At 70.0% G+C, this 56,218-nt stretch carries 58 protein-coding genes (2 of these 58 only partly in view); 50 read left to right on the top strand and 8 right to left on the bottom strand.

Features of this window, described 5'->3' with window-relative positions; all coding sequences use genetic code 11:
• The 15 genes from ACIBEC_RS22175 to ACIBEC_RS22105 form a co-directional block, all read left to right on the top strand.
• On the top strand, positions 1 to 454 hold the 3' portion of the coding sequence (locus ACIBEC_RS22175; RefSeq protein WP_396288567.1) for a hypothetical protein. It extends 77 nt beyond the left edge of the window; 454 of the gene's 531 nt are visible here — the last part of the coding sequence; the start codon falls outside the window, past its left edge; its stop codon occupies positions 452 to 454.
• A gap of 522 nt (positions 455 to 976) precedes the next feature.
• Positions 977 to 1,552, top strand: a complete 576-nt coding sequence (locus ACIBEC_RS22170) for a hypothetical protein (RefSeq protein ID WP_396288565.1) — start codon at positions 977 to 979, stop codon at positions 1,550 to 1,552.
• A 14-nt stretch (positions 1,553 to 1,566) separates the two neighbouring features.
• Entirely contained in the window at positions 1,567 to 2,463 is an 897-nt protein-coding gene (locus tag ACIBEC_RS22165) for an ATP/GTP-binding protein (RefSeq protein WP_396288564.1), read from the top strand.
• Positions 2,464 to 2,482: 19 nt separating this feature from the next.
• Complete coding sequence (locus ACIBEC_RS22160; RefSeq protein ID WP_396288563.1) at positions 2,483 to 3,169, top strand: flagella basal body P-ring formation protein FlgA; 687 nt, start codon at positions 2,483 to 2,485, stop codon at positions 3,167 to 3,169.
• On the top strand, positions 3,169 to 3,990 hold the full coding sequence (locus ACIBEC_RS22155; protein ID WP_396288562.1) for a hypothetical protein: 822 nt from the start codon (positions 3,169 to 3,171) through the stop codon (positions 3,988 to 3,990). Before ACIBEC_RS22160 ends, ACIBEC_RS22155 begins: the two co-directional genes overlap by 1 nt.
• A complete protein-coding gene (locus tag ACIBEC_RS22150) occupies positions 3,987 to 5,552 on the top strand; it encodes a CpaF family protein (RefSeq protein WP_396288560.1) in 1,566 nt (521 codons plus the stop codon). The genes ACIBEC_RS22155 and ACIBEC_RS22150 overlap by 4 nt, the downstream gene beginning before the upstream one ends.
• On the top strand, positions 5,552 to 6,478 hold the full coding sequence (locus ACIBEC_RS22145) for a type II secretion system F family protein (RefSeq protein WP_396288558.1): 927 nt from the start codon (positions 5,552 to 5,554) through the stop codon (positions 6,476 to 6,478). The genes ACIBEC_RS22150 and ACIBEC_RS22145 overlap by 1 nt, the downstream gene beginning before the upstream one ends.
• The gene (locus tag ACIBEC_RS22140; protein ID WP_396288557.1) at positions 6,475 to 7,374 is read left to right on the top strand and encodes a type II secretion system F family protein; all 900 of its coding nucleotides are present in this window, start codon (positions 6,475 to 6,477) and stop codon (positions 7,372 to 7,374) included. The genes ACIBEC_RS22145 and ACIBEC_RS22140 overlap by 4 nt, the downstream gene beginning before the upstream one ends.
• A gap of 27 nt (positions 7,375 to 7,401) precedes the next feature.
• Positions 7,402 to 7,599 (top strand): hypothetical protein, encoded by a 198-nt coding sequence (locus ACIBEC_RS22135; protein ID WP_385849268.1) that lies wholly within the window; start codon positions 7,402 to 7,404, stop codon positions 7,597 to 7,599.
• 71 nt (positions 7,600 to 7,670) lie between these two features.
• Positions 7,671 to 8,018 (top strand): TadE family protein, encoded by a 348-nt coding sequence (locus ACIBEC_RS22130; protein ID WP_396288555.1) that lies wholly within the window; start codon positions 7,671 to 7,673, stop codon positions 8,016 to 8,018.
• The gene (locus ACIBEC_RS22125; RefSeq protein ID WP_190148972.1) at positions 8,015 to 8,452 is read left to right on the top strand and encodes a TadE/TadG family type IV pilus assembly protein; all 438 of its coding nucleotides are present in this window, start codon (positions 8,015 to 8,017) and stop codon (positions 8,450 to 8,452) included. Before ACIBEC_RS22130 ends, ACIBEC_RS22125 begins: the two co-directional genes overlap by 4 nt.
• 12 nt (positions 8,453 to 8,464) lie before the next feature.
• Positions 8,465 to 8,902, top strand: a complete 438-nt coding sequence (locus ACIBEC_RS22120) for a hypothetical protein (protein WP_396288553.1) — start codon at positions 8,465 to 8,467, stop codon at positions 8,900 to 8,902.
• 5 nt (positions 8,903 to 8,907) lie between these two features.
• Entirely contained in the window at positions 8,908 to 12,777 is a 3,870-nt protein-coding gene (locus tag ACIBEC_RS22115) for a LysM peptidoglycan-binding domain-containing protein (protein ID WP_396288551.1), read from the top strand.
• Between the two features lie 190 nt (positions 12,778 to 12,967).
• Positions 12,968 to 14,623: a DUF2637 domain-containing protein gene (locus ACIBEC_RS22110; RefSeq protein WP_396288549.1), complete on the top strand. Its 1,656-nt coding sequence runs from the start codon at positions 12,968 to 12,970 to the stop codon at positions 14,621 to 14,623.
• 112 nt (positions 14,624 to 14,735) lie between these two features.
• Positions 14,736 to 16,022, top strand: coding sequence for a hypothetical protein (locus ACIBEC_RS22105; RefSeq protein ID WP_396288548.1), 1,287 nt, complete (start codon positions 14,736 to 14,738; stop codon positions 16,020 to 16,022).
• 47 nt (positions 16,023 to 16,069) lie between these two features.
• On the opposite strand, the gene ACIBEC_RS22100 is transcribed toward ACIBEC_RS22105, so the two are convergent.
• On the bottom strand, positions 16,070 to 17,017 hold the full coding sequence (locus ACIBEC_RS22100) for a helix-hairpin-helix domain-containing protein (protein ID WP_396288546.1): 948 nt from the start codon (positions 17,015 to 17,017) through the stop codon (positions 16,070 to 16,072).
• Positions 17,018 to 17,070: 53 nt separating this feature from the next.
• Positions 17,071 to 20,517 (bottom strand): DNA polymerase III subunit alpha, encoded by a 3,447-nt coding sequence (locus tag ACIBEC_RS22095; protein ID WP_396288544.1) that lies wholly within the window; start codon positions 20,515 to 20,517, stop codon positions 17,071 to 17,073.
• A 323-nt stretch (positions 20,518 to 20,840) separates the two neighbouring features.
• Between ACIBEC_RS22095 and ACIBEC_RS22090 the strand changes: the two genes are divergently transcribed.
• Both ACIBEC_RS22090 and ACIBEC_RS22085 read left to right on the top strand, forming a co-directional pair.
• Positions 20,841 to 21,086, top strand: coding sequence for a hypothetical protein (locus ACIBEC_RS22090; protein ID WP_396288542.1), 246 nt, complete (start codon positions 20,841 to 20,843; stop codon positions 21,084 to 21,086).
• Between the two features lie 90 nt (positions 21,087 to 21,176).
• Positions 21,177 to 22,139 carry an ATP-dependent DNA ligase gene (locus ACIBEC_RS22085; protein ID WP_396288540.1) on the top strand — a complete coding sequence of 321 codons (963 nt, stop codon included), beginning with the start codon at positions 21,177 to 21,179 and terminating at the stop codon, positions 22,137 to 22,139.
• 119 nt (positions 22,140 to 22,258) lie between these two features.
• On the opposite strand, the gene ACIBEC_RS22080 is transcribed toward ACIBEC_RS22085, so the two are convergent.
• Positions 22,259 to 23,383 carry a hypothetical protein gene (locus tag ACIBEC_RS22080; protein ID WP_396288538.1) on the bottom strand — a complete coding sequence of 375 codons (1,125 nt, stop codon included), beginning with the start codon at positions 23,381 to 23,383 and terminating at the stop codon, positions 22,259 to 22,261.
• A gap of 213 nt (positions 23,384 to 23,596) precedes the next feature.
• Between ACIBEC_RS22080 and ACIBEC_RS22075 the strand changes: the two genes are divergently transcribed.
• The 4 genes from ACIBEC_RS22075 to ACIBEC_RS22060 all read left to right on the top strand — a co-directional run bounded on the left by ACIBEC_RS22075 (position 23,597) and on the right by ACIBEC_RS22060 (position 27,397).
• Positions 23,597 to 24,082 carry a hypothetical protein gene (locus ACIBEC_RS22075; RefSeq protein WP_396288536.1) on the top strand — a complete coding sequence of 162 codons (486 nt, stop codon included), beginning with the start codon at positions 23,597 to 23,599 and terminating at the stop codon, positions 24,080 to 24,082.
• Between the two features lie 3 nt (positions 24,083 to 24,085).
• Positions 24,086 to 25,894, top strand: coding sequence for a hypothetical protein (locus ACIBEC_RS22070; RefSeq protein ID WP_396288535.1), 1,809 nt, complete (start codon positions 24,086 to 24,088; stop codon positions 25,892 to 25,894).
• A 127-nt stretch (positions 25,895 to 26,021) separates the two neighbouring features.
• Positions 26,022 to 26,504, top strand: a complete 483-nt coding sequence (locus ACIBEC_RS22065) for a hypothetical protein (protein WP_396288533.1) — start codon at positions 26,022 to 26,024, stop codon at positions 26,502 to 26,504.
• A 173-nt stretch (positions 26,505 to 26,677) separates the two neighbouring features.
• Positions 26,678 to 27,397 (top strand): prepilin peptidase, encoded by a 720-nt coding sequence (locus tag ACIBEC_RS22060; protein WP_396288531.1) that lies wholly within the window; start codon positions 26,678 to 26,680, stop codon positions 27,395 to 27,397.
• 105 nt (positions 27,398 to 27,502) lie between these two features.
• Here the strand turns inward: ACIBEC_RS22060 and ACIBEC_RS22055 are convergent, their stop codons facing one another.
• Positions 27,503 to 27,691, bottom strand: coding sequence for a hypothetical protein (locus ACIBEC_RS22055; protein WP_396288530.1), 189 nt, complete (start codon positions 27,689 to 27,691; stop codon positions 27,503 to 27,505).
• Between ACIBEC_RS22055 and ACIBEC_RS22050 the strand changes: the two genes are divergently transcribed.
• Complete coding sequence (locus ACIBEC_RS22050) at positions 27,692 to 28,051, top strand: hypothetical protein (RefSeq protein WP_396288528.1); 360 nt, start codon at positions 27,692 to 27,694, stop codon at positions 28,049 to 28,051.
• A gap of 566 nt (positions 28,052 to 28,617) precedes the next feature.
• Positions 28,618 to 29,283, top strand: coding sequence for a GNAT family N-acetyltransferase (locus ACIBEC_RS22045; RefSeq protein WP_396288526.1), 666 nt, complete (start codon positions 28,618 to 28,620; stop codon positions 29,281 to 29,283).
• A gap of 157 nt (positions 29,284 to 29,440) precedes the next feature.
• Here the strand turns inward: ACIBEC_RS22045 and ACIBEC_RS22040 are convergent, their stop codons facing one another.
• Together ACIBEC_RS22040 and ACIBEC_RS22035 are read right to left on the bottom strand one after the other, a co-directional pair.
• A complete protein-coding gene (locus ACIBEC_RS22040) occupies positions 29,441 to 29,674 on the bottom strand; it encodes a DUF397 domain-containing protein (protein ID WP_060880100.1) in 234 nt (77 codons plus the stop codon).
• A complete protein-coding gene (locus tag ACIBEC_RS22035; RefSeq protein WP_396288524.1) occupies positions 29,671 to 30,576 on the bottom strand; it encodes a DUF5753 domain-containing protein in 906 nt (301 codons plus the stop codon). The genes ACIBEC_RS22040 and ACIBEC_RS22035 overlap by 4 nt, the downstream gene beginning before the upstream one ends.
• 191 nt (positions 30,577 to 30,767) lie before the next feature.
• Between ACIBEC_RS22035 and ACIBEC_RS22030 the strand changes: the two genes are divergently transcribed.
• Genes ACIBEC_RS22030 through ACIBEC_RS22010 form a run of 5 tightly spaced genes read left to right on the top strand, consistent with a single transcriptional unit; the run spans position 30,768 to position 35,598 of the window.
• On the top strand, positions 30,768 to 32,258 hold the full coding sequence (locus ACIBEC_RS22030; protein WP_396288522.1) for a hypothetical protein: 1,491 nt from the start codon (positions 30,768 to 30,770) through the stop codon (positions 32,256 to 32,258).
• 40 nt (positions 32,259 to 32,298) lie between these two features.
• Complete coding sequence (locus ACIBEC_RS22025; protein ID WP_396288520.1) at positions 32,299 to 33,300, top strand: asparaginase; 1,002 nt, start codon at positions 32,299 to 32,301, stop codon at positions 33,298 to 33,300.
• 34 nt (positions 33,301 to 33,334) lie between these two features.
• Positions 33,335 to 33,814 carry a PPC domain-containing DNA-binding protein gene (locus ACIBEC_RS22020; RefSeq protein WP_396288518.1) on the top strand — a complete coding sequence of 160 codons (480 nt, stop codon included), beginning with the start codon at positions 33,335 to 33,337 and terminating at the stop codon, positions 33,812 to 33,814.
• 60 nt (positions 33,815 to 33,874) lie between these two features.
• Positions 33,875 to 35,089, top strand: coding sequence for a hypothetical protein (locus ACIBEC_RS22015; RefSeq protein ID WP_396288517.1), 1,215 nt, complete (start codon positions 33,875 to 33,877; stop codon positions 35,087 to 35,089).
• Complete coding sequence (locus ACIBEC_RS22010) at positions 35,086 to 35,598, top strand: NUDIX domain-containing protein (protein ID WP_396288515.1); 513 nt, start codon at positions 35,086 to 35,088, stop codon at positions 35,596 to 35,598. The genes ACIBEC_RS22015 and ACIBEC_RS22010 overlap by 4 nt, the downstream gene beginning before the upstream one ends.
• 25 nt (positions 35,599 to 35,623) lie before the next feature.
• Here ACIBEC_RS22010 and ACIBEC_RS22005 read toward each other — a convergent pair whose 3' ends face one another.
• On the bottom strand, positions 35,624 to 36,667 hold the full coding sequence (locus tag ACIBEC_RS22005; RefSeq protein ID WP_396288513.1) for an aldo/keto reductase: 1,044 nt from the start codon (positions 36,665 to 36,667) through the stop codon (positions 35,624 to 35,626).
• Positions 36,664 to 37,125, bottom strand: a complete 462-nt coding sequence (locus ACIBEC_RS22000) for an ATP-binding protein (protein WP_396288512.1) — start codon at positions 37,123 to 37,125, stop codon at positions 36,664 to 36,666. The genes ACIBEC_RS22005 and ACIBEC_RS22000 overlap by 4 nt, the downstream gene beginning before the upstream one ends.
• 1,299 nt (positions 37,126 to 38,424) lie before the next feature.
• On the opposite strand from ACIBEC_RS22000, the gene ACIBEC_RS21995 reads away from it, so the two are divergent.
• The 22 genes from ACIBEC_RS21995 to ACIBEC_RS21890 form a co-directional block, all read left to right on the top strand.
• Positions 38,425 to 38,616: a DUF5999 family protein gene (locus ACIBEC_RS21995; RefSeq protein WP_210539560.1), complete on the top strand. Its 192-nt coding sequence runs from the start codon at positions 38,425 to 38,427 to the stop codon at positions 38,614 to 38,616.
• 32 nt (positions 38,617 to 38,648) lie between these two features.
• Positions 38,649 to 39,251, top strand: coding sequence for a hypothetical protein (locus ACIBEC_RS21990; protein WP_396288510.1), 603 nt, complete (start codon positions 38,649 to 38,651; stop codon positions 39,249 to 39,251).
• A gap of 172 nt (positions 39,252 to 39,423) precedes the next feature.
• A complete protein-coding gene (locus tag ACIBEC_RS21985) occupies positions 39,424 to 41,247 on the top strand; it encodes a glycoside hydrolase family 15 protein (protein ID WP_396288508.1) in 1,824 nt (607 codons plus the stop codon).
• A complete protein-coding gene (locus ACIBEC_RS21980; RefSeq protein ID WP_396288507.1) occupies positions 41,244 to 41,738 on the top strand; it encodes a hypothetical protein in 495 nt (164 codons plus the stop codon). Before ACIBEC_RS21985 ends, ACIBEC_RS21980 begins: the two co-directional genes overlap by 4 nt.
• Positions 41,720 to 43,054, top strand: a complete 1,335-nt coding sequence (locus ACIBEC_RS21975) for a histidine kinase (protein WP_396288505.1) — start codon at positions 41,720 to 41,722, stop codon at positions 43,052 to 43,054. The genes ACIBEC_RS21980 and ACIBEC_RS21975 overlap by 19 nt, the downstream gene beginning before the upstream one ends.
• Positions 43,047 to 43,484, top strand: a complete 438-nt coding sequence (locus ACIBEC_RS21970) for a roadblock/LC7 domain-containing protein (RefSeq protein ID WP_024127134.1) — start codon at positions 43,047 to 43,049, stop codon at positions 43,482 to 43,484. Before ACIBEC_RS21975 ends, ACIBEC_RS21970 begins: the two co-directional genes overlap by 8 nt.
• A gap of 26 nt (positions 43,485 to 43,510) precedes the next feature.
• Entirely contained in the window at positions 43,511 to 43,837 is a 327-nt protein-coding gene (locus ACIBEC_RS21965; protein WP_006378932.1) for a DUF742 domain-containing protein, read from the top strand.
• Positions 43,818 to 44,417 (top strand): ATP/GTP-binding protein, encoded by a 600-nt coding sequence (locus tag ACIBEC_RS21960; RefSeq protein WP_366104524.1) that lies wholly within the window; start codon positions 43,818 to 43,820, stop codon positions 44,415 to 44,417. The genes ACIBEC_RS21965 and ACIBEC_RS21960 overlap by 20 nt, the downstream gene beginning before the upstream one ends.
• Positions 44,414 to 45,664: a cytochrome P450 gene (locus tag ACIBEC_RS21955; protein ID WP_396288504.1), complete on the top strand. Its 1,251-nt coding sequence runs from the start codon at positions 44,414 to 44,416 to the stop codon at positions 45,662 to 45,664. Before ACIBEC_RS21960 ends, ACIBEC_RS21955 begins: the two co-directional genes overlap by 4 nt.
• A complete protein-coding gene (locus ACIBEC_RS21950) occupies positions 45,661 to 46,896 on the top strand; it encodes a cytochrome P450 (RefSeq protein ID WP_396288502.1) in 1,236 nt (411 codons plus the stop codon). The genes ACIBEC_RS21955 and ACIBEC_RS21950 overlap by 4 nt, the downstream gene beginning before the upstream one ends.
• Positions 46,897 to 46,999: 103 nt before the next feature.
• Positions 47,000 to 47,491 (top strand): LuxR C-terminal-related transcriptional regulator, encoded by a 492-nt coding sequence (locus ACIBEC_RS21945; protein WP_396288500.1) that lies wholly within the window; start codon positions 47,000 to 47,002, stop codon positions 47,489 to 47,491.
• 68 nt (positions 47,492 to 47,559) lie between these two features.
• Complete coding sequence (locus ACIBEC_RS21940; RefSeq protein ID WP_396288499.1) at positions 47,560 to 48,126, top strand: hypothetical protein; 567 nt, start codon at positions 47,560 to 47,562, stop codon at positions 48,124 to 48,126.
• 60 nt (positions 48,127 to 48,186) lie between these two features.
• A complete protein-coding gene (locus tag ACIBEC_RS21935) occupies positions 48,187 to 48,642 on the top strand; it encodes a hypothetical protein (protein WP_396288498.1) in 456 nt (151 codons plus the stop codon).
• Positions 48,643 to 48,716: 74 nt separating this feature from the next.
• On the top strand, positions 48,717 to 49,319 hold the full coding sequence (locus ACIBEC_RS21930; protein WP_396288496.1) for a hypothetical protein: 603 nt from the start codon (positions 48,717 to 48,719) through the stop codon (positions 49,317 to 49,319).
• A gap of 253 nt (positions 49,320 to 49,572) precedes the next feature.
• Complete coding sequence (locus tag ACIBEC_RS21925; RefSeq protein ID WP_396288495.1) at positions 49,573 to 50,262, top strand: DUF6624 domain-containing protein; 690 nt, start codon at positions 49,573 to 49,575, stop codon at positions 50,260 to 50,262.
• On the top strand, positions 50,259 to 51,188 hold the full coding sequence (locus ACIBEC_RS21920; RefSeq protein ID WP_396288493.1) for an endonuclease/exonuclease/phosphatase family protein: 930 nt from the start codon (positions 50,259 to 50,261) through the stop codon (positions 51,186 to 51,188). Before ACIBEC_RS21925 ends, ACIBEC_RS21920 begins: the two co-directional genes overlap by 4 nt.
• Positions 51,185 to 52,021 (top strand): endonuclease/exonuclease/phosphatase family protein, encoded by an 837-nt coding sequence (locus ACIBEC_RS21915; RefSeq protein ID WP_396288491.1) that lies wholly within the window; start codon positions 51,185 to 51,187, stop codon positions 52,019 to 52,021. Before ACIBEC_RS21920 ends, ACIBEC_RS21915 begins: the two co-directional genes overlap by 4 nt.
• A 54-nt stretch (positions 52,022 to 52,075) precedes the next feature.
• Positions 52,076 to 52,969 (top strand): endonuclease/exonuclease/phosphatase family protein, encoded by an 894-nt coding sequence (locus tag ACIBEC_RS21910; protein WP_396288489.1) that lies wholly within the window; start codon positions 52,076 to 52,078, stop codon positions 52,967 to 52,969.
• A gap of 27 nt (positions 52,970 to 52,996) precedes the next feature.
• Positions 52,997 to 53,893 (top strand): endonuclease/exonuclease/phosphatase family protein, encoded by an 897-nt coding sequence (locus tag ACIBEC_RS21905; protein ID WP_396288487.1) that lies wholly within the window; start codon positions 52,997 to 52,999, stop codon positions 53,891 to 53,893.
• A 32-nt stretch (positions 53,894 to 53,925) separates the two neighbouring features.
• Entirely contained in the window at positions 53,926 to 54,564 is a 639-nt protein-coding gene (locus ACIBEC_RS21900) for a DUF6302 family protein (RefSeq protein WP_396288485.1), read from the top strand.
• Positions 54,561 to 55,172 carry a PH domain-containing protein gene (locus tag ACIBEC_RS21895; protein WP_396288483.1) on the top strand — a complete coding sequence of 204 codons (612 nt, stop codon included), beginning with the start codon at positions 54,561 to 54,563 and terminating at the stop codon, positions 55,170 to 55,172. Before ACIBEC_RS21900 ends, ACIBEC_RS21895 begins: the two co-directional genes overlap by 4 nt.
• Positions 55,169 to 56,218: the 5' portion of a PH domain-containing protein gene (locus ACIBEC_RS21890; protein ID WP_396288481.1), read on the top strand. Its footprint extends 294 nt past the window's final position; the window shows 1,050 of its 1,344 coding nt (coding positions 1-1,050); its start codon is at positions 55,169 to 55,171; its stop codon lies off the right edge, out of view. The genes ACIBEC_RS21895 and ACIBEC_RS21890 overlap by 4 nt, the downstream gene beginning before the upstream one ends.

Raw genomic sequence — 56,218 nt, 5'->3', positions numbered from 1 at the left:
CCACACCCTCCGCGCCGGCCAGCACGAGGAGGCCCTGACGGCCGCTCGGACCATCAGCGAGGAACTCGCCGAGAGCCACGGCCCCCTGCACAACTACACCCTCCACGCCCTCGAACTCGTCGCCTTCTGCGCTCAACTTTCCGGGTATTCCGCCATGGCCACCGAGGTCTCGGTGTACACCGCCGCGGCGTGGCAGCAGGTTCTGCACGCCAACCACCGCCAGATCCGCCAGCAGGCCCGCAACGGCGCCGCCTCCTGGCTCACCGTCACCAACGCGCCCGAGGCCGTCAGGACCGGAACGGTCCTCCTGGCGCTGCTGCAATCCGTCTACGGCAAGGACCACCCCTCCACACCCTTCGTGGAACGTCGACTTAACGCCATCACCGGTACCGACCAGGAGGCCGCCCGGAACGCCCTGCGCGCATCGGGACCGGCCCTGCTGATCAAGCCCTGAAGCCCTGGCCACAGCCTTTTCAAATTGCCCGCGCCAGAGGCATATACCGGAAGTGCGGCTACCGGAAAAAACCGGGCCTGGCTGCTTCTGATCTTTCTGGCCAGAATCAAGCTCGGGCTGATCGCGTTGTGGGAGACGCGGCGTCCGTGACCGCGAGGGGGAAATCGCGTTGCGACATCTACAAACTGGACTCGTGCCCTATGGGTCCGCATCACTGCTACGGCCGGCCGACCACCGGTCGGGAACCGGGTGGATGACCGAGTCGACCATCCAGGCTTCGGTGCGAAGCGGCCCTCTTCACATGCTGGCACCTCGTCACCGGTGGCTCACCGACGGCACGACGCCCCCGCCGCGGCTGGGAGCCAGGCATTGGCCTTGTGCCGTGGCCGTAGGCTCGCCGGGTCCTGGCCTGGCGTGCACCTCCAGAGCCGGCGAAGCGCGGTAGAGGACTCACCTCGCCGCGTTTTGTCCGCCCTGAGCGCGCGCCAGCGCCCGCACCCGACTCCTGAAGGGGATCTGTCGATGGCTTCGACCACCCACCACCGCACCCATGTCCTGCGACTCGCAGGTGCCGTCCTCATGTGCACCGTCGCAGCCGGCGCTCTTGCCGGCTGTGGCTCCGACACACCCAAGAAGACGGCTTCCTCGCCCTCCGCCACCGCCTCCTCGACGCCGTCCAACGATCCGGACCAGGCAGCGAAGGACAAGGTCCTCTCCGCGTACACGAACATGCGCGAGGTCCAGATCAAGATGGCCGCGGACGGAGATCTGCACACCGAGGAACTGGCCAAGTACGCCAGGGGCGATGCCGCCACCGACCTCAAGAAGTCGGTCCTGCGCAACGAGTCGATGGGCATCAAGTTCACCGGCCGTCCTGAGATGAAGCCTCAGGTCACCGCCGTCGACACCAAGGGCAAGACCGCAACGGTCACCGACTGCTTCGACGCGACCAGCTGGAAGCCCGTCTACAAGGACTCCGGCAAGGAGCTCAAGCTCGCGGAGCAGCGTCTGAAGTACCCCGTCACGTCCCAAGCCACGCTGGAGGGCGACACATGGCTCGTCACGAAGATCACAGCCGACCGCACGAAGGGCTGCTGATCCGTTCTGCCCGCGTGCTGAGCCTCGTTGCGGTACTGACCGCTCTGATGCCGGCCGGCCTCGCGTACGCGGAGGGCGCCGGCCACTGCTCCGACGTGGACGTGTGCGTCGACGTCGGAACGCCCGGAAAGCCCGGTGGGGGCGGAGGAGGCGGCACCGGCGGAGGAGGCGGCGGGGGCGAAGGAGGCAGCGGCGGAAACGGCATGTGCAAGCTCACCGACGACACCGAGATCCCCTGCATGCCCGGGTACAACCCGGCCGACCGCTGCTTCTACGAGCTCGCGAATCCCCAGCCGCCGTCCGGCCCGGGTCACACCGACATGAACGGGGCGGACACCTCGGGTCCCGGCGCCTTCTACGTGAGGGACTGCATCGTCAACGACGTCGGCGGCATCGTCTGGCTGACCACGCCGCCCGCCACCGTTCTCCCCGACCCCGAAGTGCTGGCGCGTCAGGCCCGGGACAAGATGACGCTGCTGGGCGCGAACATCGGCAGCTCGCCGGGTCCGGACGCCCCTGGTCTCGTCGGCATGCCCGTCTGGCTGTGGAACAACAAGAGCGACACCACCTGGGGTCCCAACAGCGCGACGGCCGCGGTTCCCGGGTTGTCGGTGACGGCCACAGCCCGCGTCACCAAGATCACCTACTCCATGGGAGACGGCGGCGCGGTCACCTGCACGACCGCAGGCACGAAGTACTCCAAGACCTTCGGGGACAAGACCTCGCCGGACTGCGGCTACCGCTACACCAAGGTCTCCGCCGGCCAGTCGGGCGGGAAGTTCACCATCACCGCGACCAGCTCCTGGGAAGTCACCTGGCAGGCGTCGAACGGTGCAAGCGGGACGCTGCCCGACGAGATCCGTACGTCCAACACCACAGCGCGCGTCGGCGAGCTGCAGGTTGTCAACTAGCGCAAGGAAGACCATCACAATGCCGCGAACCAAGCAGCCGACGGCACCGTCCGAGCCGGGCTCCGCTCCTGTGCTGCTGCCGATTACCAACGACGCCCCGCGCCGTCGACGACGTCCGGTGGTCGTCGGCGCCGGCCTGGCGCTGGCCGCTGTGGGCGCGCTGGTGTCGGTGTGGATGGTCAACGAAGCCGGCGACAAGGTCTCTGTCGTTGCCACCCGGCACCCCATCGCGGCGGGCGAGAACATCAAGGCGTCGGATCTGGTGGCCACCGAGATATCCCACGACACCCAGCTGCGCTCGCTGCCCGCTTCCCGCGCATCCGACATCATCGGCAAGCCGGCCGCAGCCGACCTGCCGAGCGGTGCGCTGGTCACTGAGGACTCCGTGAGCGCCGAATCCAGTGTGACCAAGGGCAAGTCCGTGGTGGGCATCCTTGCCAAGCCCGGCCAGTTGCCCATCCAGACGCTGCACACCGGCGATGCGGTCACCATCGTCCACACCCCTCAGGACGGCAGCGCCTCAGCCTCCTCCACCAAGGCAGGCTCCACCCCGGACAGCCTTCCTGCCGTCGTGTCCCGCGTCGGCGCGCCCGACGCCAACGGCGCCGTGGTCGTCGACGTTGCCGCGGCCGAGGTGAACAGCACGTCGCTTGCTGCCTGGGCTGCCGGCGGAAACGTTGCCATCGTGCTGAAGGCGACAAGCTGATGGCGGTCATCGCACTGGTGTCGGGAAAGTCCAGCGGCGTCACCTGCTCGGCACTCGCGCTCGCCCTCTCCTCACCGAAGCCTTCCTTGCTGGTCGAGGCCGACCCCGCCGGCGGCACGATCCGCGCCGGCTACCTGGGCGGAGAAGGCAACGCAGCCACCGGACTGCACCGGCTGGCGGCCGCAGACCGCCAGGGCACCCTTGCGCGGGAGTTCTCCCAGCACTTCGTCAGCCTGGACCGCGACAACACCGGCCAGCGGATGCTCCTGCCAGGACTGACGGACCCCACGCAGGCGGCATCACTCAGCCGCACCTGGGAACCCATCTCCCGGCTGCTCGGCGTGATGGACCAGACCGGCCACGACGTGATCGTCGACGCGGGCCGCATCCTCACCGAGTCCGAGACCCGGCTTTCCACCACCCGCTACCCAACGCCGCTGCTGCACCGCGCCGACGCCGTCCTCATGGTCGTCCGCACCACCCAGGCCTCGATCGCGGCCGCCGCGCCCGCCGTGCGGGTCCTGAGGGAGGAACTCGCGCACCACGGCACGGGCTCCGACGCACTCGGGCTGCTGCTGATCGAGGAGGGTTCCTTCAACTCAAGCCAGGTACAGCAGCACTTGATGGCACCAGTGGTCGGCATGCTCGCGTGGGACCCCGACAGCGCCGACGTCTTCACGCACGGGGCTTACAAGAAGATGCCGCGCACCCTTCTGCGGTCCGCGCGCACGGCCCACCAAACGATCAATGAGCTGGTGACCAGGCGGCGCGTGCAGCTGCAGCCGGCCGGAATGCAGACGGTCACCGGGAGGGCATCATGACCGACACCAGGCCGGAGACCACGGCCCACGACTACACCGCCCTCTTCGCCCAGGCACTCAAGGAGAGCACCACGCAGGAGGCGCCGGTTCTCCGGCCCGTGCCCGCGCAGGTGTCTCCGGCCGGCCTCCCTCAGGGCCTCGTCCGGGTTCCCGACACCACGGTGCCGGCCGCGCTCCCGGTCGGTCACGAGGTTCTCGCCGAGCTGCGTTCACAGGCCAGCATGAAGATCGGCGAGGCCGCCGGTGCCGACGCGTCCATGACCGAGCAGGACCGCCGGCAGCGCGGACAGTCGATCATCAGGCAGGTCGTCTCGGAATGGGCGACGAAGTACGCGGCCAGCGGATCGGATCTGACGCCCCAGCAGGAGCGTGCAGTACGCGAGGCGGTCTTCGACGAGTTGTTCCGCGCCGGCCGTCTCCAGCCTCTCCTGGACGACCCGCACGTCGAGAACATCATCATCTACGGCGACAAGGTGCGCGTCGACTACGCCGACCGTCCTACACGCACCTGGGACCCGATCGCAAAGACCGACCGCGACCTGATCAACCTCATCAACCACCTGGCCCGCATGCAGGGTCAGGGCGAGCGGGCGCTGACGCCGGCCACGCCGAACCTGAACCTCCGTCTGGCCGACGGATCGCGTCTGGCGGCGTCTGCGTACGTCACGCCGCGGCCGAGCATCGTCATCCGACGCCACCGCACCCGGGGGCAAGGCCTGAACGACATGGTGCGATGGGGCACGATCGACGCCTCGCTCGCGCACTTCCTGACCGCCGCGGTCAAGGGCCGCAAGAACATCATCGTGGTCGGCTCCCAAGGCGTGGGAAAAACGTCCCTGCTGCGCGCCATGGCCCGGGAGATCCCGAGCACCGAGCGCGTGGGCACGCTGGAGTCGGAGTACGAGCTCCATCTCCACGAGGACCCCGAGGGTCCGGAGGTCGTCGCCTACGAAGGGCGGGAGTCCAACGGTGAGCGCGGGGCTGACGGCAAGCTCCAGGGCGAGCTGTCCCTGTCCGACCTCTTCCCGCAGCTCCTGCGTATGTCGCTGCGGCGCGTGATCGTCGGCGAGGTCCGCTCCAAAGAGGTCGTGCCGATGCTGCACGCGATGAACGAGGGCGAGGGCGGGTCGATGGCCACCCTGCACGCCCGCAGCCCCCAGCTGTCGATCGAGCGCCTGGCCACCCTGTGTCTGGAGGCCGGCATCGGGATGACCGAGGCGCTGGCCTACCGGCTCATCGCCCAAGCCGTCGACTTCGTCGTCTACGTACGGCTGGTCGACGAGACCGAGCTCGTCGACCAGCGCGGCAAGCCGGGACGTAAGCACCGCTTCGTCAGCCACGTCATGGAGATCACCGGCATCGGCGAGGGCGGTCGCCCCTCCCACCAGATGGTCTTCGCTCCCCGCGAGCAGGACGGGCGCCGGGAGCCGAGGGCCGTGCCCCACGGGAACATCTCCCAAAGCAACCTGGAAGACCTCGTGCGGGCCGGCCTGGACCGCACCGTCATGCAGCGGCCGTGGGGCAGCTGGGGCGCGCCGCTGGAATCGGTGATGCCGCTGTGATGCTCACCCTCAACTCCCTGCTCGCCGCGCTCGGCGGTCTCGCCGCCGTCGGCGGACTCGCCCTGGCGGTCGCCGGCGGCATCGGCTGGGCACCTTCGACGACGGTGCGCCGCCGCAGCCGGCTTGAGCGCAAGGTCCGGGCCGTTTTCGTCAAGGACGCCCGTACGCCGACCTCCTGGTGGGCCCGGGGCCAGACACGCCTGGCCGGCTCTGCGGTGGCGGGCCTCGGCGTGTGGCTGTTCACCGGCTGGCTGATGGGCGGCCTGGTCACGGTCGCCGTCGTCATCGGCCTGCCCTGGTTGCTGAACACCTCCGGCTCCGGCAAGTCGCAGATCGACAAGCTGGAGGCGATCGAGGAGTGGGTGCGGCGCATGTCGGACATCCACACCGTCGGCGTCAGCCTGGAGGCCACTATCCAGCGCAGCCTGGAGACCGTCCCCGGCGCCATCCGCGAGGAGGTCCGCCTCCTCGTCTCACGCCAGCAGGCCGGATGGGTGCCCCAGGACGCCTACCGGGCCTTCGCCGACGAGCTGAACGACGCGATGGTCGACGAGGTCGCCGCTCTACTGATCCTGCACGTCGAGGACCGGGGCAGCGGGCTGAGCAAGGCTCTGCGTGAACTTGCCGAAGCCCTCCAGCACGAAGTGCTCTCACGGCGTGAGGTCGAGGCCGACCGGCAAAAGCCCCGTACCAACGACCGCTGGGTGACCATTTTCTGCCTGGCGATCTTCGGAGTCACCGCGTTCTCTGGCGCCTATGTCGAGCCCTACGACACCCTTGCCGGGCATCTCGTCCTGGCCTTCGTCGCCGTCGCCTTCGTCCTGGTCAAGATCTGGATGCGACGCATGGCGATCCTCGAACCCGCGCCCCGGTTCCTGTCGCCGGCCGACCGCTCCGGCGGCCAGATCGCCAAGGAGACGCCGTGATCTTCTCCCCCTATGCCATCGTCGGCGGCGCCGTCACCGGCCTCGGCCTGGTCATCGCCGCCCGCGGCATCCTGCCCGGGCGGCCCGACCTCGGCGACGTTCTGGCCCGGATGGATGCCACCCGGCTCGAGAACCTCGACCGTAACCGAGACAGCCAGCCCAACTCCCTCATGGAGAAGGCCGGTGCCTTCCTGCTGCGTACCGTCGGCGAAGGCACGCTGCGCCTGCCCCGCCAGCAGCTGGAGCTCGTCGGCCGGTCCCCCGCCGCGCACCTCGGGCGCAAGATCGGCCTCGCGTTGTACGGACTGTTGCTGCCTGTCCTGGTGGTGGGCCTGGCCAACCTGGCCGGCTACCCCTTCCCCGTGGCGATCCCGGCGATGGCGGGCCTCGGCCTCGCGATCGTCTTCTGGCTCCTGCCGGACCTGCAGCTCAAGCAGCAGGCCGTGGAAGCCAAGGACGACTTCCGGTACGCCGTCAAGGCATACCTGCGGCTCGTCCAGCTCGAACGCGCCGCTGACGCCGCCCCCACCCAGGCCCTGAAACGGGCTGCGGACGTCGGCGAAGGCTGGGTCTTCGCGAAGATCCGGGACACCATCACCCGCGCCGAACTCGAAGGCATCAGCCCGTGGGAGGGCCTCAAGCGGCTCTCACTCGAACTTGACGTCCCCGAACTCGGAGCGCCGGCCGACATCATCGCGATCGCCGGTGAGGAAGGCGCGGCCGTCGGCGACACCCTCGGCGCGCAGGCCAAGTCGCTCTCCGGCGCCCTGGTCACCACCGCGAAGGCCCAGGCCAACATGGCCTCCGAAAAAATGGTGATGCCTGTCGCGATGCTCGTCCTGATCATGACCGTATACATCGGCTATCCCGCGATCGCGCGGATCATGGCCAGCTAACTCCCTACAGAGACAAGGAAATCCACGATGGGCAACGACCCCAACCTCACCTTCCTGAAGACCTTCTTCAGCGCCCGGATCGAGCGGCTGCGCAACGTCCGCGACGACCGAGGCGCGATCTCGATCGAGACGATGATGATCGTCGCGGGCCTCGTCGTCGTCGCCGCGATCGCCGCCGGCGTCATCCTCACCAAGGTCAACGAGAAGGCGAAAGAGATCAAGTGATCCGACCTCGCCGGGCTCTCCGCCGTCGGTCCCGCGCGCTCGCCGAGCGCGACGCGCGGGACCGCGGAGCCGTGTCCCTGGAAATGCTCATCGTCTTCCCAGCCGTGCTGCTGATCATCCTGATGGTCGTGCACGTCGGCCTGTGGTGGCACGCGCGCAACGTGGCGATGTCCGCCGCACAGCTGGGGGTTGAGTCCGCCCGCGTACGAGGAGCGTCTGCAGGGACCGGCACCGCCGAGGCCCGGGAGTTCCTCTCCCGGGCCGGCGGCAGCATCTCCGGCACGTCGGTGAGCGGGAGCAAGGGAGCGACGGTGACCATCCGTGTCACCGGCTACGTCGACACGATGATCCCCGGCCTGAAGCTAAAGATCGACCAGCATGCCGACGCAGCCGCCGAGCGCATCACGGAGGCCCGGTGAGCATCGCCGAAAGACTCCGCGACGACCGCGGCGCCCTGTCGCTGGAAGCGGTCATCCTGTTTCCCGTCCTCATCCTGGTGCTGCTGCTGGTCATCGCGTTCGGCCGGATCGGGTCCGCCGGCAACGCCGTCGACACCGCGGCTCGCAACGCAGCGCGCGCAGCCTCGCTGGAACGCACCGGCGGTGCCGCCAGCTCCGCCGGATCGCAAATGGCACGCAGCGTGCTGGACCAGCAAGGACTGCAGTGCACGTCCACCTCAATATCCGTCTCTACCGGCGGGTTCTCCGCGCAGATCGGTGAGCCCGCCTCGACCACCGCCACGGTGACCTGCGTGGTGCGCCTCTCGGATATCGGATTGCCCGGACTGCCCGGATCCAAGACTCTGACCAGCAGCTTTACCTCGTCAATCGACTCCTACCGCCAGCGCGGCTGACAGGACCACCCCATGCCACCCGCCCGCTTCGCCCTCACCCACCGGATCCGTCGCGCCCTGCGCAATGACCGGGGCGCGATGAGCGTGTTCGCCCTCGTGACCATCGTGGCGCTCTTCGCCGTGGCCGCGCTCGTCTACGACGGCGCCGGCAAACTGCGAGCGCTCACCCACGCCGAGGGCGTTGCACACGAGGCAGCGCGAGCTGGCGGACAGGCCGTCGATGCGAGCAAGGCGATCTCCGGCGACGGCATCACCGTCGACCGCAACGCGGCCGTCGCCGCGGCACGGATCTACCTCAGCCACGCAGGGGTCAGCGGCACGGTGAGCGTGAGCGAGGACGGCGGATCCCTGGAGGTGACCGTGACCGAGTCGTATAGCGCCGTGTTCCTCGCCGGGGCCAGCGGATCGGTCACCGGCCACGGCAGCGCCAACCTCGTCTACAAGGGGTGACGATCATGAGAAACCGCAGTACCGCCTCCTCCCTGGTCCGTGCGCTCGTCGCCTTGGTGGTCCTGGTCGCGCTCCTGGTCGGCGTACCCGCCGTTCTGCTCGGCATCGGAGTCCTGCCCGACCACGTCCCCGGCTTCGGCGAGATCACCGCCGCGCTCACCAGTCCCGACTCCGGCCAGCTGTTCCTGGGCGCCGTCACCCTCATCGGCTGGTACGGCTGGCTCAGTTTCGTGGCTTCGGTCGTCCTGGAGACAGGCGCCGCGCTGCGCCACGTCCGGGCGCCCCGGATCCGCCTGCTGGGCGGATCCCAGCAGCTTGCTGGCGCGCTCGTCGGCGGCATCCTCGTCCTGCTGCCGGCGGGCACCGCGATGGCAACTCCCGCCAGCGCCGCCCCCGCCACCGTGGCCACGGCCAGCGTGGCCTCCGACGCCCACTCCACAACGGCCACCGCAACCAAGGCTGCGTTCTCTTCTTCCGCGGCCTGGGACGGCCCCGTCCACCACGTCCAGGACGGCGACACGCTCTGGGACATCGCGGAGAAGCGCCTGGGTGCCGGAATCGAGTGGCACCGGATCGTCGACGCCAACGAAGGCGTACGCCAGGCAGACGGCTCCCTCGTCACCGCCGACACCACCGTCCTGCAGCCCGGATGGACCCTGCGCCTTCCCGCCGACGCCGCACCCGCCTCCGATCACGGCGGAGTCCGTCCGCAGACCGCCGGTTCCAAGGCCGCGGCCGAAACCCACACCGTCCGCGCGGGCGAAACGCTGACCGGCATCGCCGAGGACGAGCTCGGCGACGCCGACGACTATCCCCGGATCGTCGAAGCGAACAAGGGCGTGAGGCAGGCCGATGGGCGTGCCCTCGGCGACCCCGACGAGATCTACCCCGGCTGGAAACTGCAGATCCCCGCCGCGGCCGGCAGCGACCAAAGCGACTCAAAGCCGCACGAGGCCCAGCCGCCGCGCGAGCAGCCCACCGACCAGGGCAAGGACCAGGGCAAGGCCGAAGACCGCCCCGGCTCCGACCAGACGCAGCCGCCTGCCCAGGACAAGCCGGGCCCCGGCGCCGAGAACGGGGAGAAGGGCGAGACGGCCCAGACCCCCGGCCAGGGCACGGACAAGGACGCCCAGGACGGTCAGCAGCCGACCGCCCGGCCGGAGACCCCCACCCAGCAGCCCTCCGCGCCCGATCGCGAGCAGCACGGCACGCCCACCCAGGCGCCCCAGGACCACGAGACCGCCGAGGCCTCCGACAGCGGTGACCAGAGCGTGCAGACGATCGCCGCGGCGGGAAGCATCCTGGCGGCGGCCGTCCTCGCGGTCGTCGCGACCCGTCGCGCGCGCCAGCAACGCCGCCGGCGCCCCAAGCGGCGCATCCCCATGCCCTCCGGTGCCACCGCGGACTTCGAAAAGCAGCTCCGCGTCGCATCCGACATCACAGGCACCGCGCTCGCCGACCGCGCCCTGCGCACCCTGGCTGCCAACTGCCGCCAGGCCGGCCGGCCCCTGCCGGAAGTCGAGGCGATGCGCATCACCGCACGCGGAGTCGAGCTCCACCTGGCCGCCGCCACCCCGCCGCTGGAACCGTTCTCCGAGCACGAGGACAACCCGACCCTGTGGTCATGCCCCACCCGAGGCGCGAACCTCCTCGACGACGACGAGGCCGCCGACATCACCGCGCCCTACCCGGCCCTGGTGAGCCTCGGCGAGACCGAGGACGGCGACGCGGTCCTGGTCAACCTGGAGAGCATCGGCCTGCTGCGCCTGGCTGGCAGCCCGGCCGACGTCCGCGCGGTCATGCTCGCCCTTGCCGTTGAACTCGCCTCCTCCAAGCTGGCGCCCGACACGCAGATCGTCCTCGCCGGCGCCGGCAGCGACCTCCACCACCTCTACCCCGACCAGATCGAGCACCACGCAGACCTCGCCCCGGCCGCCACCGAACTCCAGGCGCACGACGCCTTCCAGCGCCAGGCGCTCACCGACGGCGGCCACGACCACCTGCGGGCCGCCCGGCTCGGCGAGGACGGCGGCGACACCTGGATCCCCCGCATCCTCATCGCCACCGCACCGCCCACCGGCCCGGCCGTCGCCGACCTTGAGGACCTCCTCGCCTCCCGGCCCCGCACCTCGGTCGCGGTCGTCACCGCCGCGGGCGGCGAACTCGACCTGCCCGGCGCCTGGACGCTGCCCGCCCAGCCCGGCACCACCGTCGAACTGCCCGACCTGGACCTCGCGGTCAAGCTCCAGCACCTGGACGACGACTCCTACGACCGGCTCGTCCAGCTGATCGCCACCTCCAGCCGCACCGACGACGTCCCCCCGCCGGCCTGGACGGGGCACACCGGGTCGGCCGACACCAACGGCCCCCGCCCCACCGTTCCGCTCAGCGAGGACTCCGCGCTCGCCCCGGAGACCGCCGCCGCCCCTGCAGTGACCACCACGGTCGCCGCACAGGGCAGCGGCCTGGCAACCGCTCTGCCGGCCTTCACCGCCTTCTCCCCCGCCCTGATCGACAACGACGCCCAGAGCGGAAACGGCGACAGCTGGGAGGAAGAGGAGGCCGGCAGCGCCCTGTCCCCCGCAGTCGCGGGCTCCCCCGCCCCCGACGACCAGCCCGACGAGCACACCGACAGCAACGCCGCCGGTGAGCCCACCGACTGGGAGGAGGGCGAGCCTGCTGAGGACGGCGACCCCGAGGAAGCGTCCGCACTGGGTGCCGAGGTGTGGGACACCGCCGAGCCGGTGCAGGACTTCGAAAAGGTCCTCGACGAAGTACTCGGCGAGCAGAAGGACGACTCCCCGGCGCCGCCCGACGAGGAGGAAGCCGTCTCCGGACTGTCCTCCGCTGCGCTCGGCGACGGCCCGGACGAGGAGGAGACGCAGGAAGCGGACTCAGCCCTGGCCGACGACGACGAGGACCAGTCCGGCTCAGCCCTGGGCGACGAGGACGAGGACGAGGCCGGCCTGACCGCGGCCGCGCTCGGCGAGGCCACGGCACCCGCGACAGCGACCGAAGCACGGATCATTCCCCGTCCCAGCGCCGCGACCTCCACCGTCCTGGCCGCGCTGGCCACCCCGCCGGCCGAGCCCGCAGGCCCCCAGGTCCAGGTGCTCGGCCCGGTGAAACTGGCCGGCGCGCAGGGCCGGGTGGGCAGCAACCGGCACAACCACCTTCTGGAGATCGCCGCCTGGCTCGTGCTGCACCCGGGCCTGGGCCGCCAGGACCTCGACAACGCGATCTGGCCCGGGCTGCGCAAGACCTCCAGCACCCGCAACACCGCGATCTCGCGGCTGCGTTCCTGGCTCGGACCCAACCCCCACCTGCCCGCCGACGACCCCCGGGGCGCCTACCTTCCCGCGGTCACCGAAGGCGTCTACCGGCTCGGCCCCGCCGTCACCTCGGACTGGGACCGCTTCAAGGAGCTGTACCAGCAGGGCATGCACCACGACGGGCAGGACGCCGACGTCGCCCTCGCCAACGCCCTGGCCCTCGTACGCGGCCGCCCCTTCGCGGATGTCGACCCCTCCAAGTACTGCTGGGCGGAGGCCGACATCCAGGAGATGATCAGCGCGATCGTCGACGTCGCCCACGAACTCGCTGAACGCCGCCGCCAGATCCGCGACTACCGGGCGGCAGCCCAGGCCGTCACCAAAGGCATGCTCGTCGACTCCCAGAGCGAGCTGCTCTACCGGGACCTCTTCACGATCTGCCACGAGATGGGCGACCGTGAGGGCCTGGAGCGCGCCGCCGCCCAGCTGGCCCGGATCAACGCCGAGGAAGGCGTCGACTCCTCGCCCGAGACCGTGGGCCTGCTGCGCACGCTCCTCAAGGGCGAGAGGATCCAGCCCACTTTGGGGTCCGCGGCCTCATGACGCGTCTCAGATTCACCGACCTTCGGTGTCACACCGCACCGCTCGATCACACCTGTAGAGAGCGAGGGGCCCTTTCGGCCGTCCGTCCGACGAAGGAGACCGCGCACATGAGCCGCCGCCGGCAGCACGCCGCCGTCCCGCCCGCCGGGCCCACCACCGCGGCGGGCCACACCAGGGAAGGAGGCCACCGATGAGCATCGTTCAGTGGGCGCTGCCCGCCGGCCTCGCCGTGGCCGGAATCGGCGCCGCGGCCACCGTCGCCATGGTGCTCGGCAACCGACGCAGAGCCGCCGAGCAGCACGTCACCGCCGAGGAGCGCGCCCAGCTCGCCCTCCAGCGCCGCAACGCCTGGCAGCGCCGCCTCGCCGTGATCGCGCTTGGCGTCGGCTGCCTGATGATGTTCGTCCTCGCCGGCATCGCCGCCTGGCTGAGCTTCGGGGCGCAGCGCGAGTACGCCCACGCCCACAACGGCGGCGACTGGGACGCCGCGACAGGGTTCGCGCTGCTCCTGGACGCCAGCGCCCTCAGCCTCAGCCTGATCCGCTTCTTCGAGGCCCTGACCCTGCGCTCCAGCGCGATCACGCGGATCCTGCTGCTCGGGTTCGTCTCCGCGTCGGCGGCGATGAACCTGCTCCACGCCCCCGAGGCGGGCGCCGGCTCCGCCTTCCTCGCGATGGTCCCCCCGCTGGTGTACGCGGTACTGCTCGAGATGCTGCTCTTCAAGATCGAGCAGGTGATCATGGGCCGGCAGAAGCGCCGCAAGGCCGACCATGACCGCAACTACAGCCTGCTGCTGTGGCTGCCCTGGCCGATCGGCGCGCCGGTGAAGATGTGGAAGGCGTGGCGGGCCGAGCTCTTGGCGACCGTCGACAACGTCCGCGTGATCGGCTCCCAGCGCCCCCGCCCCTCTGCGGCTGCGCCCGCCACGGCCGAGGTGACCGTGGAGCGGGCCGAGACCGCCGCGCCCCCGGCCGTCACCACGGCGCCCATGAACGCCCTGACCGCCGGTCCCGCGCAGCCGGCCGCCCAGAAGGCCGAGCAGCCTGCGCCCACAGCGGTGGCCACGACGGCAGCGCCGGCGGCCGCGGCCACCGAACCCGGCGCCGTACCGCAGGAACCCGCACCGGCACAGGCGACCGCGGCCCCGGCGTCCGCCGCAGTGCCTGAGCCGCGCCCGGCCCCCGAACCGGCGGCGGCTCCTACCGCAGCGGCGGCACCCGAACCGGAGCCGGAGCCGGAGCCGGTGGCGGAGCCTGCGGCTGCGGCCGTGCCCGAACCGGAGCCGGAGCCGGAGCCGGAGCCCGAGGTCACAGGTTCTGCGCCGGAATCCGGCGATCTCTCCGCGAAGCGTGCGCCCGAAGGCCAGCCGGGCGAGGCTGAGCCGGTGTCGCGGGAGGGTGCGGCAGACCCTGTCGAGGCTTCCAAGGTGGGCGAGCCCGCGAAGCAGGCTGATGAGGACGAGCTGCTGCCTGGTGAGGAGACGGCCGACCTGGACCAGGACGAGCCGGACCCGGAGCACGACACCCTGCCGGACGAGGACGCAGAGGAGGATGCACGAGAGCGGGTGAGTATCGAGATCGACCTGTCGGTGCTGCCGCCGAACCTGTCCCAGCGGCAGCGGGCCGAGCGCATCTATGTCGCCCACCAGGCCGCGGGGGTGGCTTTGACACAAGCCGACTTGGGCAAGTGGGCCGGCTACAAGAACCCGAACTCGGGCGGCAACGAGTACCGCCGGCTGGAGAGGACGCACGGACCCATCCTGGTCCGCGAGGGTGCCACCCACGTCGACCTGAACTGGTCCAGCCACCAGCAGCAGGCTGACTCCCGTCACGCAGTGGCGGCCTGAGCCCTGCGGGTGCGAGCTCCCCGGCCGGTGGTCCTGGCCGGGGAGATTGCTGTGTCGGACCGTGCGGGTAACCTCAGGGCGACACCAGACCGGGGACAGAGGGGGGCGGCCGGTGAGCAGCCACTGGCATCGGGCCATCGCCGAGTTGAGCGCCCAGGGTGACGCCGCCCGAGCAGCCGCCCAGCGCGTGGACGACGCTCCGAGCACAGAGCGGACGACCGCCGTCGCGATCTCCTATGCGGCCGAGACCGACTATCTCCGCAGCGCGGGCATGCTGCTGCGTGCCCACCTGAGCGACCGGCGTCCGCCCCGGCGGCTGCCGGTCGCCCGCATCTGGCCGTACTTCCGCGATGCGTGGAAGGCCCGGACGGTGGACGGGCTCGGCGGAGTGTGGCGGGCCATTCCCCGGGACGCCGCGCTGGAGAAGATGCGCAGCGCCCCGACCGACCCTCTCCTCACCGCGGTTCTCGAGCAGGCCGAGGCCCTGCAGGCCAGCCTCCATGGCGAGCGGCAGGTGGACCGGCTGTACGAGTCGTTCATCCCCGAGCGGACGGGCCATGCAGTAGCCGATCTGGTCGGCGGTGGGGGCCGGTCGGCGCCCACGCTTCCCGGTTTCCCCGACCCGGGTCACCCGATCAACCGTGCCTTCCCCCAGGGCAGCGGAATGCGCATCCAGCCCGGTCGTGAGGCTGAGTTCACCCGGTTGTCGAGCGACCGGTTCGCGGTGCATACCCGAGCCGTTGCCTTCGGGGACACAGTCCTTGCTCTCCTCGTCGAGCACCGGGCCGCAGGCGTCGCACCGCAGCCGGGGCGGCTGCGCGGCGCCGGGCGTTGGGTGGGACGCGAGCGGCAACTGGTGCCAGACCGGGCGAAGTGGCCAGCGAAGCTGAACGTCTACCAGGGCGTGACCCTGGCCGGACTGGGCTGGCTGGTGCTCGCATGCACGGGGTTGCCGCTGACCTTCGGGAAGGAGGCCGACCTGCTGTCCCACGCCCTGTTGCTGTTCATGGCGGCTGGCCTCATCGCCTGCACGGGTATCGGGCTCGTCATCCGGTACGGACCGAAACTGATCAAGGGGCCCGGCTTGGGCGCAGCGGTGCCCGGCATCGCAGCTGGCCTGATCGCCCTCGTGGTGTGGCAGGGGCAGGGGCCCGTCGCGAGCTACTACTTCGCCGGCCCGTACGAACGCTACGAGCGGGAGTACGCGAACGGCTGCCTCGCGGCCTCCCCCTACCGGCACGATGCGGTCCAGGCCACGGCGGACGGCGGCGTGCTCGTCGTCACCCCCATCAGCGGAGAGACGACGCTGCGCCTGGGGCCGGCCGAGGACGGCGGCACCCACCCGCTTGGGCCGCTGGACCAGGCGACCCGTGAGGTCCTCGACCGGTACGGGTGCTGAGACCGGACCTTGTCTGCGGCCCCGGCCCGGGAACTCGGAGCCGGGGCTCACCCGAAGGTCGATGCGGCCCCTGCGATGCCGGGACCGTAGCGACGGCGCGCCCTGTCGAGGGCAGCCTCAAGGCGGAGACGTTTCTCGTCGCGATCGTCGAGCGTGAGCTGGTGGACGGCGTACTCGGCGGGTCGAAGGCGTTCCGCTCGTAGGGCGAGTGCGCGGACCCGGGCGCGTTGGAGACCGAGGCCGGCGAGGAGGTCGCGGGCGGCGGCCGCCAGGGCGTGGGTGTGGGCGGTCGGTTCGGGGAGGCTGCGGGTGCGGGTGGTCTGGGTGCGGTCGGCGTAGGTGACGGTGAGCGTGAGGGCCTGGGTGATCTCGTCGGCCGTGCGCAGCCGGGCGCCGAGCTCCTGGACCAGGCCGAGGACTGTGCGGTGGTGCCGGTCAGGGTCGAGCTCGTCGCCGTCGAACCGGTGTCCGGCGCTCATGGTCTTGGGGGTGGCGCCCGGGACAACGGGGCGCTCGTCGCGGCCGTGGGCGAAGTCGTGGGCTTGCCGGGCCGGTCCGGTGCCGAGGATTCGCGCGAGCGTGGGGAGCCGGGTGTCGGCGATGTCGGCGACGGTGGTGATGCCGTAGCGGGCCAGGGTGCGGGCCGTCTTTGGGCCGATGCCGGGTAGGGCGGCGGCCGGCTTCGGGCGCAGGAACGCAGCGATCTCATACGGGTCGTCGACGACCACCGTGGCGGCGCCGGGCGGGGTGGCGTCCGCGGCCATCGCCGCGATGCCGCGCGTGGGACCGGCGCCGGCCGAGCTTTGGACGCCATGGAGCGCGAGCAGGCGCAAGCGGAGCACGGCGATGAGGCCTTCGACATCGCGGTCCCAGAAGGTGAGGGCGCCGGTGAGGTCGACGTAAGCGGACCAGTCGGCGGGCAGCGGCTCGATGCGGGGGCTGATGCCCTCCAGCACGGTGAGCAGGTGTCCGTACAGCTCTTCGTTTCGCTCCACGGGATGGAAGTGGATCCGCAGAATCGCGCGCGGCCGCGGGTTCCTGGCAGGGGTCATCCGGCGCTCCCTTGGCTCTTGTGCCCGAAGCGGGTGAGGTCGGCTGATCGGCTTCCGGCGGGCTGAAGATCGCTCCAGGGGTGCATGGCAGCGCCCGCAGTACCGACGGGGATCGTCCGCGACGGGCCGGCCTGGGCGGGGGTGGGCGCGGGGGCCTGGCCCAGGAGGTCAAGGACGGCTTGCGGCCCGTGGGTGGCGCGGGCAGCGGCGAGCTCGTCGAGGTCCCAGACCATCTCGCCGACCACCGTGCGCCTCGGTCCGCGGGCTTCGACCTTGCCCCTGACCAGGAGCAGGCCGTGGTGGAAGACCGTGTGCGCGCACCGTTCGTGGGAGTCCTCGAAGAAGGCGAGGTCGACGAGGCCGGAGCCGTCTTCGAGGGTGACGAAGATGATGCGCTTCCCGGACGCGATCGGCGGAGTCTGGGTGGACGCTCGGACACCGGCGACCAGGACGCGCTGACCGGGATGCATCACACGCAGGTGCTTGGCGTCGGTGGCGCCGATCTCGCGCAGCAGCCGGTGGTGGTCCTCCATCAGGTGCCGCGAAACGTCGATCTTCAGGACGCCGAGTTCCGCCTCCAGGCGCTCGCGGGCGGTCATCTCCCGCAGCCCGGACGGGCCGGCGGCGTCGAGCGGGGTGTCCAGCTGCAGCTGGCCGACGCCCGGCCGGCTGCGGGTCTGGCGGTGGAGCTCCGTCGCCTGCAGCAGCAGGTCCCGCCGCGACGACTCTCCCTTGAGCGGGTCGAGGGCGCCGATGCGGATGAGCCGCTCGAAGGTCGGGAGCTTGGGGTGAGCACGGGCGTAGAGATCCTGCAGGGAGGTGAAGGGCTGGCCCTCGGCGATTCTCGCGACCTCGTCGTCCGAGATGCCGTGCACCGACGCGAGGGAGATCCGCACCCCCCAGCCGGATGCGGTCCGCTCGACCGTGTACTGCGGCTTCGAGAGGTTGACGTCGACGGGCAGGACGGGGACGTCATGGCGGCGGGCGTCGGCAACGATCACCCGGGCCGGCCACATACCCGGGTCATGCTCCAACAGCCCCGCGTACAGCGCGGCGGGGTGATGGGCCTTGAGCCACGCGGACTGCAGCGCCGGCACGGCGAACGCCACCGCGTGCGCCCGACAAAATCCGTAGGCCCCGAACGACGAGACGATCTCCCAGACGTCGTCCAGCACGGTCGGGCTGTAACCGCGGGCTCCGGCGAGCTGCCGGAACCAGCCCTCGACCTTCACCAGGCGCTGCTCGTCGCTCAGCGCGCGGCGGGCTACTTCGGCCAGCGCGCGGTCGCAGCCGGTCATGACCGCCAGGATGTCGATGATCTGCTCGTGCCAGATCGTCACGCCGTACGTGTCGCGCAGGACCGGTTCCAGGTCGGGGTGCGGGTAGACGGGTGCGGCGCCGTGGCGGGCGGCGATGAAGAGGGCGGGCATGCCGCCCTGTACCGGACCCGGGCGGAACAGGGAGATGTCCGCGATCACGTCCTGCGGGCCGCGGGGCTGGAGCCGGCCGACGAGATCTTGCTGGCCGGGTGACTCGAGCTGGAACATGCCGACCGTGTCCGAGTTCTGGATGAGCGCGAAAGCGAACCGGTCGTCGAGCGGGACGTGGTCGGCGTTGTCGAGATCGATCGCCCGGCCGGTCGTGCGGTGGATCTCTTTCACGGCGTGGGCCATGGCGGACTGCATCCGGACGCCCAGGACGTCGAGTTTGAGCAGGCCCATGTCCTCGACGTCCTCTTTGTCCGCTTGGAGCATCGGGTACTCACCGCCGGGTGTGGGCTGCACCGGCAGCCGGTCCAGGAGGCTCACGTTGGAGAGGATCACCCCGCACGGGTGCATGGCGATGCCGCGCGGCAGGGCGTCCAACCCTTCGGCGAGCTCCCACAGCGGCCCGAACTGCTCGGCCTCAGCGGCGAGTTGCCGCAGCTCGGGGAGTTCGGTGAGGGCCGAGCGGATGTCGCAGGCGCGGATGTGGGGGAAGGATTTCGCGATCCGGTCCACGGTGGCCGGCGCCAGCCCGAGCGCGAGGCCGGCATCCCTGAGGGCGTGGCGGGCGCGGTAGGTCTCGGGCATGCCCGTGACCGCGACCCTCTGGCGCCCGAAGCGGGCGATGATGCGGTCGTAGACCTCCAGGCGGCGGGCGGACTCGACGTCGACGTCGATGTCCGGCAGTGACGTCCGCCGCTCGGACAGGAACCGTTCGAACAGGAGTCCGTGTGTCAGCGGGTTCGCGGTGGCGACGAACAAGCTGTGGTTGACCATGGAGCCGGCTCCGGAGCCGCGGGCTGCGACCCGGATGCCCATGTCCCGGACGTCGGAGACGACTTGGGCCACGGCAAGGAAGTACGGCTCGAAGTGCAGGCGGCCGATGATGCCGAGCTCGTAGTCGAGCTGGTCCATTGCGCGCTGGTCGCGGTCGAGGCCGCGGGCGATCATGCCGCTCTCGCACCGCTGCCGCAGCAGCCGCATGGCTCCGTCCGGCCCCGGATCGGCGCCGACCACGGAGGGTTCGGGGAAGTGCGGCACCCCGAGCCCCAGGTCCCGGGCCGGATCGACGTCGCACGCGTCCGCGACCAGGGAGGTGTCGGCGATCAGCCGCTCGGCGCGGCGCCGGCCCGCTCCGGCGGCGGCTGCCACCCGCTCGGCGATCTCGGTCATCGCGGGCCCGTCCTTGAGCCAGCGTTCACCGCAGTCCAGGCGCCGCCGGTCGATGGGCCGCAGCAGCCGGGCCGCGTCCAGCACGTCCGCGATCCGGTGCTGGGCGGGGTCGGCGTAGCGGACGGCGTTGGTCAGAACGGCCGGGACGGCAAGGCGGTCGGCGAGCGTCAGGGTGTGCGCGGCGAGGCGGACAGAGCCCGGGCCGGTGCCGGACAGGCCCCAGCACACGATCTCCAGCCGCAGTCCGTCGCCGGTGATCTGCCGCCAGGGGGCGAGGAGTCGTTCGGCAACGTCCGGGCGGCCGGCGGCAAGGGCGCGCAGGGGCTCCGACGCGGGACCGAGCAGCACCGTCAGGCCGTCACCGGCGTGCTCGGCGAGCATCTCCCACGACGCTGTCGGTGGCCTGCCCGCGGGGAATGCCTCGGCGTGCGCGCAGGACACCATCCGGCACAGCCGCGCCCACCCGCTCGCATCCCGGGCCAGGAACGTGGCCCGGAAGGCGGCCTCCGCGACATGGGCGCCGCCGCGTACCGGGGTCCGGTGGCGTACCTCGGCCGGTGGGACATAGGCGGCGACGCCGAGATCGACGCCGAACACAGGCTTCACTCCCGCGGCCGCGGCGGCCTTCGCGAAGCGAACCGTGCCGGTGACCATGTCGCGGTCGGTCAACGCCACCGTCCCGATCTCGCATTCGGCGGCTCGGGCGATGATGTCGCGCGGGTGCGAGGCGCCGTAGCGGGCCGAAAACCCACTGCTGACGTGTAGGTGTGGGACGCCTCCTCGCATGACACCCTCCGCCCAGATACCCCCAAACCCGTACCAAATGATCCGGCCACTCTCGACTGTATCGAACATTAATTCGAACATGCGAGTTTCGGACATCACTGTTCGGCCATCCGGCGCCGCGAGGGAGGCGCACGGAGGGGGCCGGGCCACATGTCTGAGTACGTGACGCCCGAGATCTGAGTAGCCGGTCGGCTGTGCGGCGCCGGCCGCCCACATTGGATGGGGGCATGAACGCCTCCGCACCCGCTTCCGCTCGCCCTGTGCAGTCTCCGTCGCCGAGGGAGCGCACACGACGGTGGGCCGCCCTGGCCGCAGTCCTGTTCGTGCCGGCAGCCGTGGTGAGCGGGATCCTGACGCTGGCCTCGGAGCAGGCCTCCCGGTGCGTGACCTACGGCGAGCAGTGCACCCCCGGCCTGCCCAGCTGGGTGTTCGAATGGAGTGCGGGCGTCGGCACGGTGGCGCTGCTTGTCGCGCTGGCCGCGCCGGCCGTACGGATGCGGCAGGCGGCGCTCACCGTCCAGGTGCTCGCCGAGGGCACCGCGCTACTGGTCATCCTCAGCCACGCCTGAGCCAGCAGCAGGCGCATCCGGCCGTATCGGCACCGAGTCCCGGCCGCCGGCCGAAGGGCGGGCGTGGGGCGGATCGCGTAGGAGTGGAGGGTGCACCTCTCGCCGCCCGTCGAGCCCATGCTGGCCCGCTCCGTGACCGCGCTGCCGCGCGCCGGATCAAGGCCGCCGCTGTTCGAACAGAAGGCGGACGGTTACCGCACGCTCGTCTTCGCCCGCCCGACGCCCTACATCCAGTCCCGGCGTGGCGCGAACCTCGGGCCGGCATTCCCGGAGGTCGTCCGGGCCGCGGCCGCCCTGGGTGTCGAGGCAGTCCTGGACGCGGAGCTGGTGGTGTGGAGCGAGCACGGGCTCGACTTCTCCGCCCTTCAGCGGCGAGCCCGCCGCCGGGGAGCCACCGCGGAGCACGCCGCCCGCCAGGAGCCCGCCCACCTGATCGTCTTCGACCTCCTGGAAGTCGACGGGACCGTCCTGCTTAACGAACCCCTTCACCGGCGCAGGGCTGCGCTCGAGGCCCTCTTCACCTCGCGCCGGCTGGCCGCCCCCTGGGCCCTGTGCCCGCAGACCTCCAACCGGGAGACCGCATTGTCCTGGCTGGACCCGGCCTGGGGCACGGCTGGCGTCGAGGGCGTCATGATCAAGGACCCGGGCTCCCGGTACCGGCCCGGGGAGCGCGGGTGGCAAAAGCTGCGGACGCGCACGACGGCGGAGGGGATCATCGGAGCGGTCACCGGAGCCGTTCACGCGCCCAAGAGCCTCCTGCTCGGCCGTCTCGACCCCGCGGGCCGGCTCCAGCTGATCGCCCGCTCCACACCGCTGTCCCGGCCCGCGTCGGCCGAACTCGCCGCCGCACTGCGCCCCGCCGGCCAGGAGCACCCCTGGTACGGCCGCCGCTTCTCCGCCGGGTGGGGCGCCTCCGAGCCGCTCATCTTCCAGCCCGTCGTACCCGACCTCGTCGCCGAGATCGATGTCGATACCGCCGTGGACCTGGGAACGTACCGGCACCCCGTGCGCTTCCTGCGACTTCGCGACGACATGACCTCGGAGGACGTCTAGGTTCCGGCTGCTTCGCATCCTGCCCGGACTGATGGCGCGGGCACGTCACCAGGACATGCCCGCGCACATGCGGTGGCTCAATCCACGAGGCCCCTTTCGGGGCCCTGGCGCGCTGTGGGTCAGAACAGAACGGGCCGGGGCTGGTGGAAGTAGCCCGTCTCCTGGGCTGCGGCGATGGCTGCGGCGGCCGGGCTGTCTGCGCCGGCCGGGATGTGCGGATAGACGCAGTCGACAAGGTCGTAGGACCGCGCGTCGCCGCATCCGGAGCCGACCACCGCGCAGACCGGCGAACTGTCTCCGCCGGCCTCGGTCCACACGCCGGGCCAGTCGGGATGCTGCTCGGTCACATGCGCGGCGCAGTGCCGGCACTGGACCTTCTGTTCCTTGCCGGTCAGCCGTCTGGCGGGCCGCGCCTGGGCCGCGTCGACGACGTGCGGCACCCTCTGCAGCGAGTCCATGCCGGTCAGGAGCGAGCGTTCGCAGGACGGCCCGAACTCGTTCTCCACGCTGACCCACACGTCCGGCCAGTGCGGGTGCCGGTTGGTGACCGGCATTCCGCAGCCGGCGCAGCTGTGCGCGTCCAGACCTTGTGCCTGGAACAGGGCGAAGATCTCTTGCGGCAAAGGGTCGCAGACGCCGCCGGGGCCATCCGCGAGCGGTGGAAGGGCGAAGAGCGGCAGGGCCTTCTCCGCAAGCCGTACGTCCTCCCAGGTCTCCAGCCCGGCCACGGGCACACTCTGTGTCCAGCCGACGCGGGGCACGCTGGTGGTCGACGGCCGCTGTACGACCTCAAGGTCGGGGCGGCGCAGCCCTGCGGGAACGTACTCGGACAAGGCCCGGCGCAGCTGCTCGACGGCCTGGTCCCGGTCCTCGGCGCTCAGCCAGGACGTCTTCACCAGCTCCCGTAGGTAGCCGCGCGGGTACAGCGTCACCTCGTACCGCCAGCCGTCCTCGCCCCGGCGCAGGCCCCGCTCGTACTCACCGGAGTCGTCGAACGCGAAGCACGACAGCAGACCGCCGGCTTCCTCCGCCGCTGCGAGCGCTTCGGCGACCGTCGCGAAGGAGTCGGTGAAGTCACCCCACGGCGTGCTCATCGGCCCGTAGTCGTCCATGGAGGTCAGACGTGGCATCTGCGCCGCCAGCGCGTTGAACACGGCGGTGTTCCGCGAGGCTGCGGCCGTGCGCTGCTTCGCCTGCTTCGCGTGCTTGGCCGCCCGCTTCTGCTGCGCCCTTTTCCCCATCATGCCTGCCTGTGTCGAAGATGTGGATCTCTCCCCGGTTCAACTGCATGGCGGGCTGTTCGTCACGCGACGCGGGAAAAGAGTGCCTGTGTGGCGCTGTTGCCGTCGCGGATCAGTCGTCGGGAAGGACTGCAGCCGGTACAGGTCTCGGCACTCGGGAGGGTGAGCAACCTGAGAAGGCCCCGGCCCGCACAGCGCAGCCCGTACGCTTTCCCCGTGACGACCGCCCCCGCCCCGCATGCTCTCGAAGACCTTCTGCGGCGGGCCCTGCTCGCCTTCGACGCCCGAGCCCTGCACACCGGCGGTGGAGCCGGCGCTCATACCGCTGTGTTCCTCGGCGACCTGGCCGCGGACATCCTGCCGGCCATGGACGCCGCCGAAGACGAAGCGGCTCGCGAGGAGCTCGCCGAGGCGTACCGGTGCCTTTCCCTGGCGGGTGAGAACCCGCTCCGGCAGAGCTGCACGGAACGCGAGTCGATGGTGAACATCGCCGTCCACGCCCTGGCCCGGGCCCTGTTGCGCCGCGACACCGGCAGGACGCCGTCGGAGGAGGGAGTGCACGAACTGCTGAGCAGTCTGTGGACCGCCTCGCTGCTGGCGTGGGCACAGATCTTCCCCGCCCATCTGGACGGCGGGTCACCGCCGTGCGCCTGCGGAGCTTTGGGCACGCGCCCGGTCATGGCCCCGGCGACTGGGGCCTGAGCGGTGCGGCGGGCCTTCCCTGAGATCTCCGGCCGCGGGCTCGCCGCCCTCGGCATCGAGCTGCCAGCCCTGACCGCGATCCGGGTCGCCCTGACCGGCGGCCGCAGCGGGAAGTTCCACGTCCCCCACTCCGACCTGCGCCGCTTCAGTTCCGACGCGTGCCGGTTCGCCAAGCCGGCCGCCGAGGCCTCCACTCATCCGCTCCTCGAGGTCTTCGCGCAGATCTGCAAGAAGTGCGACATCGTCCTGCCGAAGGCGCCCGATGCCCTGTGGCGGGCGGCCGCTTTCGCCGCCCAGCGCCAAGACCAGCTGGACCGCTGCCGCACCGACCGGGAGCCGCAGACCTGGCTCGGGTACGCGCGGCACGCCGCCCGGTGGGCACCGGGTGACAACGAGCAGTTCCGGCGCTGGCTGGACACCGCCCGCACCGACTCCAGCCTGGCCGCCGATGCCGCCGTGCTCGCCGACGCCTGGCAGCAACTGGCAACCCGGTTCCGCGGGTTCCTGGAGCAGTACGCCGCCCAGTGCCCTGAGGTCGAGACGTACAACGGCGCCCGGGACGCGGTGCGACGCTGCGCCGACACCGACCAGCGCCGGGAGCTGGACCAGATCGGCGCGGCGGTCGGCAACCTCTCGCGCCGGCGGGCCCGGATGTACGAGCCCGAACCGCGCCTGGACGTGTGGACCCTGGTATGCGGGGTGTGGCTTGCGGCCCGCTCGCGCGGCCGTGGCGCCGAGCAGTCCGCCGACCTGGCCCGCGCCGCCGTCGCAGACGAACTGAAGGGGGCCCGAGTGCGGGACGTCACCCAGCTGCCCGTGCCGCCGCGCACCCCCGGCGACCAGCACGCAGACCCGGCAGCGTGGGCGGACGCCGAGCTGGCCCTGTGGTGGCCACAGGCCGTGACAGCCGCGTGCACCCGCCTTGAGGAAGAGTTCGAGGCGGAGTCCGCCGCCATGTCCGCGCGGCTGCTGCTGGTACGCGACTGGCCGCTGACCGGCACCCGCGACACCCCGGTCGCCTACCTGGCCGCCTCCCCCGTACTGGGCCCGGTCGTCCCCCACGGGCACCGCGAGGTCGACGACTACGTGTCCTGGAGCGGCGGCGACACCGCCGGACCGTCCTACGCGGCGGTCGTTGCTGCCCCGGCGCACCTGGTGGCGAAGCTGGAACGAGAACAGGCAGCCCAGCCCTCCCACTACGAGCCGCGGTTCACCGCCGGCGGGCCGGTCACCGGCGGCGCGGCAGACCAGGCGGCAGCCGAGGCACTGCTGCGGCAGGCGTTCCCGTTCCTGCCCGGCGACGGCGACCGCGAGCCGTTCACCCCGACGGACGAGGTCCTCGAGCAGCGCCGCGCCCGGCGTACAGCCGACCGGCCGTGGCGCGACGGGGCGGGCGAGGAACGCACCTACCGCATCGCGAGCGTCCTGCGCGACGGGTACGGCCACTGGATTCCCGACAGCCCCCAGGCCCCGGCCGAGCTGGAGGAGATGGCGCCCTGGCTGCGCTGGAGCGCGCTGCGCCTGGACGTGCTGTGCGGCCGTGACGCCGAACAGCACTCGTGGGCCACCCTGTTCGGGACGCTCGAAGCCGTCGACAGCACCGGCATCGCACTCAACCCCGGCGGCCGGCACCTGCCGCTGCACATCCCCATGCACCGGATCGTCGCCCTGACCGGCGCCCCGCACTGGGAGCGCGGCCAGCGACCCCCCGCGCTGTGGCAGCCCTACCAGCTGCTCCCCGCGCCACCCACAAATCCGGGCCCCGAGCCCGGCCGCCTTCGCGTCGTACCGGGATCCGACAGCGCGCGCTGACGGAACTGCGCCACCCGGCCGGAAAATGAGAGCCGGGTCACAGCCGTAGCGTCCAAACGTGGACGACGGCGCACCCCTCCCGTGGCCATGATCAGATCCTCACCCGCGACCAGGAGGGGGTACCGCTGTGCCGGTCCTGCGCCAGATCACCACCTGCACCGCACCGTCGACCGTCGTCGTCGAACGCCGCACCCGGGCACGGGACCGGCCGGTGGACTACCGGCTGGAGGTCTGCCGCCGTCACCGGTGGCTGGCGGACAGCTGGACCGGGCGACGCGGCCCTGAGGGCGCCGGCGGCCGGTGCGGCACCGTCACGGACTACCGGCCCTTCGCCGCGATCCTGCAGTCCCATGCCGACCTGTGGCTCCAGGCGTTAACCACGAACGCCCCCGAAGACCACGGCGGCGACCTCGCGGCCTCGCTCCGAGCAGGATTCGAGTGGCTGACCACCTACCGGGAACCGACCGGCGTGGCCATGGCACTGGAACACGCGGCCCGGATCGCCGAGGCGACCGCGGCCGGCACCTTGCAGCCGGCCGAGGGCCAGGCGCAGATCCTGACCGCGCTCAGCCTGGCGGAGACGCTCGACGCCGGCGCACGAGGAGCATGAGCCGGCGCCGTACGAGGCCGAGGACCTTCGGGTTCTGCCGCCCGGCGGCCCTCGCCGGGCGCGTTGTAGGAGCTCCGCGGAGACGGGCCGGAGGGAGTCGTCTCGGCGGGCCGTAGGGTCGAAGCAGACCGGCCCGTCACGGGGAGGCCGGGCTGTGTACGTAGGAGTGTCGTTTGTCCGCCCTCACCGTTGCTCTGACCGCCGCCGTCGGAGCCCTGGCCGGTGCTGCCGCCCGCCCAGCGGTCTTCGCCCGCTCGGTCCCGGCGCCCGCCTCCGCCCGCAGCGCCTGCCCGCACTGCGGCAACGCCGTCCTCGAGCGCCGACTGCCCGTACTGCCCGTCTCCGGACGCTGTCCGGCGTGTGCACAGGCGATCGGACCGCGCGCCCTCGTGCCCGAGGCGGTGGCCGCCGCCGCGTTCGCCGTCGTCGCAGCCGGCGGAGCGAGCGGCTGGTTCGTTGCCGCCCAGTACTGGGTCGCCGCGTGCGGTGTCGCCCTCGCGCTGATCGACCTCGCCGTGCAACGGCTCCCCGACGTGCTCACCCTCCCCGCCTGCGGCGGGACGCTCATCCTGCTCACCGCAGCCGCGCTGGCCGGCGAGACCGGAAGCCTGGGCCGTGCGGCGGCCGCCGCCGGCGTGCTCACCGCCGTCTTCCTCCTCATGGCGTTCTCCGGCGCCATGGGACTCGGCGACGTCAAGCTCGCACCGGCCATCGGGGCGCTCCTGGGCTGGAGCAGCTGGACGGCCCTGTTCTGGGGAGCAGCCGCGGGATTCGTCGTCGGCGCGGTGTCGGAGGTGGCACGGATGACGGCCCGTCGCGCCCGCCGCACGCACGTCTCCTTCGGCCCCTACATGGTCATCGGGGCCCTCGCCGTCTCCGTCACCACAGCCTGACCGTCGCCGCGGGGCTCCCGGAAAGGCCCCTTCCGGTAATAGCTCTTCCTGCATATCGATTCCCGGAACGGCCTCTACCTGACACCACCGTTCCGGAATGCGGTTTCACGGAATAGACCGAGCCTGGTCAACTCCTCTGCTCAGCATGAAGATCGAATGCGGAACGACGACGAACCTGTCGCGTTCCGGATTTCTTTCTCGCCCGCCTTCATCGCGCCGCATGAGCACCGCGGTGAAGAAGCCCTGCGCAGGCGGCGAGCGAATTCTGGCCGACGACACCAGGAAGAGCTGCACATGAACACCCTCACCCGCCGCGTCGCGACCGTGGCATCCACCGGCGCGCTGCTCCTCGGCGGCGCCGTCGCCACCGCCTCGACCGCCAGCGCCGCGACGGTCGGCAGCGGCGCCTGCACCCACCAGATCAAGATCAACACCGACGTCTACACAACGGTGAAGTTCCGCACCGGTCCGGGCACCGGCTACACCGCCACCGGCCAGCTCTCCACGGGCACCGACGTGTACTGGCAGTGCAACAAGGGCAGCAACGGCAAGCCGGGCGCCTGGGGCTACGTCACCGTCAAGTCCGGCGCGCACAAAGGCCAGAAGGGCTGGGTCGCCGCCCAGTACATCAACGTCCCCATGCAGTTGGACTGACCCTCCCCGGCCGACGGAGACGACCCGACCTGACTCGAGCTCTCCCGGCCCTCAACGCCTGAGCCGCCACCTCGTGAAGGCTCAGGACGGCGCAACGGCGGCCCGGCCCCTGTGATCCCGGGCCGCCGTCGGCGTACCCGCAACTGGTTCAGCCCGCCGCCGGCCGGTCTCCTTTGCCCTGACCCGCCCTCCGGCCCGACTCGCCCGGGCGATCGAGCCCCAGGTCATCGTCGGCTCCGCACTCATGCCACCCGATCGAAGCCACCGCCGGCCCCACCGGTGCCCAGCAGGCCGTCATCCTCGCCCGTGCGCCTTGCCGACGGACTCCGCCAAGCTCCGCCGCCCACCCCTGCCTGAAACAGACCCAGCCCTGCGTCGGCCAGGGGGGCCCTCGGCCGCCGACGACAGCGTTTTCCGGGCATCCCTCCACGTACCGGCATCGATCATCCAGAGTTTCGAAATGCGATGGCGGGAAAGTTGTACCTACCAGGCAGTAGGCCTCTATGGTTCCGCCCAGCACACCAACTTGACCCGCTCGTGGACGAGCACACACAGGAGCGGACCGCATGCTCGCGATGCGACCAGCCACATCAGAGGACCGACGCGCCCTCGAGGCCATGATCCAGGCCCGCTCCGAATGGATGAAGAGTAAGCAGCTGTCGAACTGGTCTAGCTGGGGACAACACGTTCAAGAACTTGCCGGCAACTGCATGCGGCGAGACGGAGATATGTGGGTGCTGGTCGAGGACCACCGCCGCATCATCGGCTGCACCACGATCCTCCGGACTGCGGCTCCCTGGGCCTGGACGACCTCGGAGGCTGAAGAGGCCGCCTTCTACCTCAACGGAACGGTCACGGACCCGGCCGAACGGCACCGCAAGCTCGGGACCCTCATCGCCGACTGGGCTGTCGACCGCGCGGCCCGCGACAACATCTGCTGGGTCCGTCGAGACTGCACTTCCTCGGCCCTCGCCGCGTACTACGAGAAACAGGAATTCAACCTCGTGCGCGAAGTCTCGACACCTGGCGGACGCACCTCGTACGCACTGGAACGCAAAGCTGAACGTGTACCTACACTCGCTCGATGGCTCATCAGTGGGGAGTCCCCAACTGTGACTGCACCGCTTCTGCGAGATGAGGTCGTCGAAAGTGCGCGCTTCATTGCCGAGGCTCGACGACTCCTCTCACGATCCCTCGGCGGCACAGCCAAGACGCCGGTAGCGATCAGTTGAAGGCTGCGTTGTGGCACAGACCGCTTACCGAACTGCATGTGGAAATTCCCTGCACTCATATGGTCGTCTGCTGTGACTAACCGCACCAAATAGCGACCGGGCCGTCCCCCAACTACCTTGGGGACGGCCCGGTCGCGTGATGAGGCATCGGGACGGGTCAGAGATCGAGCAGGAAGTCGAAGTCCGTGTCCTTCGCACCGAGCAGCCATGCCTTGGCCTCAGCAGGAGTGAAGACCTGAGGCAGGCGCCCCGGGTTCTGCGAGTCGCCGATCAGAACGTATCCGTCCTGGACGGCAACCTGGACGCAGTTCCCGCCGCCGCCGCTGTACTTGGACACCGTCCATTCGATCGACGCCAGGTCGAACGAGGATGGGTCCGGCTTCGATGTCACTGTTCTAGCTCCTTGATCCTTTTCTCGAGGCGCCTGCGCGTCTCTGCGGGGTCCAGCGCTCGCTCCCACAAGTTGGTGAAAGCTGCGGTGTAGCGCTGCACGTCTTCGTCACCGTCGAAGTACACCGAACTGACCATGGTCTCCACCCACACGACCTGACGGGCAGCTTCGGGAAAGCCCATGAGGACGAACGCGCCTGCAGATCCCGGATGGAGGCCGATCGGATCCGGCAGGATGCGGATGGTGTTGCGATCTTCCTCGGACTCGGCGCGGATCCTCTCCAGTTGGCGCCTCAGCACTGGTCGGTCGCCGATGGTGTCCCGGAGCGCGCTCTCGTCCACGAGAGCGCGAAAGTCCTTCGGTGCGCCACCTCGGACCTGCTGCTGCCGGTCCATGCGGACGTCAACGAGGGCCTTCACTTCTGCAGGACGCAATTCGGGTCGCATCCGGGTGATGACGATTCGGGCGTAGTCCTCGACCTGGAAGAGTCCCGGCCACACGTCTCGCTCATAGTTCCAGAGCTCAGCAGCGCGTCGCTCCATCTTCAAGAAGCCCTCGAACTGCATGGGGCCAAGCAGGTTGGCGTTCCGCCGCCACAGTGCGGGGCGCGGCCGGCCAGCTGGTGTGGTGTCTGCGTTCAGGAGGGCCTGAATTTCAGAGCTCTCCGTGGCGTTGGCCTGGTAGCACTCGAGCAGAGCCTCGACGAGATCGCGGGTGACGCGGCGGCGCTGTCCCCGCTCCAGTCGGCTCAGCCCGCTGTTGTCGATCTTGACACCGCGTCGACGCAGCACTTCGTGGCCCGCGACATCGCCTTGGGTAAGGCCGCGCCGCTCGCGCAACTCCTCAAGGCGCAGGCCGACTTCGCTGAGGGTCAACGACCACGGCGTCTTCGCTTCTGGCATGGTGGCCAGTCTGACGGCTCGCCGCGCTGCCTACAAGCAATATGGTCGAGCAATTTGCTCGACCATATTGCTAAGCGCTCGTCCAAGGGAGCATCCTAGCCAGGGTCACGAAGTGTGCAGCACCTGTCGCCATGCGTGGAGTTCGTCCCGCTGCTTTGCTGCCAGTACACGCCTAGGGAGGGGCCGCCGCGATGCGTCGGACGCTGTTCAGCCTCCTGTTGAAAGACCGCGACCTACTCGGCTGGGAAGCGTTCTGCGTCCACTTCACGGCAGCCGGTCGGGAGCTCGCGCCCAAGAAGGGCAACCGTCGGCTCGCCACGGCCAGCGTCGGGCGTACGACGTTCGACAGATGGTCCTCGGGCACCTGGTACGGCCGTCCCCGCGGCGAGGCGGCGCAGATCCTGGAGTGCATGTTCGGACACACCGTCGAGGAGCTGTTCAGCCCGGCGCCCCACGCGAGCGAGCTACCTGTGGGGTTGGAGTCGGTCCCCGCGCGGATCGGTTCGCGTTGGCCCACGTCAAACTTGCTCCTCCCCGCTGGCGGGCCGGGAGGCATCTGGGAGATCGCTGGACGCCAGCGCCTGGACGGCACCAGCGCCGCGGTGCACCTCCTTCCCGTCGTCAGGCGAGGCGACGAGGCCGACGTTCGAGACTTGAGCCAGGACGGGCTGCACGAGCTGGAGCGGTTCTTACGGCCGGCGCGCCGCGGGTTTCTCGTAGGCGTCGAAGCGCGGCAGGACGACTTCAACCTGTACGTCCGCGACGCCATAGCTGCACGCAGGTCCGCGATGCCGGGACGGCCAGCTGCGGGAGGCTTGTCGATTCCCTCGGCTTACCTCCTGGACGACCTCACCTACGGCATCCTCTGGGCGCTCACCCAGCTCGATGACGGCCTCTTGTCCGATGATCAGGCGCTCGACGCCGAGCAGCACCTCCTCGACACATACCTGTCCCTGCCCCGATCAGCACCGAGTCAGTTACTCGTCGACCTGACCGCCGTCGGCAGCAGCTGGATGGGATCGGCCTTCTGCGCCCGCCACATCGAGCAGGAACTGGCCGACGCGAACGCGGTCCCGATCTTCTGGACTCGCGAGCAGAGTGGAGAAGAGGCGGCCTGCTGGCTGTTCTTCAAGCACAAGCTGGACTACCTCCGATCTCTCGAACGCTTCCACGGGACCACGGCGCAGACCATCCGGGTCTTCTGTCTGCCCGAGGGTGAGGTGGCGCGCTCTGAGAGATACGAGAGGGTCTTGCTGCTGTTGGCGATCGCCCTCATGGAGCGCTGCGGGATCCGGGCCAGGGTGGTGCCGGATCCGGAGTACTCGGAGGTGGACGGAGTGGCCCTGATCCCCGGCCAGCGAGCCGTCGTTGCCAATTGGGTTCGGGCTCCCGGCGGAGCCCTGTGGGCTGCTGACAGCACCTCGGCGCGTGGGGAGCTGCGTACGTACGCCACCGCCTTCGCTGACGCGCAGGGCGCCGACGTGCTGGTGGGCGAGGACTCTGCGACCCGTCTGCGATCACTCGCGGGTTACCTGGGCCTGGACTGGGGCTGGTTGACTGGCCGGTGCCGTGCTCTGGGCGAGTTCGGCGTCGGCGGTCTCGTTCGCCCCCGCAGCCGTCTGCTGACCGTAGAAGCGCTGGATGAGACCCTGCTTTTCCTCGGCAAGCTCTCCTCGTCCTGATGAACCCCGTCCGCATAGCCATCCCGAGGAAAGGTCCTCCGTGCTCTCCGCTGATCGTGCCCCGAGCCGCACCGTGCTGGTACTCACCCTGGGCGGCACCATCGCCATGACGCGCACTGCCGCAGCAGCCGGCGTCACACCGACCCTGACCGGCTCGGACCTGGTGGGCGCTGTGCCCGGCCTCCAAGGCGTGGCCGAGGCCGTCGTGGAGGACTTCCGGCAGATGCCAGGGGCCTCCCTGGCCATCGGCGACATCGTCAGCCTCGTGGGCCGACTGCAACGGGCCGACGGCGAGGACATCGACGGCGTCGTGGTGACCCAGGGCACCGACACCCTCGAGGAGACCGCGTTCCTGACCCACCTCTACTACCAAGGCACCACGCCGGTGGTCTTCACCGGCGCGATGCGCAATGCTGCGACAGCGGGCGCGGATGGCCCAGCGAACCTTCTCGCAGCCGTCCAGACCGCCGTGAGTACGGAGTCTCGGGGAGCCGGCGTCCTTGTCGTCCTGGGCGACGAGATTCATGCCGCCCGGCACGTGAGAAAGATGCACACGACCAGCCCGGGAGCCTTCGATTCCCCGAGCACCGGGCCGCTCGGCCACGTCGTGGAAGGGGCAGCGCGGTTCCACCGCTCGCTGAGTCCGACCGCGCCTGTACCGCTGCCCGTCGGCGCCCTGCCGCAGGTGGAGATCGTCGCTGCGTCGTTGGGCAGCAGCGGAATGTTGCTGGATGACCTGGAGCGCAAAGTCGCTGGCCTGGTGGTGGCCGCGTTCGGCGCCGGCCACGTCCCCGAGACGTGGTGCAGTCGGCTGGAAGCGCTGGCGGCCGCGATGCCCGTCGTGCTCGCATCGCGTATCGGCACCGGCCCCGTCCTCACGTCGACCTATGCCTTCCCCGGATCCGAGAGCGACCTGCTGGCCCGCGGCTTGATCCCTGCGGGAGCACTCGACCCCTACAAGGCCCGTCTCCTCCTCGTCGCCCACTTGGCCGCAGGCACGCCGCACCCGGAGATCGCAAAGGCGTTCCTCGACTACTCCTGACTCGCTCGCGACCAGCCAAAGGACGACTCTGACCATGCGCTACGCCCAGGTGCACACCGGCCGGCAGTTCATGCTTGCCCTTGACCACGGGGAAGACTTCCTGGAAGGCCTCACCCAGTTCTGCGCGGATCGGGGCATCCGAGCCGGGTACATCCCCACCTTCGTCGGTGGTCTCCGCTCGGCCCGGCTGGTGGGCTCTTGCGAACCCCTCGCCGATCCCGAGGCCCCCTTGTGGGACGAGATCACCGTCGAGACGCTTGAAGCACTCGGCGGCGGGACGCTCGCATGGGACACGGAGAAGGACTGCCTGGCCCCTCACATCCACGTCGCGGCCGGCATCAAGGGGAAGTCGGCCGAGGGGCGAGTTTCGCACCTGCTCGGCGCGAAAGTGCAGTTCATCTGCGAGATTCCGATCATCGAAGTCACCAACGCCGCCGAGGGGCCCGCGTTGACACGACAACGAAGCGCGGAGCTGTATGACGTGCCCCTCCTCGGCTTCGGCACCGGCATCTGAAGGCGGTAGATGACGATGCGTAGGGCGATCCGCTTCCCGGAGGTGCTTGAGGCCCACCGCATGCGCATCTACGAGACGTTCACGCTGCACTTCGAGCGGGCGGCCAAGGAGGCGGCCCGGCTCGACGGCAACCCTTCCCTCGCTTCCGTGTACGTCTCGCGTTCCACGTGGGATCGCTGGATGGTTGGGGACATCAAGGGTTTGCCTCGACAGGCGACATGCCGGGTTCTGGAGCACCTCTTCCAGGAGCCGGCCGCGCAGTTGTTCGCTCCGCTGGCGTCGGAGTCCGGCCAACAGGTCGATGTCGGGACGACCGCGCCGATGGGGGTCCACTCGGTGACGTCGCCGCATCTGGCTGCCATGAATTCGTTCCGGCTCGCGGACCGCCAGCTGGGCGGCGGCCACGTCTACCGGTCCGTGGTGCACTACCTCAACACGGTCATCGCCCCGAACCTCTTCAGCGCAGCGGACGGTCGCGAAGACGGCGAGAGCACATTCGGTGCAGCGGTTGTCCTCACGGAGATGGCGGCCTGGATGGCCCACGACGCCGGACGGGACGACATGGCATCCAACCATTTTGACCGCGCCTTACGACTGGCGCAGAGCCTTACCGACGTGACCGCGGGCGCGAATGTACTGGCCGGCATGAGCCACCTGGCCCTGCAGACCGATCAGATCGTCGCCGCCGCGGAACTCGCCCGCAGCGGGCTCGCCCGCCTCGCCGCCGGCACGCCGGTGCCGACCCTTGCCGCCCGCCTCTACGCCATGGAGGCGCGGGCACTCGCGCAACTCAACGCCGAACGTGAGGCGCAGCGGAGACTCGACACTGCACGTGAAGCTCTGGCCCTTGCACAGACCGTGCCAGCCCCCCAGTGGGTGGCGCCGTTCGACGAAGCCGCGCTTGCCAGCGAGGCCGCCTCCATTCTTCTGGATCTCGGCGCGCTCAAGGCAGCAGCGAAGGAGGCGCAGCGCGCCTTGGCACTGCGCGACGCGAGCCGGGTCCGCAGCAGGGCCTTCGGTCAGGTCACGCTGGCACGAGTCCTGCTCGCGCAGGGGCAGTTGGACGCGGCGTGCTCGGTAGGCCTGGATCTGCACGACGTCTGCCAGTCGGTGACGTCTGTGCGGCTGAGCAAGCAACTTGACGCGCTGCAGATTGAGTTCGGCTCGCATCGGAAGGTGCCCGAGGTCCGCGAGCTCCTGTCGCGGATGACTGCGTCGGCGCAGCACCGTAAATTGCTGCTCGGCAGTCTTGTGCTCCCGGAAGGTCCGCAGTGAACCATGCACCCAAGCCGGGTGATCCCGGCCGTGACGCCTATCTGGCCGAGGGAAACGCACGACAAGCTCGGAAGCGGGCCGCCGCCGACGCCCTGATCCGAGACGAGGGCGGCAGGTTGCTTCTGGTGAACCCGACCTACAAGGACGGGTGGGATCTTCCCGGTGGCATGGCCGAGGACAACGAAGCACCCGAGGATGCCGTTCGCCGGGAACTCCGTGAAGAGCTCGGTCTCACGGTCGCCGGCCTGCGGTTCCTGTGTGTCGACTGGGTCGAACCTCACGGCCCGTGGGACGACCTTCTCGGCTTCGTCTTCGACGCCGGTGTCCTGTCACCGGAGCAAGCCGCCGAGCTGAAACCCAGCGATGAGGAGATTTCGGAGCATCGCTTCTTCGAGGTCTCGAAGGCACTGTCACTGCTGCCGGACCGTCAACGGGTTCGGGCTTCCCAGGCATGGGCGGTTCTTGACGACGGCATCCCGCGCTACCTCCGCAACGGAGTTGCTCTCTGAGCAGTGGGACGGGCCTCTGGGCCGGTTACACATTGACCTCCACGGACGGGGCACGACCCTCGGGTTGGATCAGCATGCTCCGGATGCGGGAAAACACGCCGCCGATTTCCGCAAGCTCGTGCTCAGATAGCGGCTGGCCGAGGAAGTGGCGGTCGTACTTGGCGTTCTGGTCGTCGATGCCGACAACGACCACAGCGTTCTGTACTTGCTGAAGGATGAACCGCACAGCCACTCGAGCCAAGGCATCCGGGGACGAGCCGAACCGGCTTGCCAGCTCTGCGAGGCCGTGAGTGATCGCGGACGCCATGGCTCCGGCGCAGGCGACTGCCGAACCGCCCCAAGCAGCCACAGCGCGGTCCGCGCGGCCACTCACTAACGCACCATGGGCCAGCGGCGAGGCAATCACCAAGCCCACACCGCGGCGCGCAGTGAAAGCGCCGAGGTCCTCACCCTCACCAAGGTCGACAAGCGGCACCAGGCCGCTGGCCTGCGTCCAGACCACGTCGGGGCGGATCCGGTCGAACAGATCCAGGAAGCGCCGTATCGAGCGGACCGAGGAGCGGAAGCCCGGACCACGCAAACCGACGGCCCGGATTTGACCAAGGTCGCGCAGTGCTCGCATTTGCTCGATGACCGGGTCGAGGTATCGGTCACCGAGACCGAAGTCGTACGACTCAAGGGTGTAGAGGGCCAACTCGTCCAGGTACAGATTCTCCAAGGTCTGTTCCAGCTGGTGCCGGACCCTCGGTCCGGCGTAGGGGTGAGGAGCAGAGCCTTGAACCCGACCGACCTTGCTGGCGACCTGCACCTTGTGGCCCCGATGCTCCTTCAGGACTTTGCCCATGAGCCTTTCCGCGTGGCCGCTCCGGTGGCTGTCGGCCGTGTCGAACAGCTGCGCCTCGTCCTCACCAGCGCCTGCCTCCAAGGCGCGGCGCAGCCCGTCGAGCAGTCGCGCGTCGTCTGGTTGGACGGCGCTGGGCGACCAGCGAGAGGATCCGCTGCCAACGCCCAGCGGGAGCACCGTCAGGTCCCGGGCCAGACGGCGGGGTGCGAGATCGCTCGGTGTCATCGGTCAGCGTCTTCCGCTCGGTAGAGGAAGACCGCGATGACGCGCTTCCCCATGCTGTCGCCCTGGACTCCCCAGGCGCTCGCCAGTACATCCACCAGAAACAGGCCTCTCCCGCCTTCGTCATCCTCATCAGCAGCCGGGGGATTCCCGGGCACCGCCGCGATGTCTTCACCGCCGTCCCGAACCTGGACGGTCACTCCCCAGTCGTACACGTCGAGGCAGATGTCGAGCGCCGCTCCAGCGTGCTCAACAGCGTTGCCCACCAGCTCGTCCGCGACCAGGACCACGTCGTCCGTGTACGTGTCGTCAGCTCGCCCCGCCAGGGCCTCGCGGACTATGCGGCGGGCGGCGCTCTGCGGGGCGTCAAGACCGCAGAGGTCGATCGCAGCGTGCGTAGCGGGGCTGCCGCCGTCGCGGCCTTGGCCACATGGCAAGGCAGTGCTGGTGGAACCAAGCACGGGGATCACTCCTCGCTGCATTCACGATGCCCGGGGGCACGGACTGGCAAGTCCTGCTGAATACCGTGGCCCAAGTCGCCGCGCAGGCGATAGCGAATCCCGTCCCCACTTCCCCCCACTTCACCGGCTCTCCCGCCTACTTCCGACGTGGGAGGAGGCACCAGAGTGGATGACGTCGTACAGAAGAGCGAGATTCGCGCACTTCTCTCGTAGTGCGATCCGTCGATAGGGACGTCACCGCCATCCGTCTGACGGGTGACCGAAAGCGGGAAGCGTGACGAAAACTGCTTCTACCTGGCCTTTTGCCGAGCAATCGGCCCTGATGACCGATCAGCCTGTATTCGGCGCCGATATCACTGGTGGTGAATTCCGGTCAAGCACTTCCAGAGAAGTGGGGTGAAGTGGGCTACGAAGTCGATCTTCAGCCACAAGGGTTCCGAGACCGGCATCACTACCGGAAGCGGTGACCGACTTCCGCCCTATTGTCCGATCCTCAGCGGGGGTCGAGTGGACATCAACTCCGTTCTCTGCACGGCCGAAGTGGGGAGAAGTGGGGGCCGATTTCACTACCGGAACGTGCCAATGAGCGGCAACGCTATTCGCAGTTCTTCCGCCTCGCTGCCCACGGAAAGGTAGTCGTGATCACTCTCGTCCCGCCGGTCGTCGGCGCCCAGTTCGGTGGCGAAGTCCGCGCAGCCAGCTCGGCAGGCCGACGGTTTGCGTCTCGGCTGCGTCGCCTCGGACGGCCCCTACGCGGCGGCGGCGACATCGTTGCCCCCCTGATCCATCAGGTACTGGGAGACCCGGACCGGCCCCTTCCCCGTTGCCAGGGCGAGGTCGACCAGATGGTGGCCGTACTCCGGGCACAGCTGCCGGCGCTAGTGCGGGCAGCGGGCTGGCCGCGACGGGTCGCGATCCTCGCCAGCCCCGCCCCAACCGACTACATGGGCTCGCGGGTGCACCTGATCCTGCTAGCCGAGACCGCACAGCACCTCATAGCAACTGCCAAGGCAGGGGCGAAGTCCACAGTCGACCACCCCACGAGCGGGGCGGGCGCCGTCGTACGGCAGTACACCCCCGTGAACGCCGTACGTCAGCGCCCGCCCTCGGGCTCCGAGTCCTATCCCGAAGGCATCCGGTGCCACCCCGTCACCGCAGCCTCCGGAAGACCGGAGCGAGGCGCAGGGCCGTAGTGCTGCTGCCTCCCGGCTGCCGTGGTGAGTGCCCTCCACGGCAGCCGGTCCCGCTGCCGGATTGCCAATCGTCCATCCCCCATGCCGATTCTTCCGAGGACTCACCATGTGTCAGCACAAGCCCACCTGTCCCTCCGCCGAGGCCACGGACCGCGAGGCCGCCGTCGTGGTCGCGGCCCACCCGGAACAGGGCTGGAGCCTGCTGTGCAACGGTGTCCTCCTCTTCGAAGACACCGGTGAGATCCTTCCCAACGGCAAGATCGTCGCTCCGCACCGGTTGACGAGCGCCGCGGCATGAAAAGGACCCAGCACGAACAAGGGGGTCTTCCGGTGCCGTACGTCACCGCGTGGAGCGGGGAAAATCATCGGACTCCTGCCGTGGTGCGTCACCCGAGCGGGCGAGGTATCGGCTTCGCGGGCGAGATGCCTTACGACCGCGACGCGGACGGGGTGCTGTGGGTCAGGCAGTCCATCGCCCCCGGATCGGGCCGAGCGTTGTTCCCGACGGTTCACGTGCTTCGTCAACGGCGTGCGGTGAGCCGGATGCTGTGCCAAGTCTGCGGCGCCGACACCCTTGAGCAGGATCCGGAGCGGCAGCTCTTCGTTCTCAAGCAAGTCGGTCAGCCGGTGGCTGAGGGCGAGCTGACCACCGCTGCCCCGGTCTGCCCACCGTGTGCGCTCATCGCGGTCAAGCACTGCCCGCACCTGCGCGAACACGTAGCCGCCTGGGTCGAACGACCGCTGTCCTGGGGTGTCGCCGGCATCCTCTACGACCCGCGGACACTGCTCATGGTCCCTGGCAAGGACGTCGTCAACGTCTCCTACGAAGATCCCGCACTCCCCTGGCTGCTGGCGAGCCGTCAAGTGCTATCGCTCCAGGGCTGCACCGCCGTCGATCTGAACGACCTCAGCGCGAAGGCTGTGGCTCGATGAACTCAGTGCTGCCGACCGCGGCCGCTCGAACCCGGCCCCGCACTCAGCGGCTTCAAGCCGGTCGCTCGCCCGCTTCGTGGCACTGAGCGAGCCGCTCCCGTACCCGCCCCCCGTTCCCCGCCTCGCCTCGCAAGGCCCCGGGAGCACCCGCACCTATCGAGACGGATATTCCATGGCTGGGCGTATCGAGGACTACGCACTCATCGGAGACATGCAGACGGCCGCCCTCATCTGCCGGGACGGCAGCATCGACTGGCTCTGCTTGCCGCGCTTCGACTCCTCCTCTGTTTTCACCCGCCTCCTGGGAACCGGGGATCACGGCTACTGGCAGATCGGCCCCGCCCATCCCGACGGCGCCCAGGCCCCGGATGCGGACCGGCGCAGCTACCGCGGCGACTCACTCATCCTCGAATCCGAGTGGGACACCCCGACCGGCACCATCCGTGTCATTGACCTCATGCCTCCCCGTGACGGCCACAGCCCGCAACTCATCCGGATCGTCGAAGGGATCAGCGGAACGGTTGAAGTCGCATCCGCCTGGTGTCCGCGCTTCGGCTACGGAAAGCACCGGCCCTGGATCTACGAACATCAGGGCCGCACCGTTGCAATCGACGGGCCGGACGCCCTCTGGCTGGACGCCACCGTGGACACGGTCCAAAAGGAAGACGCCCTGGTCAGCCGGTTCACCGTCACCGCCGGCGACACGGTGACGTTCGCCCTCAGCTGGCACTCCTCCCACCGCCACACGACACCGGAAATCCCAGACACCTGGGCTGCGCTAGAGGCCACCGAAACGTTCTGGCGGGAGTGGGTGTCGCGGTGCACCTACGACGGCCCGTACCGTGACGCGGTCGTCCGCTCGTTGATCACGCTGAAGGCCATGACGTACGCGCCGACCGGCGCGATCGTCGCCGCCGTGACCACCTCTCTTCCCGAGACGATCGGCGGCGTACGCAACTGGGACTACCGCTACACCTGGCTCCGCGACGCCTCGATCACCCTGTCCGCCCTGCTGCGGACCGGCTACCACCAGGAGGCCGAGGCGTGGCGGCAGTGGCTCCAGCGGGCCGTGGCCGGCAAACCTGACGACATTCAGATCATGTACTCGATCCTGGGCGAGCGGAATCTGCCCGAGCGGGAGTTGCCCTGGCTGCCCGGGTACGAGGGCTCCACGCCTGTTCGAGTAGGCAACGACGCTGCCGGCCAACTCCAGCTCGATGTTCCCGGCGAGGTCATCGACACGCTGTATCTGGCCCATGTGCACGGAATCGCCCGGTGCGAGCGCACCGCGACCCTGCACCTCGGGCTCGTCGACTACCTCAAGCGGCGCTGGCAGGAGCCGGACGACGGCATCTGGGAAGTGCGCGGCGGACGACGCCACTTCGTGCACTCCAAGATCATGGCCTGGGTCGCGGTCGACCGGACGGTTCGCCTGGTGGAGGCTGGCGTCCTCGACGCCGACCTGGCCGAGCTGGTCGAGCTCCGCGACGCCATCCATGCCGAGGTGTGCCAGAGGGGCTACGACTCCGAGCGGAACACGTTCACCCAGTCCTATGGATCCACCGAATTGGACGCGGCCCTGCTGCTGCTCCCGCGCACCGGGTTCCTCCCGCCGGACGACCCGCGGGTTGTCGGCACGGTCGCCGCAGTGCGCCGCGAGCTCTCAACGGACGACGGCTTGGTCCACCGCTATCCGACTGACGGCAACCAGGTGGGGGTCGACGGCCTTGCCGGTGACGAGGGGAGCTTCCTGCTCTGCTCCTTCTGGATGGTCGACGCCCTCGCGCTCACCGGCCAGATGGAGGAGGCCCGGGCCCTGTTCGAGCGACTGCTCGCACTGTGCAATGACGTCGGCCTGCTCGCCGAGGAGTACGACTCGGCCTCGCGCCGACAGCTGGGGAATTTCCCCCAGGCGTTCTCGATGATCGGCCTGATCGAGAGTGCCGTCCTGATGAGCGAGCTGGAGCGGGCGGCTATGCCGGTGATCGCCGCATGAACACGGTGCCCGCGATCGCGGACCTCTTCCCGGACACAGTCACCGCCGACGCCCCGGTCGCTGTCGAGATCGGCCGTGACTGTGACACCGCGGCGATGCCCGAGCTGGCGGCACGCCGGATTCTCTCCCTGCTGGGTCACATCAACCCGCACCCGGTGGGGGCCGCGATGGCCCGCGGGAACGAGTGGGTGCTGATCCTGCCGCCCCACTCCGGCCGCGGCATGTGCTGGCCCTGGCCGGTAGACCACCGCGACAGCGGAGTTCTGGCCGTGCCCCCGCTGAGCTCCGGGCCGGCCGAGGATCTCCACTGGGCCCGACTCGGCAACAACGAGGGCCGCGTCTACTCCGCGCCCCTGCCGCTGTACGCGTCCCTGCCGCTGCTCACAGCACTTCGGCCGCAGCCCGAAACACGCCCCTTCGGCCCTGCCCCCGCCCGTTCACAGTCGACCCCCACTTCGCGCGAGGACCTCTCATGCTCGATTCGCTGGTGACCGCGACCGCACTGCTCGGTGGCGGATTCGCCACCACGTCAGTGGGGCTCATAGTGCAGGCCCGCAGAAAGCGGGCCCTGGCCGCCAGGGTCACCCCCCTGGAAGCCCAGCGCGACTCCGCGCTCGCCTACGCCGGCGCGGTGGAGGCGGAGTCGAAGCATTTCGCTGAGGTGCGGATGCCCGCGTTGGTGGACACCCTCGCCCGCGGACACCGCGGCGTGCCGGTGCCCGAACTCAGCCAGGAGCGTCTCGCCGGCAGTCCCATCGACCACAGTCATCAGACCGTGATGGGGCTGCTCCAGGAGGCCCTCACTGTCACCCGCGATCAGATCGGGCTCTCCGCGCGGTCCTCAGTGCGGGACATCATCGACGAGGCGCAGACGCATCTGCACCGCTGCCAGCTGAACGTCGTCGAGGAGATGGACCGCTACCCCCAGGGCACGACGTACCACCAGAGCCTGATGGGCTTCGACCACCTGGTCACCCAGGCCCTCCACACGCTCCAGCGCACGCGCATCCTGGCCGGTTCGTGGCCCGGTCTGCAGCGGGCGGACTGCACCTTCGGCGAGGTCGTCGAGTCCGCGCGGGGCCGGATCAACGCCTATCTGCGGGTGAGCTACACCTACGAGCCCGGCAGCGGCGAGACCTGGCTCGAAGGCCGTGTCGTCGAACCGGTCACGGTGGCGCTCACGGAGCTGCTGTCCAACGCCACCGCGTACTCCGACGGCAAGGTCTTCGTCGAGGTGCAGGCGTTCCAGACGGGGTTCTGCATCGTCGTCGACGACGGCGGCCTGAACATGAACGCCTATCAGCGCGAGGAGGCCGCCCGGCAGTTGTCGCGGCACACCGTGCTGGACGTGACGGCTCTGCAGGACACGCGCCAGCTCGGATTCGCCGTCATCGGCCGCCTCGCCGGCGAGTACGGCTTCGCCGCCGATGTCACCAGCACGTCCCCGTACGGCGGAGTGCGGGCCGTCCTTCGCATCCCGCGGGAACTCTTCGGACACGGTCCGACCGCAGAGGAAACACAGGCAGAGCGCCAAGCAGCGGCCTCTCGGACCACAGGGCACGCCTCCGCCTCACCGACCCAGGCTCCCCCGGAAAGGGACCAGGCCGACGGACGGGGTGAGCCGTCGGACGGCAGTGCTTTGCCGCAGCGGCGCAGGCGCTCGCCCCGTCCCACCGCCCCCGTAGTCACCGGCGCGCCAGCGCCTACGGAGGACCCCGAAGCGTTCACGCAGGGCTTTGCCCACCTGGCGGAGACCATTCGCGACCACGAGTCCAGCCCCACCGAAGGAGAGCAGTTCCGTGCCTGACCAGCAGCCCACCGCCGACACCCACGACATGTCCTGGGTCCTCAACCGTCTCGCGGAGGAGAAGGGCGTTCTGCACGCCGTCCTCTTCAGTTCCGACGGCATGGTGCTGGCCCACTCGGACGGCGTCCACCGCGATGTGGCCGACCGCGCTGGGGCCAGCTCCTCGAGCATCTTCTCCCTCGGCCGCTCCATCGCCGAGCTCGCCGAAGCGAACGAGGACGAGAACACCCCCCGCAAGGTCATCATCGACCTGCCCAACCGCTGCATCCTCGTCTTCGGGGCCGGGCACAACACCGCGCTGGCCGTATCCGTCACCGCGGAGATGACCGCGCCCGAAGTGGCCGTCGCCTCCGGGGCGACGATCAAGGCCATCAAGGGCCTGGCTCCCGCGCTGTCCGCCCGGGAGCGGACAGCGTACGGAACCTCGTGACCCCCCGCGGCCGGCGGCGCGCCGGCATGGTGCGGCCCTACACCCCGACCGGGGGAAGGGCCGCGCCCACCCGCCGCACCCTGGACCTGGCCACTCTCCTGATCGCCGACCCGGACAAGCCGCTGCACGGTCTGGACGCCCACTCCCGCCGGCTGATGCAGCACTGCCTGCCCGGAGTGCTGTCGCTGGCCGAGGTCAGCGCCGACCTGCAACTCCCGGCCGCTGTGACGAAGGTGCTGGTCTCCTCCCTCGTCGACAGCAGCCATCTCGTCAGCCGTGACCCCGTACCCGCCGCTCAGCAGCACGACAGACAGCTGCTGGAGAGGATCCGCGATGCGCTCATCAACCTCTGAGGGCAACTACCTGGCGCCCGGTGTCCGCCACTCGGTGAAGATCGTCGTGCTCGGCCCCTTCGCCGTCGGCAAGACCACGTTCGTCGGTGCGGTCTCCGAGATAAGGCCCACGTCAACCGAAGAACGGATGACGAAGGCCGGCGAAATCGTCGACACACTGCGGGGGTTGTCGGACAAGAACACCACCACGGTCGCGCTCGACTTCGGCCGCCTCACCCTGACCGACGACATCGTGCTCTACATGTTCGGCGGCCCCGGTCAGCCGCGGTTCGACTACATGATCGACGAGCTGATGCAGGGCGCCCTCGGCGGCGTCGTCCTGGTCGACACGGCGCGCATCACCGAGTCCTGGGACGCCATGGGGCGCATGGAAGAAGCCGATCTGCCCTACGTCGTCGCGGTCAACACCTTCGCGGCCTCCCCCCACTACAGCGAAGCCGAACTGCGCAAGGCCCTGGACCTGCACCCGTCCACGCCCCTCGTCGAGTGCGACGTACGGGAAAAGAGCTCGGCGAAGTCTCCGCTGATAGCACTCGTCTCCCACCTGCTGTCCCGCCCCAGCCTGGAGCCCGCCTCATGACCATGCCGCCCCCGCTCTCCGCGAGCGGCTGCCCCATGCTGCACGGGGCCGCCTTCGCCGCCCAGCCCCAAGCCACCTACGACCAACTGCGCAGCCAGGGACCCGTCGGCTGGGCCGAGATCGCCCCCACCGTCCACGCCCTGGTCGTCACACAGCACCGCGCCGCCGTCACCCTCCTGAACGACACGCGCACGTACTCCAAGGACTCCCGCCGCTGGGCAGCCCTGGCCAACGGCGAAGTTCCGGGCGACAGCCCCGTGCTGGGCATGATGGCCTGGCGCCCCTCGGTCCTCTACACCGACGACCAGGAGCACGCCCGCCTGCGCTGGGCGATGGACGACTGCATCGCCCGCATCAGCCCCCACTGGCTCAGAGAGATCACCCAACGCAGCGCCCTGACGCTGATCGCCCGGATCATCGGGGACGGCCAGGCCGACATCATGAGCGACTTCGCCGACATCCTCCCCATGCTGGTGTTCGCCGAACTCCTCGGATGCCCGCCCGAGAAGTCCACCCGCATGGTGCGCGCGTGCCAGGACCTCATCAGCGCCGGCCCCGAAGCGGCCCAGGGCGCAGCCGACTTCGCAGGACTCCTGTACGAGCTCATCCAGATTCGCCGCGCCCAACCCGGCCAGGACCTCACCTCCTGGATGATCAACCACGCCGCCGCCCTGACGGACGAGGAAGCACTCAACCAGTTGTTCTGCGCCGTCGGCGCCGGCATCATCCCCGCCGCCGCGTGCACCGCCTGGACCCTTCACCTACTCCTGCGCGACGACGACTACGCCGGCAACCTCGCCGCCGGAACTCTCACCGTGCGCCGCGCCCTGGAGAAGGCCCTGTGGCAGCGCCCGCCGATGGCCAACTTCTCCGTCCACTTCGCCCGCCATGACACCTACCTCCACGGGGCGTACGTGCAGGCAGGGACTCCCGTTCTCATCTCCCACGCGGCAGCGAACACCGACCCGGCACTCCCCGACGACCTCGGGTACGACAACCGCAGCCACCTCGCCTGGTCAACGGGCCCGCACCGCTGCCCCGCGATCTCCCAGGCGACCACGATCGTCCAGACCGGTGTCGAGACGGTTCTGGACCAGCTCTGGGACATGGAGCTGGCCTCCACCGACCCGGAGCCCCTTCTGCGGCACGGCCCTTTCCACCAGTGCCCGCAGACGATGCCCGTCAGGTTTCGGCCCAAGTCGAAAGACCGTCTTCCCACCGCCGCTCTCGCAGGAGGTTCCTCGTGACCAGCACCCCCGCCCGGACCGCGACCGTGACACTCGACAGCAGCGGCGGCCGCCGCCTGTTCGCCCAGGCCGACGAGCTCCGGGCGGCCGGCCCGGCCGTCCGGGTCCGCATGCCGGAAGATGTCCCCGCCTGGTCGGTCACCCGCGGAGACGTCGCCAAGCGGCTCCTCACCCACCCCGATGTATCCAAGGACGCCCGCAAGTCCTGGCCCTCCCACACCCCGGGCTCCATACCGTGGCTCTACGCCTGGGTCGACGTCGTCTCGATGTTCACCTCCGACGGCGACGACCACAAACGCCTGCGCCAACTGGTCAGCCGCGCCTTCACCCCCGGGCGGGTCGAAGCGATGCGCCCCGTTCTCCAGGCCATCGTCACCGACCTCCTCGACAGCCTGGCCCACCAGGACCAGACCGCGCCCGTCGATCTGCGCACCCACTTCTCCTACCGGGTGCCCACGCGCCTGATCTGCGACCTCTTCGGCGTTCCCGCCGATCAGCGCCCCGAGATGCTCCGCGTCATCGACTCCGTCCTCGCCACCGACGTCACCGCTGAACAGGCCGAAGCGACCAAGCACGACCTCTACCAGGCCATGCAGACGCTCATCGACGTCAAACGAACGACCCCGGGCGAGGACATGACCAGCCTGCTGCTGGCCGCCCACGAGGAAGACGGCGACCGGCTCAGCCACATCGAGCTGATCTCGACCCTGATCCTGATGATCGGAGCGGGGAGCGAAACCGCCGTCGCCCTCATCAACGCCGCCGTACGCGAGCTCCTCAACCACCCGGACCAGCTGGCGACCGCTCTGGCCGACCCCCGGCGGTGGCGGGACGTCATCGAGGAAGCCCTCCGCCTCCACCCGCCGATCATGCACCTGCCCCTGCGCTACGCCACCAAGGACATCGACCTCGGCGATGGCGTCACCATCAAGGAAGGCGACGCCATCCTGATCGGCTTCGGCGCCCACGGCCGCGACCCGGCCGTCCACGACGAGCCCGAGGCCTTCCGCATCGACCGGGACGACAAGGACCACATGGCCTTCGGTCACGGCATCCACTACTGCCTGGGCGCCCCGCTGGCCAAGCTCGAAGCCGAAGTGGCGCTCCCTGCCCTGTTCGAGCGGTTCCCCCAGATCGCCCTGGCCTGCAAGGTCGAGGACCTCGAGCCGCAGCGCTCCTTCATCGGCACCGACGTCACCGCGCTGCCCGTCGTGCTGCACGCCGCGGCGTAGAAGCGGCGCCGCTACCGCGGCGGCGGAGACAGTACTCGCCGTCCCCGCCGGCGCACCTCCACCACCCCGCGTCCGTCACACCACCGCCGACCCAGGACTCCACATGACCACCGCCCTGCCCGCCACGACCCTCACTGCTGACCAGCGCCGCGTCGCTGCACAACTCGTCTACGGCGTGTCCAACAAGGCGATCGCCAACCAGGTCTGCCTGTCCGTGGATGGCGTGGCCAGCCACCTCAGTGCGGCTCGCAAGAAGATGGGCTGCCCGGGATCGTCGCGCGCCGTCCTCGTGCACACCCTTCTCGCCGCCCGGGAGGTTCCCCCACCGGCCGGCAGCGGGACGGCTCCGGCGTTCACCAAGCACGAAGTGACCGTCATACGGGCCATCGCCGAGCACACCCTCAACGCCGACATCGGGAACGCCATCGGTGTGCCGGCCGACGACGTGCGCGCCGAGATCGACGCCACCGTGGACAAAGGGAACGCCCGAAGCGCAGCCCACCTGGTCGGGCTGGCACACACGTGGGGCATTCTCGGCACCTCGGGCACTCAGCCCACGACCGACGCAACGGCCACGGCAGAGCCCGCCCTATGAGTACCCAGGGCAGCTTCCATGACGGCGACCGGCGACAATCTCCGACGAGCCGTAGGCCCACGGCGCCCGTGTACGAGGTGCTGCCGATCAACACCGACGCCGCTCGCGCTGAAGCCGCGGCCCTGGCCACAGACCGCGTCCGCCTGCTCGCTGGACAGGGCATAACCGTCTCCGCCGATCGCGCCAAGGCCCTTCTCCGGGAAGACGGCGCCTTTGGGTTCTACGAGGGCGGCATCCTCGTCGGCGCTCTCGTCCTGCACAGAGATCCGGACATGCGGCACTGGGGCGTCGACGGCCGCGATCCGGGACTTCTGGTCTCCCTTGACCCGGTGACGGCCGGGTCGAACCAGGTCGGACGGATGCTGACCCTGTGGCTTGCCGACTACGCGGCCAACAGCCTGCTGACGTGGGTCCGGTGCGAGGTTCCGTGCAAGACCGGAGCCGTCGATGAGGCAGCCCAGTGGTTACTGCAGTACCTGCGCGACCTCGGGTGGGAGACCCGATCGCCGACCAGTCTGAGTCCGACCGGCGAACGCGTCATCCGTCTGCGGCTGCGCGCCCAGGCCAGACCCGCACTGACAGAGGCGATCTCCGATCCGCACGCAGTCGGGCCCTCGGCGGTCAAGGCGCCATGACGACGCCTCACTTAGGTCCGCCCACAGCCGAACGCTCCCCGATCCCACAAGGACATATCGATGCGCCTCACGTCCTCCCCGTACGAGACCCTGTCCCTCACCTTGCCGCCATGGGTACCGCCGCCCGGCGGCCTGCGTACCTGGGGGTGCGGCGAACACTTCGACGCCGTACGGCTCCTGGCAACCCTCGCACCTCCGCTGATCGCCGCGCTGCAGGCCGCCGGTGGGCACGGACCGGTGCTCGCCGACCCCTACAGCGGCAGCTGGCACATCCTCCTCGACCCGGACACCGTCCGTCCCGGGCCGTGGGCCCGCCACGGGATACGCCTTCTGCGGCCCGGAACCCGCCTCACGATCCCCGCCGCCCATGTCACCGCCGGCACCGACCTGCACTGGCACACCCCGCCCGGCTCCGGCCACACCCACGCCGAGTTACTCAACGACGCCCTCACCGCTCCGTCCGGTCTCACCAACACGCCGCGCCGCGCCGCCCGGCGCCCCAGGACCAGCCGGTGACCAACAACGCCTCCGTAAGCGCACCCGGCACCCTCCTCGGGCCCGCGACGAGCCCTCACGCCGCAGGAAGCTCCGTGCACCCCACCACACCTCCGTACCTGATCCGACACCTGGACGGACGTACCGAGTACGAAGTGCTCAGCGCCCAGGTCATGGCCTGGCGCCGAGAGCGCGACCTGCCCGCCGAGAGCGCTCGGCCGATACTCGAGTCCCTGCGTGATGAGCGCGAGATGGCCGTCCTGGTCGACACCGACGACAACGCCTTTGTCGGCTGCCTCCAACTCGATCGGACCGCTCTGGCCGAGCCGCCGTGGACGGACTCCGAGAACGCTCAGCCGACACTGGCGTTGTCCTGCGCCGCTGCCGCCCCAGGTGTCGGCTACAGGATCGGCTGGCTCCTGACCATCTGGGCCCGCCATTACGCCGCCCTGTGTGACTACACCCGGGTGGCGTGCACCGTCCCCCTTCGTCACCACCGCGATTCCGCCGGCGAGCGCCTCATCGGTCATCTGGTGGACGAGTGCGGGTGGAACCGTCACCGGTCGGCGGGCCCACCCGTCGGACTGGACGTCCTGCTGACAGCAAATGCGTGCCGCGCGGACAGTCTCGACGCCTTCATCACCACGGAGATCCCCGTACTGCCCGCAGTGTCCGCGGAGAAGGAGCCGGCTTCATGAGCAAGGTGACCCTGCCGGGCAGGCGGAAGGACGGTCGGGCACTGCGGCGGCACGGGGCGGCCGTCCACCTCAGAGGGGGCGGTGCCGTGAAGACCCGGTTCTCCCTGACCGGTGACCTCTGGCTACGTGTGTCGCTGGAGCTGACACGTCTTCTGCTCACTGTCCGCGTGCCGCCCCCGGGCTTCCGCGACATAGGGCCCTTCGCCAGCTTCAACACCCCCTCATACCCCATGGCTCCGCTTGCGCGGGCTCAGTGCGGCCACGGGCAGGCTGGCGCCACAAAGCGCGGCCGTTGGTCGGCAGGACCGTCCAGGCCGGTGACACCGTGAGCGAGCCGTACGAGTCGAGCCCGAGTCACGCCGCGTTCGCTGCCGAACTGCTGAGCCGCGTGGAAATCACCAGAGAGCAGTGGCGCACTCCTGGACCGGAACGTGTCCGCATGTCAGCAGATGCCCTCGCGGCCATCCAGAAGGCGCAGCAGGACAACGCCGTGGCGCTGCACCGCATCGTGGAGAGTCTCAGGCAGTGGCCGGGGCACCGGACGGTGGGCCAGAACGCGTGCCAGGCGGCCGTGAGTATCGCGGTGCACTGCGACCACGATCAAGGTTTTCAGCAGAGGCTTCTGCGACTGCTCCAAGTGGCCGTAACAGCAGGTGAAGCCACTCGTGCTCAGCTAGCCCACCTTCACGACCGCTGCCTCGTCAACGCTAGGCAGCCCCAGCTGTACGGCACCCAGCACTGGTACCGCTCTGATGGGCAGCTCCAGCCGCACCCGATTGCCGACCTCGCGCAGCTCGACACTCGAAGGGCCGGCGCTGACCTGCCCCCCTACGCCGAGCAGGCCCGGCACCTCCGCGAGCGCCACGGGCCGCTCGGCTCCTTATCGACCTCCGCTTCAGCGGACCCCCTCCCCGTCTCCTTGCCCGAGAGGTGCGCGGCATGAACGAATCGATCACCGTCCTGAACTGGAACCTGGAGAAGGGCATCAACCTGGAGGCGGGTGCCCGTTGGGTCCAGGAGCAGCGCCCTGACATCTTCTTCCAGCAGGAAGTCCAGCCGGACCAGCTCGCCCGGGTGTCGGAACTCCTGGACATGGACGGCCATATCGCTGTCCCGCGCCCGGGCAGCTCCAACGACAACGCGATCTTCGTCCGCCGCGATGGACCGCTGGTGTGCACGGAGGAGTACCCGCAGGCCTGGGCACCCTGGCACGCGCCGGCGAACATCGCCGTCCGCCTCCGCGACCCTGACGGCACCCTCAGCCCCCGGCAGATCAGCGCAGTCAGCATGCACACCTGCTACTGGTCGCCCGAGCACCGCCTGACCGAAGCCCGCTGGTGCACCACTCTCGCCAAACCCGGATGGGTGGCCTTGATCTTCGGCGACTGGAACAGCTATCGCGTCGGCACGGACATCCGCTGGGACGACTACACCGACCACGCCTTCGTCGCCAACCGCACCTACGAGTGCGACGACCGTCGGCACACAGACATGCGCCCCGACCGTGAACTGCTAGCGGCCGGCTACGTCGAGATGGCACGCCACGTCGCCGAGCACCTCGACCAGCCCGAGGCCCTGGCCCCCAGCTCCGGCTACCGCGACCACCCCGGCCGGCCCTCCGGGCCCCGGCACTGCATCGACCGCGGCTACCTCAGCGCCGAACTCGCCCCCACCCTGACCAGCTTCACCGTCTGCGACACCCCCCAGCTTCGCCAGCTGTCCGACCACCTGCCTCTGCGTGCCGAGTTCGACTTCGCGCAGATGCGCGCCGTCCTGCACCAGACGCCAGCGATGTATCAGCTGCACGACAACCGGCACACCGCGTCGGTCCACGGCCACCACCCGGCGGCTGCCGGCGGTGCGGCATGACCATCACCGTGCGGCTGGGTACGTACAACCTGCTCGACGGTGGCGGTGAACGCTGGCGCGCCCAGGCGGAGTTCCTACGGGCGCAGAACCTGGACGTCCTGTGCCTGCAGGAGGCGAAGAGGTGGGACGAGCGCGGCTACGCCCGCATGCTCGGCTTCGCCGACCTTCTCGGAATGCAGGCCCAGTTCGCCCCCTCCAACAGCCACAACTGCCACCTGGTCACCCTCTACCGGTGGCCCCGCGTGCGGTGTACGGCGTTCCACCCCGATGTCGCAGAAGGCACCTTCCACCACACCGTCTCCCGCGCCCACTTCACCGCGGACGGCCACGAGCTCACGGTGCTCAACACCCACCTGGCCCCCTTCAACGGCGCCAGGCGCTCCCTCGAAGCCGGCTGGTTGACCGAGTACGCCGCCGCCGGCCGGCGCGTGGCCCTGGCCGGTGACCTGAACGTCCGGGGCTTGGACGACCCCGAACTGGAGGACTGGAGCGTCATTCCGGCCGAGCTGCACTCCCGCCACCGGCTGCAACTGCCCGACGGCAGTTACGGCGGCAGCGACCGCCTGGCGATGGCCAAGCTCGTGCACGCCGGTTTCACCGATCCTGTCGCGGCGCTCGGCATCCCAGTGCCACGCACGGCTGGCTACTGGAGCGACGCCGAGCGGTGGGACCACCGCTCGGATCACATCCTCCTCGCTCCGGCCCTCACCCCCGCCCTATCCGGGTGCGAGGTCCCCGATACCGAGGAAGCGCGGGGCCTGAGCGACCACCTGCCGTTCATCGTCACGCTCGACCTGCCACAGGCGGATGCAGCTCTCACCCCCGACCGGTGAACCGCGCCACCGCGCCCGTCCACCGTCGAGACCGTCAGCAAGGAGAACCAACACGTGACCGATGAACTGCGCGTCGTCTGCTGGAACATCGAGCACAACGGCCGCGACCCGAGAGGACGCGACGACCACCGCGACCTGGCCCGCGACATCCTCGCCGCCATCGAACCGCACATCGTGCTGCGCCAGGAGCTGACCGGCGCGTGGGACCGCGGGAAGGCTGACCTGTACGCCGAGGCCAACCGGCTCGGAGGCCTCACGCCCTTTATGGCCGCGCCGCGCGAGGGGCGCAGCCGCAACCCGGTCGGCGTCATGGTCGACCCCACCCTGTTCCTCGTCGACGGCGAGTTCGAGCACGACCTGGCGTGGAAGCCGATCTGCAATCCCCGTGTCCGCCTCAAGGGGTGTCCGAAGTCGCTGGATCTGGCGTCGGCCCACCTGTGCCACTTCGACCCGGACATGCGCGCGACCGAGGCCAGGCGGCTCAGCACCCTCGCCGACCACAGCCACAGCGCCCTGGTGGGGATGGACGCCAACAGCTACCCGCACCAAACGGCGCTGGAGTCCGTGGCGCTTCCGGACTGGGACAAGGTCGAGGACCGAGTCCACTACCAGCACCGCACCATCGAGCGCGACGGCCGCCGTGTCTCGGACACCCGACCGGACGAGATCCTCTCCGGCGGCGACCCCGTCTTCACCGACCTCGGCCTGCACGCCGCCACCGCCCTCGGACAGCCCGGCGCGCTCGCGGCGACAGCGAGCCTGAAGCGCACCGACCAAGGTCCCGCCCAGCGCATCGACCGCATCTACTGCACCCCCGACCTCGCCCCGGCCCTCCTCGCCTTCGACGCCCTGGCGACCGACGAGGTGCGAGAGGTGTCCGACCACGCCCTGCTCATCGCGCGGTTCGACCTCGACGTCCTCCGCCAGGTCCTCACGCCCACCCGCTGACACCTCTACCTCTGGGGGAAGAACCACATGCTCATCAACGCGGCGATCTGCAACTTCGAGAACAACGGCGGCGGCGACCGCGCACTGTGGCAGCGGATGCACGACAAGCTGGCGTCCCTCGACCTGCATCTGCTCCTGCGCCAGGAGGTGTGGAACGCGCAGGACGACGGCAACGCGCTCGCGGACGCTGCCGAAGCCGTGCTCGGCATGGCCGGCCTGATCGGCCCCGAGTGCTGCACCGCCCTCTACCACGACCCCACCCTCTTCACCCCGGTCGGCGAGTTCCCGAAGACCGGCCCCATGTGGGTGCTCCCGCCGACCGTGCGCAGCCTGCAGCTCGCCGGCACGGCCCCCGGCGCGGTCCCTCTGATCGTGGGCTCGTACCACCTCAACTACGGCTCCACCACTACGCGCCTGTCGGAGGCCGAACGACTGACCCAGTGGAACGACAGGTGGGTCAAGGCCGACGGGCGACGCGTCCACTACCCGGCGCTGCTCGGCGGCGACAACAACAGCTACCCGGTCCCCGGCACCCCGGGGGACCCGGCCCTGCCCGTCCTGGAAGAGATCCCCGACGAGCCCCACCGGGCGCACCGCTCCTACATCGGGCCGGACGGCGTGCGCCGGATGGACGACCGACCGGACGACACCCTGCGCACCGCCGGCCTTCAGGACGTCGCCCGCCACCTCGCCACCACCGCGGGGAACACCGCCGCAGTCGCACCGACGGTCGACGCCTACGACACGCACGGGCCGGACTCGCGCATCGACAGGATCTACGCCAGCAAGCAGCTCCTTCCCGCCGTGCGCGAGGTCGAGGTCATCAACATGAAGGGCTTATCCGACCACCACACGGTCGTGGTGCGCCTGGACCGGGACACCCTCACCGACATCCTCAACAACCCCATCACCCGCACGGCATGACCGGAGGCCACGGTGGAAAGCGCACGCTCCGCATGCCCCGCTCCCTGGCCACGCGCATTGCCGCGCCGCTCTGCCGCCCCTCGCCCGAGGGGTGTGCCGAGGACTACGCCTGGTTCCGGGAACGCCTCGCCGACCCGGTCCTCCTCGACTACGCGGTCGGCGTGAAGACGGACGGCGCCGTACTCCTCGCGGTGCCCGCCGGCGGCAGCCGCAGCGGCGGCTACCTGTCCGCGGGCACCGTGGCCGATGCCGTACGCGTCTGGGCGGCCCTTCGGGGCCGACCCGGATTCCCGCGCGTCCGCCTCAGCCTGTCGGTCCACCGCGACACCTGCCACACCGTCGACTGGGGCCCCCGGCAGCCCTGGGACGACGCGGAACGCGGCAGGCACTTCGGGTACGCGCCGTCCGCCATCGACGCCTTCCTCCACCACGTCTCGATGTTCGACCCGCCTCCAGAGCCCGCGACGAGCGAACTGGACCCGACCGGCGCGCGCAGTTGGCATCAGGACCCGCTGCTGTCGACGCTTCGCGACGTCGGCGGCTGCCTCACCGTGATCTTGATGGGCGTTCTGATCACCGGGCTGGTGTCGGCGGCCCGTGACGCCTGGCCGCTGATCGGCGACGCCCCCTCACCTCTCGTCACAAACCGCACCTCACAGGACCAGCGATGACCACGAACCCGCCCGTACCCACCCCGCGCCCCAAAGCCCCGGACAACGACCTGGAAACCATCGTTCCCGCCCAAGCCGCGCCCCCCGCCCGGGAATCCGACTCCGAGACGACCTTCCCCGCTCACGGGAAAACCTTCACCCGCCTTCCCCGCCGAGCCCTGACCATGTGGCGCGCGGCCACGGCGCTGTTCACCGCTGCCGCGGCCCTGGTTGTCGCCGGCGTCGGGGCGGTGCTCGTTCCCCGCCTGTGGACGGCGGTCCCCTCCTGGCCCGGGTGGTGCACCGCGGGCGCGGCGGCGGCCTTAGGCCTGCTGCGGTTCGCCCGCCTGCCTGCTCGCTGGGCGCGGACCGGCTACCACCTCGCGGACCAGGAGCTGTGGATTCAAACGGGTCTGTGGAGCCGCACGTTGGCCATGCTTCCGTACGGACGCATCCAGTCCGTTGAAGTCGAGTCAGGTCCGCTCCAGCGCCGCTACCAGCTGGTGTCGGTCATCGTGGCCACCGGCTCCTTCCACAGCTTCTGGCTGCACAACATGGACGTCACCGCAGCGGACGAGATCCGCGACCAATTGCTGCGCGCCGCCCAGGAACAGCAGGTGGCCCTGTGACCGAGCCCGCCGTCCTCGAAGGTCGACTTCACCCCATCACACCGTGGCGCCGCGCCTGGGCCACGGTCACCGGTGCCGTCCTGTTCTTCTTCCGGGACGCCGAATCGTGGATCAAGTCCGCCGAGACCTGGCCCCGCTGGGTCCTCGCCCTCGCTGCCGCGGCCGTCTCCCTGGCCGGGGCCGCCTACGGCTACCTGTCCTGGAGGAAGACCTCCTACCAGCTGACCGACGACGCCCTGCACGTACGCGCCGGCATCCTCTTCCACCGGCGGCACCGCTTCGTCCTCGACCACCTCCAGGCGGCCGATGTCCACCGTCCCCTCCTTGGCCGGTGGATCGGCGTGTGCAGCCTCCGCCTGTCCGTCTCGGGGCAGAGCGCGACGTTGAGCTACCTGAGCGAGGCCGATGCCTCAGCGCTCCGCAGTGCCCTGCTGCGGCGCATGTCCGGCGACACGCCCGCCCCCAGCGAACAGGCGCCCGAACCTGAGCTGGGCGCGCCGCCGCTGCTCGTCATCCCCGCCCGCCGGCTCGCCCTGTCGATCCTGCTGGAGGCCCACACCATGCTCCGCGCCGGAATCGCGATGATCGGTGGGCTGGTCCCCTATCTGATCTTCCACGAGCCGCTCGCCCTGCTCTCCCTGGCAGGATCGGCTGGCGCCGTGTGGAAGATGACGTACGGACGCTGGCCCCGCTACCACGGCTGGACGCTCACCGCGGCCCCCGGCGGCTACCGCGCCGAGTACGGCCTGCTCGACCGGCGCCACCAGACCTACCGCCATCAGCGGACTCAGGCCGTCACCCTGGTCCAGCCTCTCCTGTGGCGGCGTCGCGGGTGGGTGCAGATCTTTCTCTCGACCGCGGGTTACCACCATCCCCTCCTCCTCGCGCCCGTGGCGACCCTCGACGAAGCCGAACGCCTGATCGCCGACCTGTACGGGACCGACGCCGTACAACTGCTGAGCACTCAGACACCGGCCCCACGCCGCGCCCGCTGGGCCACCCCCTGGAGCCACGTGCTGTCCTGCAGCGTCAGCTCCGAGTTCGTG

The sequence above is a fragment of the Kitasatospora sp. NPDC051164 genome, from assembly GCF_044455625.1.
Lineage (GTDB): Bacteria > Actinomycetota > Actinomycetes > Streptomycetales > Streptomycetaceae > Kitasatospora.
Note: the sequence above shows the minus strand (reverse complement) of the source record. Positions and strands in the feature narration are given on the sequence as shown.

What these genes read in the sequence shown, in the direction of transcription:
- ACIBEC_RS22120 (WP_396288553.1), top strand. Translation starts at nt 8,465, where the DNA reads ATGCCACCCGCCCGCTTCGCCCTCACCCACCGGATCCGTCGCGCCCTG.
- ACIBEC_RS21945 (WP_396288500.1), top strand. Translation starts at nt 47,000, where the DNA reads ATGACCACCGCCCTGCCCGCCACGACCCTCACTGCTGACCAGCGCCGC.
- ACIBEC_RS21920 (WP_396288493.1), top strand. Translation starts at nt 50,259, where the DNA reads ATGAACGAATCGATCACCGTCCTGAACTGGAACCTGGAGAAGGGCATC.
- ACIBEC_RS22080 (WP_396288538.1), bottom strand. Translation starts at nt 23,383, where the DNA reads ATGATGGGGAAAAGGGCGCAGCAGAAGCGGGCGGCCAAGCACGCGAAG.
- ACIBEC_RS22005 (WP_396288513.1), bottom strand. Translation starts at nt 36,667, where the DNA reads ATGACACCGAGCGATCTCGCACCCCGCCGTCTGGCCCGGGACCTGACG.
- ACIBEC_RS21915 (WP_396288491.1), top strand. Translation starts at nt 51,185, where the DNA reads ATGACCATCACCGTGCGGCTGGGTACGTACAACCTGCTCGACGGTGGC.
- ACIBEC_RS21955 (WP_396288504.1), top strand. Translation starts at nt 44,414, where the DNA reads ATGACCATGCCGCCCCCGCTCTCCGCGAGCGGCTGCCCCATGCTGCAC.
- ACIBEC_RS22095 (WP_396288544.1), bottom strand. Translation starts at nt 20,517, where the DNA reads ATGCGAGGAGGCGTCCCACACCTACACGTCAGCAGTGGGTTTTCGGCC.
- ACIBEC_RS21985 (WP_396288508.1), top strand. Translation starts at nt 39,424, where the DNA reads ATGGCTGGGCGTATCGAGGACTACGCACTCATCGGAGACATGCAGACG.
- ACIBEC_RS22020 (WP_396288518.1), top strand. Translation starts at nt 33,335, where the DNA reads ATGCGCTACGCCCAGGTGCACACCGGCCGGCAGTTCATGCTTGCCCTT.
- ACIBEC_RS21995 (WP_210539560.1), top strand. Translation starts at nt 38,425, where the DNA reads ATGTGTCAGCACAAGCCCACCTGTCCCTCCGCCGAGGCCACGGACCGC.
- ACIBEC_RS21965 (WP_006378932.1), top strand. Translation starts at nt 43,511, where the DNA reads ATGGTGCGGCCCTACACCCCGACCGGGGGAAGGGCCGCGCCCACCCGC.
- ACIBEC_RS22015 (WP_396288517.1), top strand. Translation starts at nt 33,875, where the DNA reads ATGCGCATCTACGAGACGTTCACGCTGCACTTCGAGCGGGCGGCCAAG.
- ACIBEC_RS22135 (WP_385849268.1), top strand. Translation starts at nt 7,402, where the DNA reads ATGGGCAACGACCCCAACCTCACCTTCCTGAAGACCTTCTTCAGCGCC.
- ACIBEC_RS22150 (WP_396288560.1), top strand. Translation starts at nt 3,987, where the DNA reads ATGACCGACACCAGGCCGGAGACCACGGCCCACGACTACACCGCCCTC.
- ACIBEC_RS21900 (WP_396288485.1), top strand. Translation starts at nt 53,926, where the DNA reads ATGCCCCGCTCCCTGGCCACGCGCATTGCCGCGCCGCTCTGCCGCCCC.
- ACIBEC_RS22035 (WP_396288524.1), bottom strand. Translation starts at nt 30,576, where the DNA reads ATGCCAGAAGCGAAGACGCCGTGGTCGTTGACCCTCAGCGAAGTCGGC.
- ACIBEC_RS22115 (WP_396288551.1), top strand. Translation starts at nt 8,908, where the DNA reads ATGAGAAACCGCAGTACCGCCTCCTCCCTGGTCCGTGCGCTCGTCGCC.
- ACIBEC_RS22045 (WP_396288526.1), top strand. Translation starts at nt 28,618, where the DNA reads ATGCTCGCGATGCGACCAGCCACATCAGAGGACCGACGCGCCCTCGAG.
- ACIBEC_RS22160 (WP_396288563.1), top strand. Translation starts at nt 2,483, where the DNA reads ATGCCGCGAACCAAGCAGCCGACGGCACCGTCCGAGCCGGGCTCCGCT.
- ACIBEC_RS21905 (WP_396288487.1), top strand. Translation starts at nt 52,997, where the DNA reads ATGCTCATCAACGCGGCGATCTGCAACTTCGAGAACAACGGCGGCGGC.
- ACIBEC_RS22050 (WP_396288528.1), top strand. Translation starts at nt 27,692, where the DNA reads ATGAACACCCTCACCCGCCGCGTCGCGACCGTGGCATCCACCGGCGCG.
- ACIBEC_RS21980 (WP_396288507.1), top strand. Translation starts at nt 41,244, where the DNA reads ATGAACACGGTGCCCGCGATCGCGGACCTCTTCCCGGACACAGTCACC.
- ACIBEC_RS22110 (WP_396288549.1), top strand. Translation starts at nt 12,968, where the DNA reads ATGAGCATCGTTCAGTGGGCGCTGCCCGCCGGCCTCGCCGTGGCCGGA.
- ACIBEC_RS21960 (WP_366104524.1), top strand. Translation starts at nt 43,818, where the DNA reads ATGCGCTCATCAACCTCTGAGGGCAACTACCTGGCGCCCGGTGTCCGC.
- ACIBEC_RS21975 (WP_396288505.1), top strand. Translation starts at nt 41,720, where the DNA reads ATGCTCGATTCGCTGGTGACCGCGACCGCACTGCTCGGTGGCGGATTC.
- ACIBEC_RS21895 (WP_396288483.1), top strand. Translation starts at nt 54,561, where the DNA reads ATGACCACGAACCCGCCCGTACCCACCCCGCGCCCCAAAGCCCCGGAC.
- ACIBEC_RS22155 (WP_396288562.1), top strand. Translation starts at nt 3,169, where the DNA reads ATGGCGGTCATCGCACTGGTGTCGGGAAAGTCCAGCGGCGTCACCTGC.
- ACIBEC_RS22145 (WP_396288558.1), top strand. Translation starts at nt 5,552, where the DNA reads ATGCTCACCCTCAACTCCCTGCTCGCCGCGCTCGGCGGTCTCGCCGCC.
- ACIBEC_RS22170 (WP_396288565.1), top strand. Translation starts at nt 977, where the DNA reads ATGGCTTCGACCACCCACCACCGCACCCATGTCCTGCGACTCGCAGGT.
- ACIBEC_RS21935 (WP_396288498.1), top strand. Translation starts at nt 48,187, where the DNA reads ATGCGCCTCACGTCCTCCCCGTACGAGACCCTGTCCCTCACCTTGCCG.
- ACIBEC_RS22030 (WP_396288522.1), top strand. Translation starts at nt 30,768, where the DNA reads ATGCGTCGGACGCTGTTCAGCCTCCTGTTGAAAGACCGCGACCTACTC.